The 57,077-nt window shown below is 72.7% G+C and carries 52 protein-coding genes (2 of these 52 running past the window's edge); 29 read left to right on the top strand and 23 right to left on the bottom strand.

What is annotated here, in order from left to right:
* Positions 1–512: the 3' portion of a hypothetical protein gene (locus OP04_RS21700; RefSeq protein WP_157240150.1), read on the top strand. Its footprint begins 7 nt before the window's first position; the window shows 512 of its 519 coding nt (coding positions 8–519); its start codon lies beyond the left edge, outside the window; its stop codon occupies positions 510–512.
* A gap of 85 nt (positions 513–597) precedes the next feature.
* Here the strand turns inward: OP04_RS21700 and OP04_RS21695 are convergent, their stop codons facing one another.
* Entirely contained in the window at positions 598–1,314 is a 717-nt protein-coding gene (locus OP04_RS21695; protein WP_033341571.1) for an alpha/beta fold hydrolase, read from the bottom strand.
* A 149-nt stretch (positions 1,315–1,463) separates the two neighbouring features.
* Here OP04_RS21695 and OP04_RS21690 point away from each other — a divergent pair, with 149 nt between their 5' ends.
* The 3 genes from OP04_RS21690 (at position 1,464) to OP04_RS21680 (ending at position 3,015) form a co-directional block, all read left to right on the top strand.
* A complete protein-coding gene (locus OP04_RS21690) occupies positions 1,464–2,108 on the top strand; it encodes a pyridoxamine 5'-phosphate oxidase family protein (protein ID WP_033341570.1) in 645 nt (214 codons plus the stop codon).
* 112 nt (positions 2,109–2,220) lie between these two features.
* Complete coding sequence (locus OP04_RS21685; protein WP_157240148.1) at positions 2,221–2,607, top strand: hypothetical protein; 387 nt, start codon at positions 2,221–2,223, stop codon at positions 2,605–2,607.
* A gap of 27 nt (positions 2,608–2,634) precedes the next feature.
* Positions 2,635–3,015, top strand: a complete 381-nt coding sequence (locus tag OP04_RS21680; protein WP_033341568.1) for a hypothetical protein — start codon at positions 2,635–2,637, stop codon at positions 3,013–3,015.
* Positions 3,016–3,055: 40 nt separating this feature from the next.
* Here the strand turns inward: OP04_RS21680 and OP04_RS56490 are convergent, their stop codons facing one another.
* On the bottom strand, positions 3,056–3,667 hold the full coding sequence (locus OP04_RS56490; RefSeq protein ID WP_033341567.1) for a TetR/AcrR family transcriptional regulator: 612 nt from the start codon (positions 3,665–3,667) through the stop codon (positions 3,056–3,058).
* 129 nt (positions 3,668–3,796) lie between these two features.
* Here OP04_RS56490 and OP04_RS21670 point away from each other — a divergent pair, with 129 nt between their 5' ends.
* On the top strand, positions 3,797–5,299 hold the full coding sequence (locus OP04_RS21670; protein ID WP_033341566.1) for an MFS transporter: 1,503 nt from the start codon (positions 3,797–3,799) through the stop codon (positions 5,297–5,299).
* Positions 5,300–6,070: 771 nt separating this feature from the next.
* On the opposite strand, the gene OP04_RS21665 is transcribed toward OP04_RS21670, so the two are convergent.
* The 3 genes from OP04_RS21665 to OP04_RS21655 are packed head-to-tail and all read right to left on the bottom strand — an operon-like array spanning position 6,071 to position 7,133.
* A complete protein-coding gene (locus OP04_RS21665) occupies positions 6,071–6,490 on the bottom strand; it encodes an SHOCT-like domain-containing protein (RefSeq protein WP_033341565.1) in 420 nt (139 codons plus the stop codon).
* Between the two features lie 29 nt (positions 6,491–6,519).
* The gene (locus tag OP04_RS21660) at positions 6,520–6,768 is read right to left on the bottom strand and encodes a hypothetical protein (protein WP_033341564.1); all 249 of its coding nucleotides are present in this window, start codon (positions 6,766–6,768) and stop codon (positions 6,520–6,522) included.
* The gene (locus OP04_RS21655) at positions 6,768–7,133 is read right to left on the bottom strand and encodes a DUF2089 domain-containing protein (protein WP_033341563.1); all 366 of its coding nucleotides are present in this window, start codon (positions 7,131–7,133) and stop codon (positions 6,768–6,770) included. The genes OP04_RS21660 and OP04_RS21655 overlap by 1 nt, the downstream gene beginning before the upstream one ends.
* Positions 7,134–7,254: 121 nt before the next feature.
* Between OP04_RS21655 and OP04_RS21650 the strand changes: the two genes are divergently transcribed.
* Both OP04_RS21650 and OP04_RS21645 read left to right on the top strand, forming a co-directional pair.
* Complete coding sequence (locus OP04_RS21650; protein ID WP_033341562.1) at positions 7,255–7,584, top strand: ArsR/SmtB family transcription factor; 330 nt, start codon at positions 7,255–7,257, stop codon at positions 7,582–7,584.
* The gene (locus tag OP04_RS21645; protein WP_051798620.1) at positions 7,584–8,270 is read left to right on the top strand and encodes a cation transporter; all 687 of its coding nucleotides are present in this window, start codon (positions 7,584–7,586) and stop codon (positions 8,268–8,270) included. The genes OP04_RS21650 and OP04_RS21645 overlap by 1 nt, the downstream gene beginning before the upstream one ends.
* 38 nt (positions 8,271–8,308) lie before the next feature.
* Here the strand turns inward: OP04_RS21645 and OP04_RS21640 are convergent, their stop codons facing one another.
* From OP04_RS21640 to OP04_RS21630, 3 genes are read right to left on the bottom strand one after another with little or no spacing between them, the layout of a single operon-like run.
* Positions 8,309–9,397: a PucR family transcriptional regulator gene (locus tag OP04_RS21640; RefSeq protein ID WP_232323684.1), complete on the bottom strand. Its 1,089-nt coding sequence runs from the start codon at positions 9,395–9,397 to the stop codon at positions 8,309–8,311.
* Entirely contained in the window at positions 9,390–10,178 is a 789-nt protein-coding gene (locus tag OP04_RS21635; RefSeq protein ID WP_033341561.1) for an ABC transporter permease subunit, read from the bottom strand. Before OP04_RS21635 ends, OP04_RS21640 begins: the two co-directional genes overlap by 8 nt.
* On the bottom strand, positions 10,156–11,082 hold the full coding sequence (locus tag OP04_RS21630; protein WP_033341560.1) for an ABC transporter ATP-binding protein: 927 nt from the start codon (positions 11,080–11,082) through the stop codon (positions 10,156–10,158). Before OP04_RS21630 ends, OP04_RS21635 begins: the two co-directional genes overlap by 23 nt.
* Positions 11,083–11,256: 174 nt before the next feature.
* Between OP04_RS21630 and OP04_RS21625 the strand changes: the two genes are divergently transcribed.
* The 9 genes from OP04_RS21625 (at position 11,257) to OP04_RS21585 (ending at position 21,574) form a co-directional block, all read left to right on the top strand.
* A complete protein-coding gene (locus OP04_RS21625) occupies positions 11,257–11,994 on the top strand; it encodes an SDR family NAD(P)-dependent oxidoreductase (RefSeq protein ID WP_033341559.1) in 738 nt (245 codons plus the stop codon).
* A 95-nt stretch (positions 11,995–12,089) separates the two neighbouring features.
* On the top strand, positions 12,090–12,419 hold the full coding sequence (locus tag OP04_RS21620; RefSeq protein ID WP_033341672.1) for a PadR family transcriptional regulator: 330 nt from the start codon (positions 12,090–12,092) through the stop codon (positions 12,417–12,419).
* A gap of 12 nt (positions 12,420–12,431) precedes the next feature.
* Positions 12,432–13,295 (top strand): pentapeptide repeat-containing protein, encoded by an 864-nt coding sequence (locus OP04_RS21615; RefSeq protein WP_033341558.1) that lies wholly within the window; start codon positions 12,432–12,434, stop codon positions 13,293–13,295.
* A gap of 1,031 nt (positions 13,296–14,326) precedes the next feature.
* The gene (locus tag OP04_RS21610; protein ID WP_051798571.1) at positions 14,327–15,643 is read left to right on the top strand and encodes a salicylate synthase; all 1,317 of its coding nucleotides are present in this window, start codon (positions 14,327–14,329) and stop codon (positions 15,641–15,643) included.
* Positions 15,640–17,151, top strand: coding sequence for an amino acid adenylation domain-containing protein (locus OP04_RS21605; protein WP_051798569.1), 1,512 nt, complete (start codon positions 15,640–15,642; stop codon positions 17,149–17,151). Before OP04_RS21610 ends, OP04_RS21605 begins: the two co-directional genes overlap by 4 nt.
* A gap of 2 nt (positions 17,152–17,153) precedes the next feature.
* Positions 17,154–19,106 carry a phosphopantetheine-binding protein gene (locus OP04_RS21600; protein ID WP_051798567.1) on the top strand — a complete coding sequence of 651 codons (1,953 nt, stop codon included), beginning with the start codon at positions 17,154–17,156 and terminating at the stop codon, positions 19,104–19,106.
* Positions 19,103–20,716: a (2,3-dihydroxybenzoyl)adenylate synthase gene (locus OP04_RS21595; protein ID WP_033341557.1), complete on the top strand. Its 1,614-nt coding sequence runs from the start codon at positions 19,103–19,105 to the stop codon at positions 20,714–20,716. Before OP04_RS21600 ends, OP04_RS21595 begins: the two co-directional genes overlap by 4 nt.
* Positions 20,717–20,816: 100 nt before the next feature.
* Positions 20,817–21,329, top strand: a complete 513-nt coding sequence (locus OP04_RS21590; RefSeq protein ID WP_033341556.1) for a hypothetical protein — start codon at positions 20,817–20,819, stop codon at positions 21,327–21,329.
* A 56-nt stretch (positions 21,330–21,385) separates the two neighbouring features.
* Entirely contained in the window at positions 21,386–21,574 is a 189-nt protein-coding gene (locus tag OP04_RS21585; protein WP_033341555.1) for a hypothetical protein, read from the top strand.
* A gap of 27 nt (positions 21,575–21,601) precedes the next feature.
* Here the strand turns inward: OP04_RS21585 and OP04_RS21580 are convergent, their stop codons facing one another.
* Genes OP04_RS21580 through OP04_RS21570 form a run of 3 tightly spaced genes read right to left on the bottom strand, consistent with a single transcriptional unit; the run spans position 21,602 to position 29,287 of the window.
* Positions 21,602–22,114, bottom strand: coding sequence for a hypothetical protein (locus OP04_RS21580; protein ID WP_033341554.1), 513 nt, complete (start codon positions 22,112–22,114; stop codon positions 21,602–21,604).
* The gene (locus OP04_RS21575; protein ID WP_051798565.1) at positions 22,111–28,281 is read right to left on the bottom strand and encodes a non-ribosomal peptide synthetase; all 6,171 of its coding nucleotides are present in this window, start codon (positions 28,279–28,281) and stop codon (positions 22,111–22,113) included. The genes OP04_RS21580 and OP04_RS21575 overlap by 4 nt, the downstream gene beginning before the upstream one ends.
* A gap of 28 nt (positions 28,282–28,309) precedes the next feature.
* Positions 28,310–29,287, bottom strand: a complete 978-nt coding sequence (locus OP04_RS21570) for an ABC transporter substrate-binding protein (RefSeq protein WP_033341553.1) — start codon at positions 29,285–29,287, stop codon at positions 28,310–28,312.
* Between the two features lie 94 nt (positions 29,288–29,381).
* Between OP04_RS21570 and OP04_RS49925 the strand changes: the two genes are divergently transcribed.
* Together OP04_RS49925 and OP04_RS21560 are read left to right on the top strand one after the other, a co-directional pair.
* A complete protein-coding gene (locus tag OP04_RS49925; RefSeq protein ID WP_051798559.1) occupies positions 29,382–30,917 on the top strand; it encodes an SIP domain-containing protein in 1,536 nt (511 codons plus the stop codon).
* Positions 30,917–31,843, top strand: a complete 927-nt coding sequence (locus OP04_RS21560) for a M56 family metallopeptidase (RefSeq protein WP_033341552.1) — start codon at positions 30,917–30,919, stop codon at positions 31,841–31,843. The genes OP04_RS49925 and OP04_RS21560 overlap by 1 nt, the downstream gene beginning before the upstream one ends.
* 140 nt (positions 31,844–31,983) lie before the next feature.
* On the opposite strand, the gene OP04_RS21555 is transcribed toward OP04_RS21560, so the two are convergent.
* Entirely contained in the window at positions 31,984–32,358 is a 375-nt protein-coding gene (locus tag OP04_RS21555; RefSeq protein WP_033341551.1) for a BlaI/MecI/CopY family transcriptional regulator, read from the bottom strand.
* A gap of 20 nt (positions 32,359–32,378) precedes the next feature.
* On the opposite strand from OP04_RS21555, the gene OP04_RS21550 reads away from it, so the two are divergent.
* Both OP04_RS21550 and OP04_RS21545 read left to right on the top strand, forming a co-directional pair.
* Positions 32,379–33,401: a FecCD family ABC transporter permease gene (locus OP04_RS21550; RefSeq protein ID WP_033341550.1), complete on the top strand. Its 1,023-nt coding sequence runs from the start codon at positions 32,379–32,381 to the stop codon at positions 33,399–33,401.
* The gene (locus OP04_RS21545) at positions 33,398–34,375 is read left to right on the top strand and encodes a FecCD family ABC transporter permease (protein ID WP_051798557.1); all 978 of its coding nucleotides are present in this window, start codon (positions 33,398–33,400) and stop codon (positions 34,373–34,375) included. Before OP04_RS21550 ends, OP04_RS21545 begins: the two co-directional genes overlap by 4 nt.
* Before the next feature lie 323 nt (positions 34,376–34,698).
* Here OP04_RS21545 and OP04_RS21540 read toward each other — a convergent pair whose 3' ends face one another.
* Complete coding sequence (locus tag OP04_RS21540) at positions 34,699–35,661, bottom strand: aldo/keto reductase (protein WP_033341549.1); 963 nt, start codon at positions 35,659–35,661, stop codon at positions 34,699–34,701.
* 214 nt (positions 35,662–35,875) lie between these two features.
* On the opposite strand from OP04_RS21540, the gene OP04_RS21535 reads away from it, so the two are divergent.
* Positions 35,876–36,487: a TetR/AcrR family transcriptional regulator gene (locus OP04_RS21535; protein ID WP_051798554.1), complete on the top strand. Its 612-nt coding sequence runs from the start codon at positions 35,876–35,878 to the stop codon at positions 36,485–36,487.
* Here the strand turns inward: OP04_RS21535 and OP04_RS48575 are convergent.
* On the bottom strand, positions 36,484–36,795 hold the full coding sequence (locus tag OP04_RS48575) for a phosphatase PAP2 family protein (RefSeq protein ID WP_232323682.1): 312 nt from the start codon (positions 36,793–36,795) through the stop codon (positions 36,484–36,486). The two genes, OP04_RS21535 and OP04_RS48575, sit on opposite strands and share 4 nt — an antisense overlap.
* A gap of 156 nt (positions 36,796–36,951) precedes the next feature.
* Between OP04_RS48575 and OP04_RS21525 the strand changes: the two genes are divergently transcribed.
* Positions 36,952–37,539, top strand: a complete 588-nt coding sequence (locus OP04_RS21525) for a M56 family metallopeptidase (RefSeq protein ID WP_232323681.1) — start codon at positions 36,952–36,954, stop codon at positions 37,537–37,539.
* Between the two features lie 144 nt (positions 37,540–37,683).
* A complete protein-coding gene (locus OP04_RS21520; RefSeq protein ID WP_232323680.1) occupies positions 37,684–38,529 on the top strand; it encodes a polysaccharide deacetylase family protein in 846 nt (281 codons plus the stop codon).
* An 88-nt stretch (positions 38,530–38,617) separates the two neighbouring features.
* On the opposite strand, the gene OP04_RS21515 is transcribed toward OP04_RS21520, so the two are convergent.
* The 5 genes from OP04_RS21515 to OP04_RS21495 all read right to left on the bottom strand — a co-directional run bounded on the left by OP04_RS21515 (position 38,618) and on the right by OP04_RS21495 (position 44,208).
* Positions 38,618–38,800, bottom strand: coding sequence for a hypothetical protein (locus OP04_RS21515; RefSeq protein ID WP_033341546.1), 183 nt, complete (start codon positions 38,798–38,800; stop codon positions 38,618–38,620).
* A 200-nt stretch (positions 38,801–39,000) separates the two neighbouring features.
* On the bottom strand, positions 39,001–40,248 hold the full coding sequence (locus OP04_RS21510; protein WP_033341545.1) for an Nramp family divalent metal transporter: 1,248 nt from the start codon (positions 40,246–40,248) through the stop codon (positions 39,001–39,003).
* A gap of 62 nt (positions 40,249–40,310) precedes the next feature.
* Complete coding sequence (locus OP04_RS21505; protein ID WP_198153925.1) at positions 40,311–41,228, bottom strand: ferritin-like domain-containing protein; 918 nt, start codon at positions 41,226–41,228, stop codon at positions 40,311–40,313.
* A gap of 457 nt (positions 41,229–41,685) precedes the next feature.
* A complete protein-coding gene (locus tag OP04_RS21500; RefSeq protein ID WP_033341543.1) occupies positions 41,686–42,735 on the bottom strand; it encodes a cation diffusion facilitator family transporter in 1,050 nt (349 codons plus the stop codon).
* Positions 42,736–42,843: 108 nt separating this feature from the next.
* A complete protein-coding gene (locus OP04_RS21495) occupies positions 42,844–44,208 on the bottom strand; it encodes a hypothetical protein (protein WP_033341542.1) in 1,365 nt (454 codons plus the stop codon).
* A gap of 261 nt (positions 44,209–44,469) precedes the next feature.
* On the opposite strand from OP04_RS21495, the gene OP04_RS21490 reads away from it, so the two are divergent.
* Positions 44,470–47,334 carry a TIM-barrel domain-containing protein gene (locus OP04_RS21490; RefSeq protein ID WP_051798550.1) on the top strand — a complete coding sequence of 955 codons (2,865 nt, stop codon included), beginning with the start codon at positions 44,470–44,472 and terminating at the stop codon, positions 47,332–47,334.
* A 116-nt stretch (positions 47,335–47,450) separates the two neighbouring features.
* On the top strand, positions 47,451–48,080 hold the full coding sequence (locus tag OP04_RS21485; RefSeq protein ID WP_033341541.1) for a VanZ family protein: 630 nt from the start codon (positions 47,451–47,453) through the stop codon (positions 48,078–48,080).
* A 78-nt stretch (positions 48,081–48,158) separates the two neighbouring features.
* On the opposite strand, the gene OP04_RS49920 is transcribed toward OP04_RS21485, so the two are convergent.
* On the bottom strand, positions 48,159–49,325 hold the full coding sequence (locus OP04_RS49920; RefSeq protein WP_198153924.1) for a DUF4241 domain-containing protein: 1,167 nt from the start codon (positions 49,323–49,325) through the stop codon (positions 48,159–48,161).
* Between the two features lie 85 nt (positions 49,326–49,410).
* On the bottom strand, positions 49,411–49,863 hold the full coding sequence (locus OP04_RS21475; protein WP_033341540.1) for a pyridoxine 5'-phosphate oxidase C-terminal domain-containing protein: 453 nt from the start codon (positions 49,861–49,863) through the stop codon (positions 49,411–49,413).
* 192 nt (positions 49,864–50,055) lie between these two features.
* On the opposite strand from OP04_RS21475, the gene OP04_RS21470 reads away from it, so the two are divergent.
* Positions 50,056–50,589, top strand: coding sequence for a molybdopterin-dependent oxidoreductase (locus tag OP04_RS21470; protein ID WP_051798545.1), 534 nt, complete (start codon positions 50,056–50,058; stop codon positions 50,587–50,589).
* Positions 50,590–50,608: 19 nt separating this feature from the next.
* On the opposite strand, the gene OP04_RS21465 is transcribed toward OP04_RS21470, so the two are convergent.
* A complete protein-coding gene (locus OP04_RS21465) occupies positions 50,609–51,319 on the bottom strand; it encodes a dioxygenase family protein (protein WP_198153923.1) in 711 nt (236 codons plus the stop codon).
* A 103-nt stretch (positions 51,320–51,422) separates the two neighbouring features.
* Between OP04_RS21465 and OP04_RS21460 the strand changes: the two genes are divergently transcribed.
* On the top strand, positions 51,423–51,830 hold the full coding sequence (locus OP04_RS21460) for a MarR family winged helix-turn-helix transcriptional regulator (protein WP_051798540.1): 408 nt from the start codon (positions 51,423–51,425) through the stop codon (positions 51,828–51,830).
* 309 nt (positions 51,831–52,139) lie between these two features.
* The gene (locus tag OP04_RS21455; protein WP_232323679.1) at positions 52,140–52,613 is read left to right on the top strand and encodes a dihydrofolate reductase family protein; all 474 of its coding nucleotides are present in this window, start codon (positions 52,140–52,142) and stop codon (positions 52,611–52,613) included.
* 13 nt (positions 52,614–52,626) lie between these two features.
* Here the strand turns inward: OP04_RS21455 and OP04_RS21450 are convergent, their stop codons facing one another.
* On the bottom strand, positions 52,627–55,749 hold the full coding sequence (locus tag OP04_RS21450) for a DUF4132 domain-containing protein (protein ID WP_051798535.1): 3,123 nt from the start codon (positions 55,747–55,749) through the stop codon (positions 52,627–52,629).
* Between the two features lie 391 nt (positions 55,750–56,140).
* Here OP04_RS21450 and OP04_RS49915 point away from each other — a divergent pair, with 391 nt between their 5' ends.
* A protein-coding gene (locus OP04_RS49915) for an Hsp70 family protein (RefSeq protein ID WP_051798534.1) crosses the window boundary here: on the top strand, positions 56,141–57,077 show its 5' portion. It continues 1,766 nt past the right edge of the window; only the first 937 of its 2,703 coding nucleotides appear in the window; the start codon lies at positions 56,141–56,143; its stop codon lies off the right edge, out of view.

Genomic DNA, 57,077 nt, shown 5'->3' with positions numbered 1-57,077 from the left:
GGAAGCTAGCCACAGTGCTGGTCGCGGCGACCGCGGTGCTCGCCGCGTCGGCCGGGATCGCGCACGCCGCGCCCGCGCTGCCGAACTTCACGGCGCAGGCACAGGCGTCCGGTCTGACCGCGGCCGAGGCGACGAACCTGCAGGGACGCGTGGACGCGGTCCTCGCCGGCATCCCCGGCGGCACGCAGGTCTCCCCCACGGTGGTCGAGTACGACGGCCTGACCGTCACGTTCGCCGCGAAGCAGCAGCCCGCGGGCGAGATCGGCACGCAGGCGATCAGCTGCCAGTACCTGTACTTCTGCATCAACGTCGGCGGCGAGGCGTTCGCGTTCACCTCGTGCCAGTACTGGGACCTGTCTAACTGGGAGGGCGTCTCGCCCTACAACAACAACCAGAGCTCGGGCACGGTCTTCCGCGCCTACGACCGGAACTACAACCAGGTGTGGAGCTCGCGCGCACCGGCCTCCGGCTCGGTCAACGTCACGCCGTGGTGGCACATCAAGCCCTGCTGATGCTCACGACATCGGCCGCCTCCTGGATGTCCGGGGGCGGCCGATGTGTCGCGCCGCGGCCGGGCAGGCCGCTCCGCGGCGACGGTCAGTCGGTCACGTGGGCGGCCGCGGCCAGGATCGTGTCGATCGTGGTCTGCGGCTGGGAGAGCATGGACACGTGCGAGGCGGCCACCTCGGTGATCTTCGCGCCCGCGCGCTCCGCCATCGACCGCTGCGTGGCCGCCGGGATCACCAGATCCTCCGTGCCGACCACGGCCCAGCTCGGCGTCGACTTCCAGGACGGCGCCCCGGACGGCGTCGCGTTCGCGCTCAGCGTGATCGGCCGCTGGCCCACCACGGTCAGCCACCGGTCCGCCTCCGGCAGATCCTGTGCGAACGAGCGGTGCACCGTGTCCGCCTTCAGGAACGCCTCCGCATCCCCCTCGGGCGCGCCCGGGTAGCCGGCGATGTCGAAGACCACGGTCGGGTCCGGAATGTCGAACGCGGACCCGGAACCGCCCAGGATCGAGAAGACGGTCTCCCCCTCGTCCGGCACGAACGCGTTCACGTAGACCAGCGCGCTCGCGCCCGCCACGTTGCTGATCACGACGCCGCCGTACGAGTGCCCGACCAGCACGACCGGCCCGGGAACGCGCTGCGCGACGAACGACGAGACGTACGCCGCGTCCGTGGCCACGCCGCGCAGCAGGTTCGTCGGCGCGAAGACCGCGTAGCCCTGCTCCCGCAGCGCGGGCACGACCGCGTTCCAGCTGGAGGCGTCGGCCCAGGCCCCGTGCACCAGGACGATCGACGGTTTCGCCATCTCTATCTCCTCTGTCGTGTCTTTGCTCGTGGAAGGTCCTCAGCCTGTCCGGAGCCGGTGAAGAACGAGTGAAGCCGCCGATCCACTGTTCCTCCACCACGGTCCTCTACGGTCGCCCCACGACCGCTCGACCGCTCGGGAGACCTGCCATGCCGCACCGCTACCTTGCCGCGCTCGACACCCCGTCGGTCGAGGCCGCGCAGCGGGAGTACGGCAGTCACACCGCCATGCGCCGCCTGATCTCCGGCTGGGACACCGACGCCGTGCTCGGCGAGGACGAGACCGCGTTCATCGCCGCACGGGACAGCTTCTACCTCGCCACCGTCGGCGAGACCGGCTGGCCGTACGTGCAGCACCGCGGCGGCCCGCCCGGCTTCGTCACCGTGTTGGGCGAGGAGGACGACGCGAGCGTGCTTGCCTGGGCCGACTACCGCGGCAACCGCCAGTACGTCTCAGTCGGCAACCTCCGTGCGTCCGCCCGCGTGTCGCTGCTGTTCATGGACTACGCCCAGCAGCAGCGCCTGAAAGTCCTCGGCGAGGCCCGCGTGCTCAAGGCCGACGAGGGCCCGGAGCTGACCGCGCGGGTGAGCACCCCCGACTACCACGCCCGGGTCGAACGCATCATCACCGTGCGCGTCCACGGCTACGACTGGAACTGCCCGCAGCACATCACCCCGCGCTGGACCCGCGCCGAACTCGCGCCCGCCCTCGAGAAGCTCCACACCGAACTCGACACCCTCCGCGCCCGCACCCGCCACCTGGAACAGGAGTTGGCCGCGCTCCGCGCCCGCTGACCCGCAGCCCTTCCGCCGCCGAGCCTTGTGCACATTTTTCCGCTTTTTTGATGATCCGCGTTATCGGCGGTGATTTGTGGGGAACCTCATGGCGGACAGGGGGAATCTCACCATGACCAAGAACAGGCTCGCGCGCGGCGGACTCGTCGCCGCACTGGCCGTCGCCGGTCTCACCGTGGGTGCCACACCGGCCCGCGCCGACGAGACCTGGGGCTTCCGCCTCACCAACGACGGCGGCCTCATCTCCGACATCTGCGTGGCCACCGACCGGCAGACCGTCTGCACCGGCCGGGTGCCGACCGGCCACTCCGAGGTCTACCGCGTCACCTTCAGCGACCCGGCCTCCTTCCGCTGCAACGCGAAGGAGGATTTCGGCGACAACGCGCAGACCAGGAACTTCAACCGCGGCGAATTCAAGGAATGCATCTGGGTCAGCCGCTCGCCCAGCGGCTGGATCGACGGAAAGCGGCCAGACGGCAGCACCGCACGACTCAGCTGACCGTCCACAGCCGACAGGAGGAACATCATGAAAATCGTCCGTAACGGCCTCGTCGCCGCCCTCATCGCCGCCGGCGGAATCGCGGTGGCCGCCTCACCCGCTCAGGCCGATCAGACCTGGGGCTTCCGCCTCAGCGTGAACGGCTGGCACATCACCACGCTGTGCGTCGCCACCGACCGGCAGACCGTCTGCACCGGGCGCGTCCCGGCCGGCCACTCCGAGGTCTACGACGTCACGTTCAACGACCCGAACTCGTTCCGCTGCAGCACCAAGGAGGATCTGCGCGGCGACCGCCAGACGAAGAACTTCAGCCGCGACGAGTTCAAGGAGTGCCTCTACTCCTCGAACTTCCAGGACCAGCGCATCCTCGGCAAGCGCCCCGACAACAGCGAGGCGGCCCTCGGCTGACCCTCTCCGGGGCCGGCCCTCACCGAGGCGCCGGCCCCGGTCACGCCTGTGGCGTCAGCAACGCCCCCATCACCGCACGCAGCGGCTCCGTAAGGGCCTCCTGATCCGCTGAGGCGAGCGGCTCCAGCACCGCCGACGTGCGCAGTATCGCGAGTCCCAGCGCCGCCGCCAGCGCCACCTGCGCCCGCAGCAGCAGCGTCTCCTCCTCCGGATGCCCCGGATACCAGCCGCCCGCGGTCGCCATCCGCTCGGCCAGGAAGCGCAGCTTCGCGTGCCGGATCCGGTCCGCCTGCTCGTCCCCCGAGCTGCGGAGCAGCATCAGCACCTGCTGCGCCTGCCAGTCCGCGGACGGCCCGGCGAGGTGTCGCGCCATCGAGGCCGCCACCGCGTCGATCGAGTAGTCCTTCTGCACGACCCGGTCCAGCTCGTCGGCCGCGCCCATCAGGCACGCCTCGAACAGCCCTTCCTTGGACACGAAATAACGGCTGATCAGCGCCACGTTGACGCCGGCCTGGTCGGCGATCTCGCGCACGGTGGTGGCGGCGTATCCGTTGCGGGCGAAGCGGCGCCGGGCCGCGTCGAGCAGGAGCTGCCGGGTGGCGGCGGCGTCCCGGCGGCGGGTGGTGGCGGGCTGGTCCTCGGCGGGCAACATCTGGTCCCTTCGTTCGGTTCACCAGCGTAGCCGTCACCCGATGTGACGTAAACAATCGTTGACTTGGTTCTCCAAAAGCTTGTACTGTGCACGTAATCAATCGTTTACATCATCTAGGTTCGAGGATCAATGGCACAGACAATCAAGAGCCCTGCCAGGGGTACGGCACGGCACGGCAACCTGCTGGTCCTCTACCTGTCGCTGGGCGGCCTCGCGTTCGCGGTCCTCCAGTCGCTCGTCGCGCCCGCCATGGCGACGATCGCGCGGGACCTGAACGCCACCACCGGTGACATCAGCTGGATCCTCACGGCGTACCTGCTGTCCGCCTCGGTCCTGACCCCGATCCTCGGCCGCCTCGGTGACATGGTCGGCAAGCGCCGCGTCCTGATCGGCGTGCTCGCCACGCTCGCGGTCGGCACGCTCCTGGCCGCGCTCGCGCCGAACCTGGCCGTCCTGATCGTCGCCCGCGTGCTCCAGGGCGCGGCCGGCGCGGTCATGCCGCTGTCCATCGGCATCGTGCGCGACGAACTGCCGCGCGACCGGGTCGGCGTGACCATCGGCCTGCTGTCCGCGATCTTCGGCATCGGCGCCGGCGTCGGCATCGTGGCCGCCGGCCCGATCGTGGAGAACCTCTCCTGGCACTGGCTGTTCTGGCTGCCGCTGGTGCTGGTCGTCATCGCGCTGCTCGGCGCCATCTTCGGCATGCCGGACTCCGCCGTGCGCACGCCCGGCCGCCTCGACGTGCTCGGCGCCGGCATCCTCTCCGTGTCGCTGGTGGCGCTGCTGCTGGCGATCAGCAAGGGCCAGAGCTGGGGCTGGGCCGCCGGCAGCACGATCGGCCTGCTCGCGCTCGGCGTCGTCGCGCTGGTCGTGTTCATCGTCGTCGAGATGCGCGTCCGCGAGCCGCTCATCGACATGCGCCTGCTCGCGATCCGCGGCGTCTGGACCGCCAACCTGGTCGCACTGATCTTCGGTTTCGCCATGTTCGGCACGTTCGTCCTGGTCCCGACGCTGCTGCAACTGCCGGCCGCGACCGGCTACGGCTTCGGCAAGTCCGTCTCCGAGGCCGGCCTGTTCCTGCTGCCCACCACGCTGACCATGGTCGTGTTCGGCCCGCTGGCCGGCATGCTGGTCCGCCGCTTCGGCCCGAAGCTGCCGCTGTTCCTCGGCGCGGTCGCGGTCACCGGCGCGTTCCTGCTCCCCGCGCTCGCCCACGGCGAGCTGTGGCAGATCGTGGCCTCCGGCCTGCTCACCGGCGCCGGCATCGGCCTGGCGTTCGCCGCCATGTCGAACGCGGTCATCGAAGCCGTCCCCGCCGGCCAGACCGGCGAAGCCAGCAGCGTCAACGCGATCGCCCGTACCATCGGCAGCAGCATCGGCACCGCCGTCATCGCGGCCGTCATCTCCTCGCACAGCACCCCGCAGGGCCTCCCCACCGACGACGCGTTCACGGTCGGCTTCTGGGTCTGCGCCGGCGTCGCCGTACTCGCCATCGCGGCCGCACTCGCGGTCCCGTCCGCCCACCGCCGCCACGTCGAGGCCGTCGCCCACGGCGTCGACGACCTCCCGCCGGAGCCCGAGGAACTGCACCTCCCCCACCTGCACCACCACAAGGAAGACGCACGCAACTGACGCACCCGGTGTAGCCGTGGGACACGACGTGTCCCACGGCTACACCGGTCATGCGGGCCGCGACGCAGCAGGCGGGCGAGGCCGCAAAGATCAAGATCTAGTTAATCTCCCGCTTCCGGCGCGGTCCGGCAGCGCTGCTCCGGCGGGCGCTTGAACTCCCCTGGGGACGACCCCAGACCCCGACCCTGACCCGCTCGCGGCGGACGGCACACTGCCCGCTTCACGAAGATCAAGATCCAATTCATCTCCCCGCTTCCGGCGCGGTCCGGCAGCACTGCTCCCGCGGGCAAACCTCGCCATACGCCAAGACTTCGCTGGCGCTCCGCTTGCCTCCCGGCATCGGAGCCGGTTCCGCGCGGTGCAGGGAAAAGCACGCGACTCCCGCCGCGCTCACGAAGATCGAGGCGCGTCCCGCACACCGCCCGGCAGAGCACGCGATCCCCGCCGCACTCACGGAGATCGAAGCGCGCCCCGCCCCCAGCCGGGTGGAGGTGACCCCCACCTGGCCGAGATCAACGAGCACTCTGTGCCCGAAATTTCGTGTTATTGGTTGCGTTGGATGGGCTGGTTGCTGTTTGCCTCCGGCGGGAGCGCTCCGGCTCCGGGGCAGGGTCCAAACCTTGCAGCTGCGCTGCCGATTCCGACGGGTGGCTGGGTCTCGTGCGGGCCTGTCTGCCCCGCGGTCACCCGTGGGGGCGCTTACGCATAAAGACGAAACACCCGGCCGCGGGCGGGCGGTGGTGACGGCCGTGGTCGTGGCGTCTCCTGGGGTCACTCGCAGAAGACCTTCACGGTCGAGCCGGGGTCGTCGACGTCGACGGTGAGGTCGTCGAGGTGTTCGATGAGGTCGTCGAGGTGCTGGGGTTTGAGCTGGGTCAGGTCGATCGGCCACCCGGCCCTCGCCAGCTCCGTGTTGGCCTTGGCGAGCGCGGGCGGCGGGACGAGCGCGGTCAGACGGACGCCGGCACGCAGCAGCTGGAGCGGGACGCGGATGTTGATCCGGCTGGAGCCGTCGCCGCTGGTGCCGTCGTCCGCGACCACCAGCACGCGCAGGAACTTCGGGCGGGGCTTCGTGCCGGGCACGGGCTCGGGGTGCTGCCGGTCGAGCGCGTCGATCAGGCGCTCCGCCTCCTCGGCCGTGACCTTGCCTTCGGCCAGCATCTCCAGGATCTGGCGGCGGTGCTCGTTCATGATCTTTCCTCCCTGACAGGACTGACGACTCAGATGACGTGGACCAGTACGGCCGTGCGGCCCTGGGTGATCTCGAAACGGGCGCCGGATGACGCCCACAGCAACTGGCCGGCGCCGCGCAGCGCGCCGACCGGACTGACCCGGTAGATCACGCACGCGACCAGGACGGCCAGGAGCAGCAGCGGTGACAGCACCAGCAGCACGGGCAGGACCGGCACGTACAGCCGCAGCCAGCGGCCGTTGCTCCGGCGCTGGCGGTACGTCACCAGCCGCGGCATCACCGGGAGCCGCCCAGCTCGGCCAGGGCCTGCTCGGGGCTGATCTCGCCCTGGCGCAGGCGGGCGATGACGTCGGCCGGGTCCGGGAGCGCCGGGTCCGGCCCGGCGAAGTCGAGCAGCTCGCCGATCCGGTTCAGCCGCGCTTTGATCGTCGGGTAGCTCACCCCGAAGATCCGCTCCATCTCCTTGATCGAGCCGTGCGACCGGACGAACGCGGCCACGAACACCTGGTCCTCGATGCTCAGCCGGGCCAGCTGCGGTGGCTCGAACGCGCCCTCGATCGCGATGCCGCTGCCCGCGAGCCGCACCCGCTCGATCACGAACGCCTGCCCGCGGGTCAGGTCGGTCAGCTCCTGCCAGTCCACTTCGACTCCCCTCGACGTACCCTCTTATTTGTATCTTGATTTTTATGATTTTTGAAGCGTTGGAAATCAATTTTCTTAAGGCGTATTCCAACAGTACAGTGAGTGCTGTACTGTTCGCGGCATGGAGACCGTGACGCACGGGCAGGTTCTCGCCCGTTTCGGGCACGCGCTGTCCGACCCGACCCGGGCGCGGCTGCTGCTCGCGCTGCGCGACGGGCCCGGCTACCCGGCTGAGCTGGCCGCGCTGCTCGGCGTGACCCGGCAGAACCTGTCCAACCACCTCGCCTGCCTGCGCGGCTGCGGCCTGGTCGTCGCCGCGCCGGAGGGCCGGCGCACCCGCTACGAACTCACGGACACGCGCCTCCGGCACGCGCTCGACGACCTGCTCGGCCTGGTGCTCGCGGTCGACCCGGCCGCCTGCCCGGACAGCGCGACGAAGGGGTGCTGCTGATGGGTGCCGCGCGCCGCGCCCTGCTCACCCGGCGGATCCGGCTGCTGGTCGCGGCCACGATCGGCTACAACGTCATCGAGGCGGTCGTCGCGATCAGTGCCGGCACGGCCGCGTCCTCCACCGCACTGATCGGCTTCGGCCTCGACTCGATCATCGAGGTCTCCTCCGCGGCCGCGGTCGCCTGGCAGTTCGCCGGGCGCGACCCCGAGGCCCGGGAGAGGATCGCGCTGCGCGTCATCGCGGTCTCGTTCTTCGCGCTCGCCGGCTACGTCACGGTCGAGTCCGTCCGGGCGCTGATCGGTGGCGGCGAGGCCGCGCACTCCCCCGTCGGGCTGGTCCTGGCCGCGCTGTCGCTGGCGATCATGCCGGGCCTGTCCTACGCCCAGCGGCGTGCCGGTCGCGAACTCGGCTCACGCACCGCGGTCGCGGACTCGAAGCAGACGCTGCTCTGCACGTACCTCTCCGCGGTCCTGCTCGTCGGCCTGGGGTTGAACAGCCTCTTCGGCTGGAGCTGGGCCGACCCGCTCGCCGCCCTGGTCATCGCCGCGGTCGCCGTGAAGGAGGGCCGCGACGCCTGGCGCGGTGACGCCTGCTGCCCTCCGGCCGGCACCACCGCCGACGCCTGCACCGACGGCTGCTGCACCACCCCGGTCAGCGTCGATGATCGCGTCATCACGAAAACCTGAAGATCCAGCGTGGGTACGGGTGGGAGGCGCCTGATCGGTCACGGCCAGCCGAGGAGACGCGCGCCGAGCACGGCGGCCTGCAGGGTGAAGCGCTGGGTGGGCTCGCCGGGGTGGTAGCCGGTCAGGGCGTGGATGCGGTCCAGGCGGTACGTGACGGCGCGGACCGACAGGTGCATCTGCCGCGCGGTGGCGGCGTGGTTGCCCTGGTTGTCGAAGAGCACGGTGAGCGTGTCCAGGTACGGCCGGGCGCCGCCGCGCGCGGTGACCAGCGGCCCGAGGACGGTGGTGACCAGGTCGGTGATCGCGTCGCGATCGCGGAGCAGCACGGGAAAGACGAGCAGGTCGGCGGCCTGGAGCACCGGCGCGGTGAAGCCGAGCTTGGCCGCGTGGTCGAGCGTGCTGCGCGCCTCGTCGAGCGACCTGGCCAGGCCGGGGAGGCCGGGGTGTGCGCGGCCGGCCGCGACCTGCCATCCGCCGCCGCCGAGCGCGCCGAGCAGCAGGTGGGCGAGTTCGGCGGCGATGCCGCGCAGGCCGCCCGCGCTGATGCAGACCAGGTCGCCGCCGCGCAGCGTGGTCAGCGTGTTGCCCTCGCCGAACCTGCCGGCCAGCGCGGCATCGATCCGGTGCGTGATCTCCGTGGTCAGGCCGGTTGCGCGTGCGACGAGCACCACGTGGGTCGCGGAGAGCCGGATGCCGTAGCGGCCGGCGCGCTCGGCGAGCCCGCCCGGGTCGGCCCTGCCGGTCAGCAGGTCGTTGACGAAGGTGGTGCGCGCGTCGTCGTACCGGCTGAGCTCGGCACGGTTCTGGTGGGTGTAGCCGTCGAGGACCGCGGCCATCACCGCGCGGATGGTGGCCAGCGTGTCCTCCTGTCGCGTGGTGGCCGGCGTGTCCTCCGCCCGCGCGGTGGCCGGTGCGTTCGCCGCTCGCGTCGTGGCCGGTGCGTTCGCCGCTCCCGTCGTGGCCGGTGCGTTCGCCGCTCGCCAGTAGGAGGCGAGCACTTCGTCGACGAGGCGCGGCAGGGGCAGGCCGGCGTCGGCGGCACGCGCGCCCAGCGCCGCCGCGGCGCGGTGCCGGTCCCCGCCGGGCGGTAGCGCCGCGAGGCCGTCGGCGAGCCAGGGTTCAGACACCGACGTCACGGCGGTCGAAGAGGAGCACCCCGGCGGCGGCGGTGACCGCGCCGACCGCGACCAGCACGGACAGCTCGGCGGGGTGCCATCCGGTGTGCAGCGGGTCGGTGCCGATGAAGTAGTGGAACGGGGACAGCCAGCGCACCCAGTGCACGCCGTCGACCACGTCGCTGAGCGCGTGCGCCATGTAGGTGGCCACCGCGATCGCGCCGGTGACGGCGAGGACCGTGCCACGCCGGCCGGTGGCGGCACCGGTCAGGAACGCGATGCCGGTAAAGCACCACACCAGGGCGATCAGGCCGGCGCAGGCGGCGGAGACGTGCGACAGCGGGATGTCCATGCCCACGATCGGGATGACGATCAGCAGCACGGCCCAGGGCAGCGCGGCCACCAGCGTGATCACGGTGCCGGCCGCGGCGAGGCGCTGCCCGGCGAACGTGGTGCGCGACAGCGGCACCGCCATCAGCAGTTCCATCGCGCCGGCCTCCTCCGGCACGGCGATCGTCCGTGCGGTCAGCGTGACCGCGCACATGAGCAGCAGCAGCGGGCCGAGCAGGCTGAACACGCTGGCCTGCAGGTATCCGGCCGGGGAGATCAGGTCGGCGACGCCGAGGAAGTCGAGGACGTTCTGCGGCAGCGCGTCCTGCTTCACGTCGGCCACGCCCTGGAAACTGGCGTAGAAGCCGGAGTAGACGGTCGTGAACACGGCCACGCCGGCCGCCCAGCCGATCACCGTACGGCGGTCGTCCCGCCAGGTCTTACGCACCAGTGCGGGCAGCATCGCCGGCTCCTTCGGAGTGGTAGTAGTAGGACAGGAACGTCTCCTCCAGGTCCGGCTCCGCGGACAGCAGGTCGACGACCTCGTGCCGGGCCGCGACCTTGATGAGCGGGTCGAGGCGGCCGTCGACCGTGCAGGTCAGCACCGGTCCGGACACGACGACGTCGCTGACGCCCGGCAGTACGGCGAACTCGTCCGGGGCGACCGGATCGGCGAAGTGGATCTCGACGGTGCGCACGGCGCGCCGGCCCAGCGACTCGACGCGTTCGACCGCGGCCAGCCGTCCGTCGCGGACGATCGCGACCCGGTCCGCGGTGTGCTGCACCTCGGCCAGCACGTGCGAGGACATGAACACGGTCTGCCCGTCGGTGCGGGCGTCGCGCACCATGGCCAGGAACTCCTGCTGCATCAGCGGGTCCAGGCCGCTGGTGGGCTCGTCCAGGATCAGCAGCGCGGGCCGGTGCATGAACGCCTGCACCAGCCCGACCTTCTGCTTGTTGCCCTTGCTCATCGCGTGCACCGGGCGGGAGAGGTCCACGTCCAGGCGCGCGGCCAGCTCCGTCACGTGCGTCCAGGCGACGCCGCCCCGCGCGTCGGCGAAGAATCGCAGCAGGTCGTCGGCCCTGCCGCGGCCGGGAAAGGCCAGCTCGCCGGGGAGGTAGCCGATCCGGCGGTGCAGCGAGGCGCGGTCGCGGCGCGGGTCGAGGCCCAGGACGGTGGCGTGCCCGCGGGTCGGGCGCAGGAAGTCCAGCAGCAGCCGGATCGAGGTGGTCTTCCCGGCCCCGTTCGGGCCGAGGAAGCCCATCACCTCCCCGGCACGGACCTCGAGGTCGAGGCCCTCGATGCCGCGCCGGTCACCGTAGAACTTGGTCAGCCCCTCGGTGCGGATCGCGAAGTCGTCGGTCATACCCGTCATCCTCGCCGCCCGTCGCGGCCGGATTCCAGGCGCGGACCCGGCCGGAAACCGCCCGGATCGTTGCCGGGGTCCGGCAAGGGTGGCGCCCGCCACAGGTTTATTGACTGTCTGGTCCATAACCGATTTTATGGACCAGACAGTCAATAAACCTGAAACGGAGTGACCATGAAGGTTCTGGAGGGCAAGGTCGCGGTGGTGACCGGCGCGAACACCGGCATCGGGCTGGCTATCGCACGGGCGTACCACGCGGAAGGTGCCCGGGTCTTCGTCGCCGGGCGGCGGCAGGCGCAGCTCGACGAGGTGGCGGCCGAACTCGGGCCGCAGGTGACCGGGGTCCGTTGCGACGTCGGCCGCCTTGAGGATCTCGACGCGCTCTACGCGACGGTCGCGGAGCGGGCGGGGCGGATCGACGTGCTGGTCGCCAACGCCGGGATCGGGATCGCGGCGCCGCTCGGCGAGATCACCGAGGAACAGTTCGACGCGATGTTCACCACCAACGTCAAGGGCTCGCTGTTCACCGTGCAGAAGGCGTTACCGCTGCTGAACCCCGGCGCGTCGATCATCCTCACCGGATCGTCGGCCGGCACGCGCCCGGAGCCCTACCTGCCCGTCTACGGCGCGACGAAGGCCGCGATCCGGAACCTGGTCCGCGGGTTCGCCCACGGCGCCGGCGCGGGCGGGTACCGGATCAACGTGCTCTCACCCGGCGGCACCCGCACCCAGGGCCTGATCGACCTGGTCCCGGCCGAGGCGCTCGCCGCCGCCGTCGCCACGTCCGTGCCGCTCGGCCGGCTCGGCGAGCCCGAGGAGATCGCCGCGGCGGCGGTCTTCCTGGCCTCGGACGCGTCCAGCTACGTCAACGGCGCCGAACTCGCGGTCGACGGCGGCAGCGCGCAGATCTGAGACGCCGAGCGGCCACGGTCTACCTCTACCCCATCTGAGCAAGTACCTTGACTGTCACAGTACTGCGGCATACCTTGTGGAAGGAGGTGGTGAACATGAGCACGAGCAAGGTCACTTCCGATCTGCTGCGCGGCAACACGGACACGATGGTCTTGAAACTGTTGTCCGAGTCGGACCGGTACGGCTACGAGATCGTCAAGCTGATCGCCGAGCGCTCGCAGGGTGCGTACGAACTGAAGGAAGCCACGATGTATTCGAGCGTCCGGCGCCTCGAGGCGGACGGCGACATCACGTGGTACTGGGGCGACGAGTCGCAGGGCGGCCGCCGCAAGTACTTCCGGATCACGGACAAGGGCAGAGCCACCTACGCCCGCAACAAGAGCAATTGGGAGTACGCCAAGCGCGTGCTCGACACCCTGCTGTAGAGGGACGGGGCCATGACCGACAGGATCAACGACTATGTGGACGGCGTCTTCAAGCCCTACGAGGGCGCGAAGAGCGTCGCCGAACTGAAGGCCGACCTGCTGGCCGACCTGCACGAGCGGTACCGCGATCTGAAGGCCGAGGGCCACGACGACGCCACCGCGCTAGAGCTGACCATCGACAGCATCGGCGACATCGAGCAGACCGTCCGGGAGGTCTCCGCGCTCTCCCGGACGCTCGAACGGCAGCTGGTGACGCGCTTCGACGGGACCGACCAGACCGGCGGCGACTTCGCGGGCACCACCGTGCGGGGCGGGAAGTTCTCCGGGTCCGCGCTGCGCGGCACCGACTTCTCCCGCGCCGACCTGACCGGCAGCACGTTCCGGGGCAGCGACGTCGCGGACGCGAACTTCGACGGCGCGAACCTGACCGACGTGACCATGACCGCGAGCGATCTGGAGCGGTCCAGTTTCCGCGGCGCCACGCTGGTGCGCACCGACGTCAGCACGTCGAGCCTGCTGGAGACCCGGTTCGCCGAGTCGGCGCTGGTCGACGTGAAGTTCCGGATGACGGACCTGCGACGCACGGTCTTCGACAACTGCACGTTCACCGGCGTCGACTTCTCCTACTCCGACCTGCGGGGCCTGGACCTCAGCGGCGCGGCGATCACCGGCGTGCGCTTCGACCGGGCGGACCTGCGGGAGGTCAGCTTCCGCGGCGCGACCCTGCGCGACGTCTCGTTCCGGTCCTGGAGCCGGAAGTACCGCAACGCGCTGCGCACCGTGGACTTCGACGGCGCGCGGATGGACAAGCTCACGCTCGCCGGCCTCAAGGGTCTCGGCGTGGACGTCACCGGCGTGACCGTCATGGAGCGATGACCGCGGCGATCCGCCGCACGATCGCCTGATGAGAACCCGGTGGCGGGGACCGCGATCCCCGCCACCGGGTTCTCATCAGGAGAGCTTTGACGACGGTGCGGTCAGCACGCCGCGGGCGGCGGTCGGGCCGGCGTTGAGGTGGAAGACGTCGTCGTCGACCTGGATCGCATGGCCGGCGGCGACGGCCGGGAGCGTGGGCCAGAGCGCCTTGCCGGTCAGGGCGGACGGGTCGCCGCCCCTGCGGCGGGTGGCCTGCTTCCTGCTTCGCGAAGATCAAGAGCCAGGTCATCTTCCCGCTCCCGGCGTGGTCCGGCAGCGTTGCTCCCGCGGGCAAACCTCGCCATACGCCAAGACTTCGCTGGCGCTCCGCTTGCCTCCCGGCATCGGAGCCGGTCCCGCGTGGCGCAGGGAAGAGCACGCGAGTCCCACCGTGCGCGCGCCGCGCGTCCCGCGCCGCGCGCAGTGCCCTCCCATGATCGGGGTGTCCCCCATGTTGCCGGAACAGCATCGGGGACACCCCGATCATGGGCCTCGGAGCGGAGCGCGCGGGCGGGTCTTTGCTTTGAGCTCAGCCACCCGCGGCAGCGGAAGGGAGGAGCGCCAGCGACGACCGGTGCCCGCGGGAGCATGCGGATCGCCACCACGCCGGGAGCGGGAACATGAACTGGATCTTGATCTTCGCCCTTCGGGCTGCGACAGGACACTGAAGGCCGCGCCGGCACTCGGGTTCACGCATCGGGACGCGGTGCTGGAGATCTGCCCGCCGACGCGGCCGGAATTCTCCGTCGTTCTGCGTAGAGCAGCGCCCCGCGATGCCGGCGTTGTCGCGCAGGACGCCTCCTCCCTAGACCCATAAACCCTGCTAAATGCCGATAAAGGCGCCGGGCGTTGCCTTTCGTCGATTCCCCGCTTAGGCTAGCCTAACTTTACTGCTACAGCTTGTAGATTCAGCGCGCCCCCGGAAATCTCGCAGCGCCGCCGCTCCCCGGTGGTGCCGGTTCCGCGTGGGCGGGTGAGAGAGAGGACCGCGCGTGGTTCACATCTATCGGACACACAGGCTGGGCGGCACCCCCGACCCGTTGCGGCTGGCGACCAGGCTGGCCCGCGGGCTGACCGTCCCGTTCGTCCTCTATGAACGGCCGGGCACCTGGACGCTCGCGGCCGCGCCGGTGTGGGAGCTGATCCTGCGCGCGGACACCGTCGAGATCCGCGCGGACGGCGTCACCACGGCGGTGCCCACCGGCGACGACCCGATGCAGCAGGTCAGGGCGCTGCTGGCGGACTGCCCGGTGGGCGGCTGGCGGGTGCACGGCTGGGCCGCGTTCGAGCTCGGCCGGCTGCTGCACGGCGGCGCGCGACCGGCCGGGGACGGCGTGCTGCTGCACCTGATGGTGCCGGGCATCGAGGCCCGGATCGGCGCGGACGCGGTCGATCTGCGCGCACTGTCCGCGGCGGATCTCGACGCGCTGGCCGCCGCCGTCACGGCCGGCCCCGTGGGCCCGGAGCACGGCGAGCAGGTGCTGCCGGACGTGGAGCACGGCGCGGAGGCGTACCGGACCGCGGTGGCGGCCGCGGTCGGGGACATCCGCGACCGCCGCCTGCAGAAGGTGATCCTGTCGCGGGTGGTGCCGGTGAGCGGCGCGGTCGATCTCGCGGCCACCTACGAGCTGGGGCGGCGCGCGAACACGCCGGCCCGCTCGTTCCTGCTGCGGCTCGGCGACGCCACCGCGGCCGGGTTCAGCCCGGAGACCGTGGCCGAGGTGCACGCGGACGGCACGGTCTCCACCCAGCCGCTGGCGGGGACGCGCGCGTTCTCCGGTGATCACGACGAGAACGCGCGGCTGCGCACGGAGCTGACCGGCGACGCCAAGGAGATCTTCGAGCACGCCATCTCCGTGAAGCTCGCCTGCGAGGAGCTGACCGGCCTGTGCGTGCCGGGCAGCGTGCAGGTCGGCGACTTCATGACCGTCACCGAGCGCGGCAGCGTGCAGCACCTCGCCTCGCGCGTCAACGGGCGGCTCGCCGAGGGGCGCAACGCCTGGCACGCGTTCGCCGCGCTGTTCCCGGCCGTCACCGCGTCCGGCATCCCGAAGCTCGCGGCCTGCGAGAGCATCCACCGGTACGAGACGGCGGCGCGCGGCCTCTACAGCGGCGCGGTGCTGACCGCGAGCCACGACGGCGACCTGGACGCGGCGCTGGTGCTGCGGACCGTGTTCCAGGACGGCGGGCGCACGTGGCTGCGGGCCGGCGCCGGGATCGTGGAGCAGTCCACACCGGAGCGGGAGCTGGAGGAGACGCGGGAGAAGCTGCGCAGCGTCAGCCGGTTCCTGGTCCGGGCCGCGGCATGACGCTCGCGGCCGCGTTCGAGGCGCAGGTGCGGCGGACGCCCACGCACGTCGCGGTGGTGCACGGGCCGCACACGCTGACGTATCAGGAGCTCAACGCGCGGGCGAACCAGCTGGCGTACCACCTGATCGGCGCCGGTGCTGGCCCGGACGACCTGGTCGCGCTGGTGCTGCCGCGGTCCCTGGAGATGGTGGTGGCGATGCTCGGCGTGCTCAAGGCCGGGGCCGGCTACCTGCCGATCGACCCGGCGTATCCGGCCGCGCGGATCCGGTCCACGATCGCGGACGCGGGCGCGGTCCTGACGCTGGTCACCGAGGACGCGGCGGTCGGCGGGCTCGCGCTGGACCGGGGCGCGGTGCGGGCCGCGCTGGCCGGGCTGCCCGGCAGCGACCCGCCGGACGCGGCCCGGCGCGGGCGGGTGCACGCGGATCACGTCGCGTACGTCATCTACACGTCCGGGTCGACCGGGCGGCCGAAGGGTGTGCAGGTCACGCACCGCAACGTGCTGGCGCTGTTCGCCGCGTGCGGGCCGCTGTTCGGGTTCCGGGACGACGACGTGTGGAGCGTCTTCCACTCGTACGCGTTCGACTTCTCGGTCTGGGAGCTGTGGGGGCCGCTGCTGTCCGGCGGCCGGGCCGTGCTGGTCGACCGGGAGACCGCCTGGTCGCCGCCGGACCTGGTGCGGCTGCTGGCCGACGCGGGCGTGACCGTGCTCAGCCAGACGCCGTCCGCGTTCTATCGGCTCGTCGCCGAGGGGACGAGGCTGCCCGCGCTGCGCACGGTCGTCCTCGGCGGGGAGGCGCTGGACGTGTCCCGGCTCGACGCCTGGCGGGCGCGTCACCCGGACCGTCCCGTGCTGGTCAACATGTACGGGATCACCGAGACCACCGTGCACGTCACCCACCACGCGCTGCCGCCGGGCGCGACCGGCAGCCCGATCGGCCGCGTGCTGCCCGGCTTCACCGCGCACGTGCTCGACGACCGGCTGCGCCCGGCCGACGACGGCGAGCTCTACCTCGGCGGCGACCAGTTGGCCCGTGGCTACCTGGGCCGGCCGGGCCTGACCGCGGGCCGGTTCGTGGCCGGGCCCGGCGGCACGCGCCTTTACCGCACCGGCGACCTGGTCCGCCGCGCGCCGGACGGTGGTCTGCACTATGCCGGGCGGGCGGACGCCCAGGTCAAGATCCGGGGGTTCCGGATCGAGCCCGGCGAGATCGAGTCCGTGCTGTGCGAGCACCCGGCGGTGACGCAGTGCGCGGTCGTGGTGCGGGACGACCGGCTGATCGCCTACCCGGTCGCCGCGGGCGCGGAACTCACCGGGCTGCGCGCGTGGGCCGCGGCCCGGCTGCCCGCCCACATGGTCCCGGCCGTGATCGTCCCGCTGGACGCGCTGCCGCTTACCGCCAACAGCAAACTCGACCACCGCGCGCTGCCGCCACCACCGCCCGACGCCCGCGCCGGGCGCCGTGAGCTGTTGCGACGCCGTCTCGCCACCGCTGAGGGGAACTGATCATGGACGATCTGAGGGCCACGCTCGCCGCGCTGCTGGACGAGCCCGCCGAGACGCTGGCCGACGACGCGAACCTCTTCGAGCTCGGCCTCGACTCGCTCGATCTGATGACGGTCGTCTCCGCGTGGCGGCGTGACGGCGTCGAGGTCACGTTCGACCGGCTCGCGGCCGCGCCGACCATCGCGGCCTGGTCCGCGCTGCTGGCGGCGGCACCGGCCACCGCCACCGTGCGGACGGCCGCGCCCGAGGAGAGCGGGCCGTTCCCGCTGGGGCTGATGCAGCACGCCTACTGGATCGGGCGCGCCGACGACCAGGATCTCGGTGGCGTGGCCGCGCACCTCTACACCGAGTTCGACGGTGCCGGCGTCGACCCGGACCGGCTCCGGGACGCGTTCCTCGCGCTCGCGGCCCGGCACGACATGCTGCGCGTGCGGCTCACCGACAACGGCGCGCAGATCGTCGGCGACGAGCCCGGCTGGCGCGGGCTGACCGTCCACGACCTGCGCCACCTCGGGGCCGCGGACGTCGCGCGGAGCCTGGACGCGATCCGGGACACGATGTCCCACGAGCGGCTGGACATCGAGGGCGGCGTGGTCTTCGCGGCCGCGCTCAGCCTGCTGCCCGGCGGCGCCACCCGGCTGCACCTGGACGTGGACATGGTCGCGGCGGACGCGGTCAGCTACCGGATGCTGCTGGCCGAGCTGGCCCGCCACTACCTGGACCCGGGGTTCGCACCGCCGCCGACGGCCTATACCTACCGCGACTACCGCCGGGACCGGCCGGCCGCGCGGGAGGGCGCGGCCCGGCAGGCGGCCGCGTGGTGGCGGGAACGGCTGCCGGAGCTGCCCGCCGCGCCCCGGCTGCCGCTGCGGCCCGCGCACGAGACGGCCGGGCTGGCGCCCGCGGTCGCGCGCCGGCACCTCACGCTGAGCCCGGACGAGTACGCCGCGCTCACCGCCGCCGCCCGTGCCCGGGGGCTCACGCCGGCGATGGTGGCCGCGGCCGCGTACGCGGAGGTGATCGGCGCCTGGAGCACGGAACCGAGGTTCCTGCTCAACGTGCCGCTCTTCGACCGGCTGCCGCTGCACCCGCAGGTCGGGGACGTGGTCGGCGACTTCAGCAGCTCCGTCATGCTCGCGGTCGACCACACCGAACCCGCGCCGTTCACCGACCGGGCCCGGCGCCTGCAGTCCCGGATGCACGCGGACGCCGGGTACGCGGACCACTCCGGCCTCGAGGTGCTGCGCGACCTGACCCGGCGGCACGGCACGCCGGTGCTCGCGCCGGTCGTGTTCACCAGCGCGATCGGTCTCGGTGACCTGTTCGGCGCGCGGGTGCGGCGTACGTTCGGCGACCCGGTCTGGATCATCTCGCAGGGGCCGCAGGTGCTGCTCGACGCGCAGGTCACGGAGCTGGCCGGCGGCGTGCTGGTCAACTGGGACTCGCGGGAGGAGCGGTTCGCCGACGGCGTGCTCGACGCGATGTTCGACATGTTCGCGCGCCTGCTGCGCGACCTCGCCGCGGACGGGCCGGCCTGGGACCTGCCGGTCACGCTGCCGCCCGCGCACGTGGCGCTGCTGGTCGCCGCCGTCGCACCGGCCGCTGCCGGCGACGCCCCGGCGGTCGCGCCGCGCACCGATCTGGAACGGGTGATCGCCCTCGTCTGGGGGGACGTCCTCGGCGCGGACTCGCCGGGCGTGCACGACGGGTTCTTCGCGCTCGGCGGCGACTCCGTGCTGGCCGCGACCGTGGTCACCCGGCTCCGCGAGGCGCTGGACACCGCGCGGGTCACGGTCCGCATGCTGTTCGCCGCGCCGACGATCGCCGGGCTGGCCGCGCGCCTGCTCGCCGAGGCGGACGATCCCGGGCGCCTGGCGCAGGTCGCGGAGATCTACCTGGAGATCGAATCGCTGTCGGACGACGAGGTCCGCGCGCACCTCGGGGAGCAGTCATGACGTTCACGCCCTGGCCGGCGGAGTTCGCCGACCGCTACCGCGCGGCCGGGATCTGGCGTGACGAGACGCTGTGCGGGCTGCTCGACGACGCCGCCGCGCGGTGGGGGTCGTCGATCGCGCTGGTCGACGGCGCGCGGCGACTGTCCTATGCGGAGCTCTCCGAGGCGACGATCGCCATGGGGCACGGGTTCGCGCGCCTCGGGCTGCGGCCGGGCGACCGGGCGGTGGTGCAGCTGCCGAACACGGCGGAGTTCGTGATCACGCTGTTCGGGTTGCTGCGGGCGGGCGTGGTGCCGGTGCTCGCACTGCCGGCGCATCGGCGGACCGAGATCGCGCACTTCGTGGCGCACGCGGAGGCGGCGGCCTACATCATTCCGGACCTGTTCGCCGGGTTCGACTACCGGACGCTGGCGGGTGAGGTCGCGGACGGGGTGCGGCACGTGCTGGTGGCCGGGGAACCCGGCCGCTACACGGCGCTGCGGGACGTACCCTCGGACGGGCTTGATCTTCCTGATCTTGATCCTGGGGATCCGGCCGTGCTGCTGATCTCCGGCGGGACGACCGGGAAACCGAAGCTCATTCCGCGCACGCACCGCGACTACGCCTACAACGCGCGGGCCAGCGCCGAGGTGTGCGCGCTGACCGCGGACGATGTCTATCTGGCCTGCCTGCCGGCGGCGCACAACTTCCCGCTCGCCTGCCCCGGCATCCTCGGAACGTTCGGCGTCGGCGGGACGGTGGTGATGTCGCCGTCGCCGAGCCCGGACACGGCGTTCGGGCTGATCGAGGCCGAGCGGGTCACGGTGACCGCGCTGGTGCCGCCGCTGGCCCGGCTGTGGCACGAGGCGACCGGGTGGGACACGCGCGACCTCCGCAGCCTGCGCCTGCTGCAGGTGGGCGGCGCGAAGCTGGACGAGGATCTGGCCCGGCGGCTGCGGCCCGCGGTCGGCCGGCAGCTGCAGCAGGTGTTCGGCATGGCGGAGGGGCTGCTCAACTACACGCGGCTGGACGACGCGGACGAGCTGATCGTCACCACGCAGGGCCGGCCGCTGTCCACCATGGACGAGGTGCGGGTGGTGGATCGCGACGGGCTGCCGGTCGCGGCGGGCGAGGCCGGTGAGCTGTGGACGCGCGGGCCCTACACGTTGCGCGGCTACTACCGGGTGCCGGAGTACAACGCGACCGCGTTCACGCCGGACGGCTTCTTCCGCACCGGCGACCTGGTCCGGCAGTTGCCCAGCGGGCATCTGATCGTCGCCGGCCGGATCAAGGAGGTGATCAACCGGGGCGGGGAGAACGTGTCCGCGACCGAGCTGGAGGAGCACCTGCTGGCGCATCCGGCGGTGGCGCAGGCGGCCGTGCTCGGGCTGCCGGACCCGGTGCACGGGGAGATCGTGTGCGCGGTGGTGCGGGTGACGGCCGGCGCGGAGGCGCCCCGGTTGAAGCCGCTGAAGGCGTTCCTGACCGGGCGCGGCCTGGCGCGCTTCACGCTTCCGGACCGGCTGGAGATCCTGGACGAGCTGCCGCACACCGCGGTCGGCAAGATCGACAAACGCGCGCTGGCGCTGACCTTCTCACGAACGCGCGCGGCAGGCGGCCCGATTGTGTGAACTGTTGCCTTCCCAACTCTCCGAAGATTCACGTTTTCGCAGGTCAGAGCTCTCCTAGGCTGGCTCCCGACCGCGAAACACACGTTCGACGGAGGCTCTCATGACCATCACCATCAGCCGTATAAGCCGTGCCGCGGCCGGCGCCGCCATGTTCGCCGCTCTGGTGACGATTCCCACCGCTCCGGCGCAGGCCGCCCCGGAGACGGCGACCGCCGGGGCCGTGGGCGTCGAGCGCGCCGCCGTGAACCCGCACAAGGAACTGTCGGGCAAGCGGATCAAGTCGCCGGACAACGACGCCGTGTACCTCGTGGACCCCGAGGGATACCGGCGCTGGATCCCGAGTCCGGCCGTCTACGACAACCTGTTCGCCAACTGGAACGGGATCGAGGTGCGCAAGGACATCCCCAAGATCTCCGCGCGTGACGCGCTGAGCCTCGACGCTGAACTGGGCAAGTCCACCAGCGGCGACCGGGTCTACCTGATCAGCAACAACGTGAAGCGCTGGATCATCAACCCCGACGTGTTCAACAAGAACCACTTCGCCTGGAAGAAGATCGTGTCCCACACGCCGGGCTACATCGACTCCATTCCGACCGGCAAGAACTGGAAGTAACAGGCAGGCGGGGCCCTCGTGATCATCGAGGGCCTCGCCCGTGGGGGCTCAATCCGGTGACTACCAGCCATATCGCGCTCGGCGTGACGGTGGGCGAGACCACCGTCCTCACGTCCGTGCTGGTCGACGACCGGGACGTCGTCGCGGACGAGTTCGCCGGGGCCGGCCTGATCAGGGCGAAGGCGGCGTCCCGTCCTCCTCGCGACACCGCAATACCTCCGACATATCACCTTATTTTTCAGTAAAACGTGTCGTTTCCGGCGGAAAGACCGTCAGGTGACCCGGGCGCGGGCGCGGGGGCGGGTCCGCAGGCGGCGGAGCCAGCGGAGCGCGGTCGCGGCCACCGCGTCGTCGAGGTCGTCCAGCGCGTCGGGTGCGGAGAGCGGCCGCCGGCGGCGCGGATGGTGGCGGCGGGTCTCCAGGCAGGCGGTGCAGGCGGCGATGACGGTCTCGTAGGTGGGACGGTCCGTCGCCGCGAGCGCGAGCAGCGCGCGGACCACGATGTCCTCCTGCGCGGCGCCGGCCCGGACGTCGAGGATCCAGGCGCGCCAGGAGCGGTGGCCGGCGTCGGTCACGGTCCAGACGCGGTACTGGGCGCGGGAGCGGGCCGCGTCCGGGCGGATGTGGCCGAGGCGTTCCAGGCGGGTCATGGTCGACACCACGCGGGTGATGTCGACCTGGCGGGCCGGGCCGAGCGTGTCCCGGTGCCGCTGGTGCAGGTCCTGCACGGTGCGCGGACCGTCGGAGAGCAGCACCAGCAGCACGTCGGCGAGCGTGGTCGTCATGGCACCAGGTGGAGGATCCCGGTGAGCGTGGTCAGGATCTGCCGCGCGCGGGTCCCGTTCACCGCGCCCGGCCGATGAGCCAACCTCAAGGTCAACACCTCGCCGGGGTACGCGAAGAGCGCCAGCGGACAGTGCGGCGAGTCGGCCCAGGAGAGGTTGGCCGGGCCCGCCCCCGGCAGGTTCTCGAAGACCAGCAGCGTGTCGAAGAGCGGACGGTCCGGCGGCAGCGCGTGGTGTGCGGCCAGCGCGGCCCGGTCCGCGTGCAGCCGCTCCGCCAGCGCGCCGAGGCCGGCATCCGTGCGGGCGCGGACCGGGACGATGGTCATCAGCATCCCGATCACGGTCTCGGTGCCGGGCGGGCCGCCCTCGCGGCCGGACTCCGTGGCGCCGAACACGACGTCCCGGCGGCCGGTGATCTCGCCCAGTGTGAGCGCCCATGCGGCGCGGACCAGCGCGTTCAGCGTGATACCGCGTGCTCTGGCCTCGGCGGTGAGCCGGGCGGTGAGCGCGGGGGTCAGTTCCGCGTAGAGGTTCCGGGCGGGCACGCCGGCCGCGCGGGCACGGGCGAGGATCGTGGGCCCGTCGAGGCCGTCGAGGTAGCCGGCCCAGGCGTCCGCGGCGGCGGCCCGGTCTCGGGACGCCAGCCAGGCGAGGTGGTCGCGTTGGGTGCGGACCGCCGGGGTGGCAGCGCCGGCCGGCGTCACACTCGACGTGCTGGCGGCCAGCATCACACTCGACGAGCCGGCAGCCGGCATCACACTCGACCTGCCAGCGGGCGGCATCATGGCCGCGGCCGGCGAGACCGGGACCGGGACCGAGACCGGGTCAGGACGGAGCGCACGAGTGCGGGCACGGTCGCCGTGCGGCGCGGGCGCCACCCCGCCCGCGCCCGTGAGTTCCGCCAGCAGCAGCGGCACCGACCAGCCGTCGAGCAGCAGGTGGTGGCTGGCGATCAGCAGCCGGGCCGGGGCGTTCTCCTGACGGAGCAGCGTCATCCGCAGCAGTGGGCCGCGTGCCAGGTCGAAGCGCCGCTCTCGGTCGCGCGCCTCCACACCGGCCGACGTGCCGGCGGGCCACTCGTGCCAGGGCAGCGTGGCGTGCTCCGGGATCACCTGGACGACCTCGTCGCCGCGCCGCACGAAGCCGCCGCGCAGGTGCGGGTGCCGGTCGAGCAGGGACTGGCCGGCCGCGCGCAGGGCCGCGGCGTCGACCGGCTCAGGCAGGTCGAACGCCACGTGCGTGTGGTGCACGACCGGATCATCGGCGGCCGCGTCGAACATGGCCCGCTGCACCGGGGTGACCGGCAGCAGATCCGCGACGCCGGGTCCGGCGAGCCGGTCGATGTCGCGCCCGCCGAGGCGTACCAGTGGGAAGTCCGTCGGTGTGCGCGCGTGCACGCCGTGCCAGGTCGCCTCATCCGCGAGCGCGGTCAGCGTCTCCGTCCACAGTGCCCCGAGCCGAGCGGCCGCCGCCTCCGGATAGTGGCGTCCCGCCCAGGTCACATGCGTGACGAGCATGCCGTCCTCGGCGAGCACGTTGATCTCGACGCCGTGCGCGAGCGGCAGGCCCGGGTCCGCCGCGGCCGCCTCCAGCAGCGGCATCGGCGCCCAATCGGCGTCGTCCGCGCCCGCTCCCGCGAACCGGCCGAGGTAGCTGAACCCGAACTCCGGGTCCGCGTGTTCCGCGAGCGCCGCCCCGGTCACCGCGTTCCGGAAGCGCAACAACCCGAAACAACGGCGATCCACGGGTACGGCCCGGACCTGTTCCTTCACGGCCTTCAGCAGGGCACCCGCCGCGAGGCCCGGCGCCGGAGCGGCGCCGCGACGTGCGGACCCCGCGGTGTTGCTGTCGTCCGCGCGCACGACAGCGCCGGGCGGGAGCGTCGCCGCGTCCGGCGACGACGAGGACCGGGCATCGGCGGGCCGCGGCCCGGTGACGGACGACGGCGGGACGGCCCCGGCGTCGATCCGGATCGGTGCGAGCGTGGTGAACCAGCCGGACGTGCGCGACAGGTCGGATGCCGGGTCCTCGTCGCGGCCGTGCGTCTCCACGTCGACCGGGAACGGCTCCGCGGGCAGGCCGCGTTCCGCCCGCCACGCGCTGACCGCGCCGGCCAGCGCCGCCAGCAGCACGTCCTCGGCCGTGGCCCGGTAGGCGTCCGGCAGGCCGCCGAGCAGCGCGGCCGTCGGACCGGGCGGCAGCCTCAGGGTGATGGTCCGCGCGGTCCTGGCCGTGTCCCGGGCCGGGTCGAGCCGCACGCGGTCGCCGGCCAGGATGTCGCGCCACGCCTCGAACGTGCCGGTCACGGCCGGATCGGTGGCCAGCGCGTCCATCCGTAGCGCCCACTCGCGATAGGACGTGCCGGTGTCCGGCACCTGCGATGCGGCCGCGCCACCCGGATCACGCGAGAAGGCGCCCGCCGCGGGGCCGGCACCGGTGGCGGGATCATTGCGGGCGGTGCGATCCGGATGCGCCCGGAGATCGGCGCCGGAACGCCAGGCGTCCGCGAGGTCCGCGGCCAGGATGCGCCAGGAGACCGCGTCGACCGCGGCGTGGTGTGCCACCAGCAGCAGGTGTCCGGAGGACTGCCGCCACACGGCCTGCAGCGCGATCCCGGCCGTGAGGTCGAGCCGGCCGGCCGCCTCGGTCACCAGCGACGGCCAGTCGCCGGAACCGCGGCGGAGCAGGTCGGCGGCCCGGACCGCACCGACGGGCGCGATCTCCAGGTCGCGTGCCGACATCCGTACCCGCAGAGAGTGATGGTGGTCGAGAACCGTCTGCAGGGCCGCGGTCAGCGTCGCCATCGACGCGTCCGCGGGCACCGTGAGCAGCACACTCTGCCGGACGCGCCCGACCGGCCCGCCGCGCGAGGCCAGCCAGCGCACGATCGGCGGCGCCGGGAACGCGCCGACCGGCGACACCGCGGTGGGTGCCGGTCCGGCCTCGACGACCGTGGCCACGGCCGCCAGGTCCGCGATCGTGCGCTGGGTGAACACGTCGCGGGGCCGCAGCGCGAGGCCGGCCGCGCGGGCACGCCCGCTCAGCTGAATCGACAGGATGCTGTCGCCGCCGAGCGTGAAGAAGCCGTCGTCGATGCCCACGGTCTCCAGGCCGAGCAGGTCCGCGACGATCGTGCACAGCACGCGCTCGGCCTCGGTGCGCGGCGCGCGGGCGGGGCCGCCGGTCGTGCGCGGTGGCGCGGGCAGGGCCCTGCGATCGAGTTTGCCGTTGGGCATCAGCGGCAGCCGGTCGAGCGCGACCACGGCGCTGGGCACCATGTGCTCGGGCAGCCGCGCGGCGAGCGTGCGCCGGATCCCGGCGATGTCCTCGTCGGACAGGGACGCGTCGGCCACGTAGCCGACCAGGCGCCGTACCCCCGGCCGGTCCTCGCGCACCGCGACCGCGATCCGGCGGTCGCCGCCGGCGGCGATCTGGAGTGCGGCCTCGACCTCGGCCGGTTCGACCCGGAAGCCGCGGATCTTCGCCTGGTCGTCCGCGCGGCCGAGGAACTCCAGCTCGCCGTCCGCGGCCCGCCAGCGCACCAGGTCGCCGGTGCGGTAGGCGCGCGAGCCGGGCGGCCCGTAGGGGTCGGCGACGAACCGTTCCGCGGTCAGCCCGGCCCGGCCGAGGTAGCCGCGGGCCAGGCCACGGCCGCAGAGGTAGAGCTCGCCGGGGACGCCGGGCGGCACCGGTTGCAGCGCGCGGTCCAGGACCAGCGCGCGGGCGCCGTCGACTGGCCGGCCGACCGCGGGTCCGGTGCCGGGGCGGGCGCGGGCGATGAGCGAGTCCACGGTCGCCTCGGTCGGGCCGTAGAGGTTGAACGCGGCCGTGGACGGCAGCTCGCCGAGCCGTTCCCACAGGCCGGGCGAGACCGCCTCGCCGCCGAAGCCGAGCACGGCCGGGAGCGGCCCGCCGTCCGCGGTCAGGTGGCGCAGCGTCTCGTCCAGCAGCGACGGGGTCAGTTCGATGAAGTCGAGCGCGGAGGCGCGGATCTCGGCGGCGAGCGCGGCCGGGTCGGCGTAGGTGTCGTACGGCAGCACGTGCACCGCGTGCCCGTCGAGCAGCCACAGTTGCGGCTGCCAGGACGCGTCGAACGCGAACGACCACGCGTGCCCGACCCGCATCCGGTCCCGCCCGGTCCGTTCCCGGGCCGCGTCGTAGAGCGCGGCCCGGTGGCTGCGGAACAGGTTCACGAGCCCGCCGTGCGTGGTCATGACGCCCTTCGGCCTGCCGGTAGACCCGGACGTGTAGATGACGAACGCCGGGTGATCCGGGTGCACCTCCCCCGGCGACAGGTCACTTCCGTCCAGTGTGGAAAGACGAGGATCATCAGGAGCGATCGGGGGTACGCCGAGCGCCAGATCGAGACCCGCGGCCGCGATCACCGCGACCGGGCGGGCGTCGGCGAGCAGCCCGGCCCGGTGGGCCGCCGGGTAGGCCGGGTCGAGCGGCAGGTAGGCGGCGCCGGACTTGAGCACGGCCAGGATCGCGGTCATCGCGTCCAGCCCGCGCGGCAGCGCGATCCCGACCCGGGTCTCCGGCCCGGCGCCGGCCTCGCGCAGCAGCCGTGCCAGCCGGTTCGCGCGCGTGTTCAGCTCGCCGAACGTCAGCGACGTGCGCTCGAAGACCAGCGCGGTCGCGTCCGGGTCGCGCCGGACCTGCGCCTCGAACAGCCCGGTCACGGTCCGCGGCCCGGCCGGCAGCGCACGGGTGCGGTCCGACCAGGTGGCGAGGCGCGTCTCCTCGTCCGGCAGCAGCAGGCGCAGCCGGTCGATCGGGGTCTCCGGGTCGTCCGCGACCTGGGTGAGGAGCGCGGCGAGGCGGTCCAGCAGCCGGACCACGGTCGCGTCGTCGAACAGCGCGGTGCGGTACGTGGCCTGCAGGTGGATCCGGTCGTCCTTGAGCAGCGCGTCGAAGGACAGGTCGGTCTGGGTGGTGCCGTTGTGGAACTTCTCCCAGCTCACGTCGAGTCCGGGCAGCACCGGGCCGGCCATGTCCTGGGCGAGGAAGATGACCGTGACGTCGAACAGCGGGCTGCGGTCCAGCCGTCGTTCGACCGCGAGCTCGTCCAGGAGCAGGTCGAACGGGACGTCCGCGTGCGCGTACGCCTCGGCGCAGAAGTCGCGGACCCGACGGATCAGGCGGCGGAACGAGGGGCGGCCGCTGAGGTCGACGCGCAGCGGCACGGTGTTGCCGAAGTTGCCGATCAGGCCGGCCAGTTCCGGTGCGTCCCGGTTCTGGGCGACGGTGCCGATGGTGACGTCGTCGGCCTGCGCGTACCGGCCGATCAGCGTGGCGATGCCGGCGATCAGGACCATGAACGGGGTGGCCTGTTCCGCGGCGCCGAGCGCGGTCAGCCGCGCGGTGACGTCCGTGTCGAGCGAGCGGACGCGCCAGCCGCCGTCCTCGCTGGTGCCGGTGGTGCGCTCGTGGTCGGCCGGGATGTCGACCGGCTCCGGCGCCGGGTCGAACTGTGCGCGCCAGAAGTCGATCTGCCGGGGGTCGGGGGTGCGGGTCCAGCGGTCGCGGTGCCAGGCGGCGAAGTCCGCGTACTGCACGGGCAACGGGTCCGGGGTCCAGGTGCGCCCGGCGGTGAGCGCGGTGTACGCCTCGGACAGCTCCCGGGAGAAGATGCCGAACGACGGCCCGTCCCAGGTGATGTGCTGCCCGACCATGATCAGTGCGTGCCGGTCCGCGGCGAGCCGGGCCAGGACCAGCCGCAGCGGGCTGCGCGTGGCCAGGTCGAACTCGGCGCGACCGGCCTCCCGGGCCAGCGTCCGCAACGCGTTTTCCCGGTCGTCGTCGTGCAGCGCGGTCAGGTCGGCCGTGGACCACTCCGGCGGCAGCGCGGGCAGCACGACCTGCCGGGCCGCGCCGCCGCCGTCGGCCGGGTAGATCGTGCGCAGCGCCTCGTGCCGGTCGCAGAGCGCGTCGAACGCGCCGCGCAGCGCGTCCGTGTCCAGCGCGCCGGTCAGCCGCCAGAGGACGCAGACGTTGTAGGCGGAGCCGGCCGGGTCGAGCTGGTGGAAGAACCACATCCGCTCCTGGGCGTGCGACAGCGGCACGGGTCCGGCCGGCCGGGCCGGGATGCCGGGTGTCCCACCGCCGTCGATGCCGCGTGCGGCCAGCCGTCGTCGGAGCAGTGCCTGCCGGTCCTGGTACGCCACGTCGTCGTCTCCTCCGGAGGTGGTGTGGTCAGAGCTTGCGCAGCGTGGGCTTCAGCTGGTCGAGCAGCCAGGGGACGCCGGCCACGTTCGGCCCCTGCAGCAGTTGCGCGGCCGGTAGCGGCATCGCCAGGTACCGTCCCTGTTCCACCACCGGGAGCTTCTTGACCAGCGCGTTGCCCTCGAACGTCTGCCGGTCGGCCGCGCTGGGGAACGTCATGAACAGCACGTCCGCGGCGCCGAGCTCGCCGGCCCGCTCGTAGCTGATGCCGATCGTGCCGGGTGCGAGCGTGTCGGAGGCGGGCGCGTTGGCGAACGTGTCCGGGACCTTCATGCCGAGCGAGGTCATGAACTTCGTGCACAGGTTGTCCGCGCCGACGACCAGCGGCAGCACCTCGCCGCGCGCCTGCCCGTAGAGGTAGCTCTTCCCGGCCATGCCCGGGATCTCCGCCTTCGCGGCCTCGACCGCGGCGTGCGCGGTGCCGATCAGCGCGCGGGCCGCGGCCTCCTCGCCGAGCACGCGGCCGATGAGGAGCGCGTCATCCTCCATCGTGGACCCGTAGAGTGACTTCTCGTAGGCCACCACCGGCGCGATCTGGCTCAGCAGCCGGTAGGTGTCGGGGTTGAGCTGGTTGCTGGAGGTGGCGAGGATCAGGTCGGGGCGGTACCCGGCGACCTTCTCCACGTTGATCGCGGCCGCGTCCAGGCCGAGCACGTCGTCGGTGAGCGGCGTGCGTACGTAGGGCAGGTTGGCGCTGGCCGGGTCGAAGTATTTGACGGCACCGACGAGGCCGACGCCGAGCGCGTTGGCGACCGCGAGGTCGTTCCAGCCCAACGCGACCACCCGCTGCGGCTTCGCGGGCACGGTGGTCTCGCCGTACGCGTGGGTGACCACGACCGGGAAGCCGGCGGCGCCGCTCGCGGACGGGTTCGCGGGCTCGGTGCCGGAGCCGGAGCCGCACGCGCTCAGCACGAGCGCGGCCAGCAGCACCATACGTGATATCTTCACAGGGTCGCCTAACCTTACTTCTACATGTTGTAAATAGCGGTCCGGGTCCATAGATTAGGGTTGCCTTACCTAACTGTCTAGAGGGGACCCGCTCGTGACCACGTCGCCCCACGTCTGGAGGGCTCGCGCCTACCAGACCGGCAGCACCGGCCGGTTCGAGACCGCTCTTGAGGCGTTGATGCAGGCCGGAGCGCATCTGCACACCGGCGGCCGGTTCGCGGACCTCGGGTGCGGCACGGGCGAGCTGGCCGCGGCGATGGCGGCCCGCGGCTTCGAGGTCACGGCGAGCGACGCCGGCCCGCACCTGGTCGACGCCGCCCGCGAGCGCTGTGCCGGCCTCCCGGTCACCGCCGAGGTCCGGGACGCGCACGACCTGCGGCTGCCCGCGCGCGCGTTCGAGGTCGTCCACTCCTCCTGGATGCTGCACCGGCTCGCCGACGCCCGGCCCGCGATACGCGCCATGGCCCGTGCCACCGCGCCAGGCGGCCTGCTCGTGCTGCAGTACAGCTGCGGTCAGCCGCGCGCGGACGGGTTCGCGCTGGGCGACGTGATCGCCGCCGTCACCGCCCGCCCTGCCTGGCGGGACCGGCTCGCGGACGTGCCGATGACCCTGTACCAGCACCCGCTGGACGAGACCGTCGCGCTGCTCGCGGCGGAGGGCCTGCAGACGCTGCTGACCGACGACGCGGTTCGCGTGCCCGGCGGCGAGGATCCGGATTCGCTGCGCCCGGCGCTGCGGGAGGCCGTCCGGGCCGAGCGGCTCGGCGACGACGCGGACACGTTCCTCGACGAGTGCCTCACGGCACTGCACGGCGCCGGCGCGCCCGGCCCGCACCACGTGCGGATCATCGCGCGCCGGCCGCTCCCCCACGAGCGCGGCGCCGCGCGCCCCGGGCCGGTCCGTGCGTTCCCGCTCTCCGTCGGGCTGCTCGAGGTCGTCACCGCGGCGCCGGTCACGCCGCTGATGCGCCGGATCACGTTCCGGACCATCGGCGCGGACCCGCTGCCGCTGACCGAGCCCGCCGAGACGATCACGCTGCTCTGGCCCGCCGACGGCGCCGGCGACGTGGTGCTGCCGGAGACCGGGCGCTGGCGTTTCCCGCCCGGCACACCCCGCCAGCACTCCGCGAACATCACGGTCCGGGCGTACGACGCGCCGCTGCTCACCGCCGACTTCTACCTGCACGCGGGCGACGGGCACGCCGCCCGGTGGGCCGCCGGCGCGCAACCGGGCGACCGGGTCGGCTTCGGCGGCAGCCGCGTGCACTGGGTCCGCGACCCTGCCGCCGACTGGACGCTGCTGCTCGGCGACGAGACCGCACTGCCGTCCATCGCCGCGATCATCGAGACGCTCCCGCCCGGCCACCGCGTCATCACGGTCGCCGAGGCCGGCGGCGACGCCGAGCGCTCCTACCTGTCCACCGCGACGCAGTGGGTGGCCCGCGGCGGCCTGCCGGCCCGGATCGAGGCGCTGGACCTCCCGCCGGGCCGCGGGCAGATCTTCGGCGGCGCGGAGTCCCACGACATCCGGCGCATCCGCACGCACCTGCTCACCGCGCGCGGGCTGAGCCGCGACCAGGTGAGCCTGCAGGGATACTGGGCCCGCCCGCGCGGACAGGAGCAGCGCTGATGTTCGACCACTTCTTCTGGTCCGTCGTGGCCTGCCCGATCGCGGTCGCGGTCGCGATCCGGTTCACCGCCGACCGGCTGCGGCCCGAGGCGGCCGTGCCGTTCCTGGCCTGGTCGATCGCGTGGGCGGCCGTCGCGTCCGCGCTCAACCTGGGCGTGTTCGCGCTCAAGGCGCTCGCGGAACTGCCGATCGCCGGGCGTACGTTCGGCTGGTCGGACACGTTTGTCCGCGACGACACCGCGCACGTGCCCTGGGTCAGCTGGACCTCCGCGGTCATGCTGGCCGCCGCCGTCGGCGCGCTCGCCTGGGTGTGGCGCCGGCACCGGCACGACCTCGCGTTCGCCCGCGGTTACGCCGGGCTGCCCGCGGACGACGACGGCGTGGTGCTGATCGACAGCCCGCGCGCGGACGCGTTCGCGGTGCCGGTCGACGGCGGGCGCATCGTGGTCACCACCGCGATGCGCGACGCGCTCTCCGGCCCGCAGTATGCCGCGCTGCTCGCCCACGAACGCGCCCACCTGCGGGCCGGCCATCACCGGCTGGTCCGGCTGGCCCGCTTCTCCGCCGCGCTGCACCCGGTGTTCTGGTGGCTCGCCCGCCGGATGGAGTACCTGATCGAGCGCGCCGCCGACGAGCACGCGGCCGCCACGCTCGACGACCGGCGCACGGTCGCGAAGGCCATCGGCGCGGCCGCGCTGGTCGCCGCCGGCCCCGGGCTCACCGCGGGCCTGCGGATGGCCCCCGCGCTGCGCGACGTCCGCCGTGCCGGCGTGGTCCCCCGCCGCGTCGCCCGGCTGATCGCACCGCGCCGGCCCGGTTCCTGGCTGCTCACCGCCGTTCCCGCCGTCATCGCCGCGTTCTCCGTCGTCTGGACCGGCGAATGCGTTTATGACCTCGCCGAGCTGCTCATTGCGGCCTCGGAGTGACCCGCACGTCCTTCAGACCGGGGGTTTGCCGGCCCCGCGCGGAGCCGGCAGGGAGGAGCGCCGGCGACGACCGGTGCCCGCGGGAGCATGCGGACCGCCACCACGCCGGAAGCGGGAAGAAAAGGTTGTGGGTCCTGGGGTTATTCGTCGTCCTCGTCGAGGAGGCGGCGGAGCAGTTCCTCGTCGCCGGGGGCGAGGGAGTCGACGAAGCGGCGCAGCACGGTCGCGTGGTCGTCGGTGCTGTCCAGGAGCGCGCCCATACGCCGGGCGGCCAGGGACGGGCCGTCGGTGAGCGGGGCGTAGCGGTAGGAGCGGCCGTCGCGGAAGCGGGCCACCATGTCCTTGTCGTGCATGCGGGTCAGCGTGGTCACGACCGTGCTGTAGGAGAGCGGGTCGCCCAGGCGGTCGCGGACGTCGCCGGGCGTCAGCGGTCGGTCGGCGGCGGTCAGCACGCCGAGCACCGCGGACTCCAGCTGGCCCGGCCCTCGACGGCCCGGCGGATCTTGACCCGGCATCGGGCCAGCTTAGCGGGCACATCCCACGGCACCGCAGTCCCGGCAGGACTCCGGTGACCGCGCGGCGCAGCGTCGGGCTGGCGCTCGCGGTCGTGCTGCTGGCGGCGGTCGTGGCCGCCAGTGTCGGTTATGGATCGACGCCGCTGCCGGTGGGGACGGTGTGGGAAGCGGTCGCCCGGTTCGATCCGGCGGTGGACGCGCACCTGGTCGTGCGCACGCTGCGGATTCCGCGCACCGCGCTCGGGCTGCTCGCCGGGCTGGCGCTCGGCACGGCCGGGGCGGTCATGCAGACCGTCACCCGCAATCCGCTGGCCGACCCGGGACTGCTCGGCATCAACGCGGGCGCGGCGCTGTGCGTGGTGCTCGGCAGTCATGTGCTCGGGGTGACGACGCTGCCCGGGTACGTGTGGTTCGCGTTCGCCGGTGCGGCCGGCGCGGCGATCATGGTCTACGGCGTCGGTACGGCCGGGCGGGGCAACGGCGCGCCGGTCACGCTCGCGCTCGCCGGGGCGGCACTGACCGCGCTGCTCACGTCGCTGACCACCAGCGTGCTGCTGATCGACCGGGTGTCGCTGGACCAGTTCCGGTTCTGGGCGGTCGGGTCGCTCGCCGGGCGGGACGCCACGATCGCGTTGCAGGTCACGCCGTTCATCGTCGCGGGGCTGCTGCTGGCGCTGCTGTCCGCGCGCGGCCTGAACGCGCTCGCGCTCGGCGACGACACCGCCCGCGCGCTCGGCCAGCGGGTCGCGCTCGCGCGAGCGGCCGCGATCACGGCCGTGGTGCTGCTGGCCGGGGCCGCGACTGCGGCGGCCGGCCCGATCGCGTTCGTCGGCCTGGCGGTGCCGCACGTGGCCCGGCTCCTGGCGGGCGCGGACAACCGGTGGCTGCTGCCGTACTCGGCGGTGCTCGCGGCGATCCTGCTGCTCGGCGCGGACATCGTGGGCCGGATCGTGGCCCGGCCGGCCGAGCTGCAGGTCGGGATCGTGACCGCGCTGATCGGGGCGCCGGTGTTCGTGGCGCTGGTACGGGCGGGGCGCGCATGAGCCGGGCCCTGGTGTCCACCGTGCTCGCCGCCGCCGTGGTCGCGGCCGCGAGCCTGGCCGTCAGCGTCGGGGAGTTCCCGGTGCCGCCGGCGGACGTGCTCCCGGCCGTGCTCGGGATCGGCGGCGATCCGGCGCTGGAGTTCATCGTCCGTACGGTCCGGCTGCCGCGCGTGCTCACCGGCGCGCTGGTCGGCGCCGCGCTCGGGCTGGCCGGCGCGCTCTTCCAGGGCCTGGCCCGCAACCCCTTGGCCAGCCCGGACATCATCGGCGTCACCGCGGGCGCATCCGCGGCCGCGGTCGCGGTCACCGTGCTCGGCGGCGCCGGCACCACCGCCACCGCGGCCGGCGCGGGCGGTGGCGCGCTGTTCGCGGCCGCGCTCGTCTACGTGCTGGCGTGGCGGGCCGGGCTCTCCCCGTACCGGATGGTGCTGATCGGGGTGGGGGTCGGCGCCGTGCTGACGGCGCTGACCTCGTTCCTGCTGACCCGATCCGAGATCTGGGACGCCCAGCGCGCCATGATCTGGCTGGTCGGCAGCCTCAACGCGCGCGGCTGGGAGCATCTCGTCCCGGTCGCGGTCACGCTCGCCGTGCTGCTGCCCGCCGCGCTCGCGCTCGCCGCCCCGCTGCGGCTGCTGCAGCTCGGCGACGACACCGCCCGCGGCCTCGGCCTGCGCGTCGAGACGACCCGCGCGATCCTGCTGCTGGCCGGTGTGGCGCTCACCGCGGTCGCGGCGGCCGCGGCCGGCCCGGTCGCGTTCGTCGCGCTGCTCGCACCCGCCGTCGCCCGCCGCCTGACCCGCGCGGACGTGGCACTGCTGCCGTCCACGCTGACCGGCGCGCTGCTGCTGGTCCTCGCCGACCTCGCGGCCCGCACGGTGGCGTCGCCGACGGAGCTGCCGGCGGGCGTGGTCACCGGCATCGTCGGCGCGCCGTATCTGCTGTGGCTGCTGCATCGCGCCAACCGCCTGCGCTGACGCGGCCGGGCGCGCTTCCGCTTGACTTAACCTACAAGTTGTAGGAGATTGCCGTCTGGCTCGGCTACGCCGCCGCGATCCTGGCGGTCTTCTTCCGGCCGGCCCCGCCGCCCTCGCACGAGGTTGTCACGTCCCGGAGCGAGCGAGCGTGCGCACGACGGCACCGGTCACCGCGATTGAGTACCGATAGGGCCGGCCTCGGCGGATGCGCCTACCGGCCGCTCGGCACCGGCGAATGATCACGGCTTCGGTCGGTCAGGGATGCCGTGGTGACGGCGCTGCCCGGGTCCGATCGGTGCTGGGCTGGGACCCGGGCGGAGCCCTCAGTGCCAGAGGGGCATGGAGGCAGCGGCATAGCGCGCGCCGAATCCGCCGGTCGGCAGGATCCGGCTGATGCGGTCGAGGTCGTCCGGGGTCAGGGCGAGGCCGATGGCGGCGACGTTCTCTTCGACGCGTCCAGGGCTACGGGTGCCGGGAATCGGCACGATGTGCTCGCCCTGGGCAAGAACCCAGGCGAGGGCCAGCTGCGCCACTGTCGCGCCCCGGTCGGCCGCGAGTTCGGCGAGCCGGCGAGTGGCATCTACATTCTTCTCGAAGTTGCCGGGCTGCCAGCGTGCGTTCTTGCGGCGCATATCGCTCGCGTCGTACTCGGCGGCCGGCTTCGCGGTACCGGTGAGGAAGCCGCGGCCGAGCGGCGAGTACGGCACGAAGCCGATACCCAGCTCCGTCAGCGTGGGGAAGATGGTCTCGACGGTGCGTTCGAACAGCGAATACTCGGTCTGCAGCACCGAGACGGGCTGCACGGTGTGCGCGCGGCGAATCGTGTCCGGGCCGGCTTCGCTGAGGCCGAAGTACCTGACCTTGCCCGCGTCGATGAATTCCTTGACCGCGCCGGCGACATCCTCGATCGGCACGGCCGGGTCGACGCGGTGCTGGTAGAGCACGTCGATGGTGTCGACGCCGAGAAAGCGCAGACTGTTCTCGACAACCTCGCGAATGTGCCCGGGGCGGCTGTCGAAGCCGTGCTCACGGGTGAAGCCGAACTTGGTGGCGATGACGATGTCGTCGCGGAACCCGGCGACGGCCTCGCCGACGATCTTCTCGTTCTCGCCCCAGCCGTAGAGCTCGGCCGTGTCGAAGAAGGTGACACCGAGCTCGTAGGCACGGCGGATGGCCGCGATGCCGTCCCGCTTGTCGCCGGGGCCATAGGCGATGGAGATGCCCATCGCACCGAAGCCGATCTCTGAGGTGGTGAGGCCCTGTCCGCCGAGCTGACGCTGTTTCACACGGTTCTCCGATGCTTCTTCACACTTGTTCTGGCGGGCGCTGCCCCAAAGGCGTGGGTCAACGGACAACCGCCGGAACCTGACCTGGCCCAGGCGGCAGCCGAGGAGCTGCGATACGCCAATACCAAACTGTTTGGTTTGACGTCGACCTTAGCCCGACACGGCCGGCTACACCACACGGAACGGTTTGGTTCGGCTGGGTTAACGTGGCCACATGCCCCCACGCACCACCACCGGCGGCCGACCCGCCGGCTCCGCAACGAACGGCGCCGACACCCGGGCACGGATCGTGACCGCAGCCGCGCAGGAGTTCGCAGAACACGGCATCGCCGGCGCGCGCGTGGACCGCATCGCCCAACAGGCCCGCACCAGCAAGGAGAGGGTCTACGCATACTTCCGCAGCAAAGAGGAGCTCTACGCTCACATCGCGTCCCAGGAACTCGCCGTGATCGCCAAAGCCACGCAGCTCGACGCGGCCGACCTTCCCGGATACGCGGGCCGGCTGTTCGACCACTACGCTGCCCACCCCGAACACCACCGGCTGATCACGTGGGGACGCCTGGAGATCACCACCCGGAGCGATTCCACAACCGCCGTCATCGCCGCCAAGCTCGACAAGCTGCGTCACGCACAACAGGCCGGCAAGCTCGAGACACACTGGGATCCGGTCGACGTCCTGGCACTGGTCAACCAGATCGCCACCACCTGGGCCGCACAGCCCGATCTGTCCAAAGCCGCCGACGAGCACGCCACCGACCGCACTCTCGCCGCCCGACGCGCCGCGGTCGTCACAGCCGTCGAGCGCCTCTTCCCCCGAGCCACCTAGTCATCTCGCCACACCCCGAGTGGCACGTGCCCGGCCGTCAGGAACGGGCGGATGGCGCCGGGCGCACCGAGGCCCACCGGTAGGACAACGGCAAGGACGAGCAGCCAGGCGCCGAGGACGTCGGTGGGCCAGTGGACGACGAGCGCGACGCGGCTCACCCCCACCGCGAGCGCCCAGGAGGCCGCGATCACGGCCAGGGCGGTCCGCCGGCGGGGCGAGTGGATCACCTGGGCACAGGTGAGCACCAGGACCAGCGCGGACGCGGCGGCGGCCTGGCCGGACAGGCTGAGAACGGAGGTACGGATCATCCGCCCGACCATGTACCTACAACTTGTAGGCACATGGTTCGATACGCTGCTCGGCATGGCTGAACGTGACCGCACCGTGGACGGCGCTCGAACTGCCCGAGCCGGTGCCGGGGGCCGATCGCGCTGCTCGCCGGCATCGCCCTGCCCATCGGCGTCGTGCGGATGATCAAAGACCTGCGCCGGCGGTACGACATCGCGCGCCGCCTGCGCACGGCAGGTGACCCGAGCGACGGTCTCGTGGTCGCGGACTGGGCCGCGCCGATCGCGGTCGCGGTCCCCGGCCGTCCCGATCACCTGCTGGTCACCACCGGCATGCTGCGCCTGCTGGACGCGGACGAGCGGCGGGTGCTCTTCGCCCACGAGCGCGCGCACCTGACGTACCACCATGATCTGCTCGTCGCTCTGACCGCGGCCTCGGCCGCGCTGAACCCGCTGCTGCGCCCGGTCCGGGACGCGGTGACGTTCCTGGTCGAGCGCTGGGCGGACGAGCACGCCGCGGCCGAGACCGGCGACCGCGACCTGGCAGCGCAGGCGGTCGCGAGGGCCGCGCCGGCCGCGACCGGGCCGGGCACCGCGCTGGGCTTCGGCGGGCGCGACGTCATCGGCCGCATCCGCGCGCTCAGCACGCCCCGCCCCCGGCCGCACAGGCGGCGACTGCTGGCGCCGTCGCTGACCGGGATCGCGGCGACGGCGGCCACGATCGAGTTCGTGGCGCTGGCCCGCGCCTGGATCGTTCACGTCTAGCCAGGGGCGACCCGGTGGGCATGCCCATCGGCTGACACGGCCGGGCGCGGAGTGCACCGGAGTGATCAAGCGCACGCTCAGCAACCGAACCGGCCTCTCGATCCATCACTCGGGAAACGATCAGTCGAGGGTGAGGACGGGCCTGTGAGGACGAGCCGGATGGTGCGCGCGGTCGGCGCGGCGGCCACGGTCATGACGATCGCCGCCGGTTGCGCCGGGGGCGCGGCTCCCGAGCGTACGGAGGCATCGGCCGTCCCCGCCGCCGCCGTGCCGTCGGCCTTCGTGCCGAGCGCTCCGCCGCCGGAGGAGGCGGCGCGGCAGGCAGCCCTGGCGGCGCTACCGGAAGACCTGCGCAAGCGGGTGCCCACGTTCGGGCCACCGCCCGCGCCGACCAAGGTCACGCTGCCGACGAACGGCACCGCGGGCTGGTTCAGCAACATCCCGACCGAACAGAAGATCGCCTTCATCACGATCGACGACGGCTGGTCGAAGGACCCGATGGCGCTCACGCTGTTCCAGGCGGCGGACGTGCCGGTCACGCTGTTCCTCGAGATCGACGCGATCAAGTCCGACCCGGACTACTTCACGTCGCTGCGCGACCAGGGCGGTGCCACCCTCCAGAATCACACGATCAGCCACCCCGACCTGCAGGGCATGTCCTACGACGCCCAGAAGACGGAGATCTGCGGGGGCTCCGACAAGCTGGAGGAGTTGTACGGGGAACGGCCGACGCTCTTCCGGCCGCCGTTCGGCAGCCACGACGCCAACACCCTCAAGGCGGTGCACGACTGCGGCATGAAGGCGGCGTTCTTCTGGCGCGAGACGACCGACAAGGGCAAGATCTTCTACCAGGCCGAGCACAAGGTCCAGCCGGGCGACATCATCCTCATGCACTTCCGGCCGCAGTTCACCGACGACTTCCTGGCCGTGCTCAACGCGATCCACGAGGCCGGCCTGACCCCGGCCCGGCTCGAGGACTACATACCCTGACCGGGGCCGGTGGCCCGAGCGGAGGCTCTCGATCCCCTTGGAGCAGCCCACCCAGCCCGCCGCGACGATCGGGGCGTCCCCGACGATGTCAGAACGGCATCGGGGGCGCCCCGATCGTCGCGGCGGGCCCGAGTGCGGCGGCGGGCAGGCCGGTGCGGCGGGCCGACGTTCCGAGTGGGGGCAGTCCGTACATGTCCTGGAGTGTGCGGAGCAGGTCGTAGTGGTCGAGGCGCTGGGCGTGCCGGCCGGGGCGCATGCCGGCACCGGCCACGATGGTGACGATGCGGTTGTTCTCGGAGAACGTGTGGCCGGCGTCGAGCAGCCGGCGGCCGAGGTTCGGGCGAGACCGCGGTGACGCCGCGGGAGTTCGCGCTGCTGGAGTTCCTGCTGCGAAACACGGGGCAGGCGGTCAAGAAGGAGGTCGTCGGCGGATCATCGCCCCGGTTCCCTGAGAATTCGCCGAAAGCCGGGTCAGAGGAACTGCTGGCCGAGAAGGAGGATGTTCAGCCCGCTGAGCACCGTCACCACCACCGACATGCAGGCCACGGTCGTACGGCTGTTGACGTGCTCGCCCATGATGCTGCGTCGGCTGGTCAGCACGAGCAGGCCGATCAGCGCGAACGGGATGCCGAAGGACAGCACGACCTGGCTGAGCACCAGCGCCTGGGTGGGGTCGACGCCGGAGCAGAGCAGCACCACCGCGGGTGCCATGGTGACCATCCGGCGTACCGTCAGCGGGATCCGGATGCGCAGGAAGCCGTCCATCACCATCTGCCCGGCCGCGGTGCCGACGCTGGACGACGCGATGCCGGAGGCCAGCAGCGCGGCGGCGAAAGCCAGTGCGGCGCCGCCGCCGACCAGGCGGTCGAGGCCGACGTGCACGCCGTCGAGCGTGATCGCGGGGCTGCCGGGGCCGTGGTGGAACAGTTTGGCCGCGAGCGCCAGCATGCTCAGGTTCACCAGCCCGGCGAGCGTCATCGCGATGCCGATGTCGACCCGCTCCAGGCGCAGCAGCTGGCGCTTCTCGTCGGCGGTCCGGCCGGCCGCACGGCCGCACATCAGGCCGGAGTGCAGGTAGATGGCGTGCGGCATGACGGTCGCGCCGATGATGCCGACCGCGAGCAGCAGCACGTTGTCGCCGCCGATGCTGGGCAGCAGGCCGGAGAGGCTCCCCGAGGCCGACGGCGGGACGCGCAGCACCAGGTAGAGGAAGCCGGCGCAGATCAGCGCGAGCATCGCGCCGATCGCCAGCTCGAACGGCCGGTAACCGCGGCGCTGCAGGCCGAGCACGGCGAACGCGACCACGGCGGTGATCGCGGCGGCCAGCGGCATCGGGATCCCGAACAGCAGGTTCAGACCGATCGCCGCGCCGACGAACTCGGCCAGGTCGGTCGCCATCGCGACGATCTCGGCCTGCCCCCACATCACCCACGAGCGAGGCCCGGGAAAGGTGTCCCGGAAGACGTGCGGGAGGCTCCGGCCGGTGACCACGCCGAGCTTCGCGGACATGAACTGGATCGGCATCGCCACCAGGTTGGCCAGCACGACGACCCAGACCAGCCGGTAGCCGGTGCTGGCCCCGCCGGCGAAGTTGGTGGCGAAGTTGCCCGGGTCGACGTAGGCGATGGCCGCGACGAACGCCGGGCCGAGCGTGGTGGCGGCCCGCAGGCGGACCGACGGAGTGCCGGGCTGCCGGAGCAGGGAAACGGGGTAAGCCATCGTGCCGGAGTCTCCTCATAGGCGTCCGGGCCCGCCACGACGGCGGGCCCGGTACGGATTCGTCAGGAACTGGTGTTCAGGGATCCGTTGACGCCGGCGGGGTAGAAGCCACCCTTGGTGACCTGACCCGGGTTGAGGTAGACGATGTTGAGCACCCGGTCGTACGAGCGGCTGAAGTTGATGCCGTTCTTGTCCGTGGGGTTGATGTTGGCGTTGCGGTCCCGAATGATGCCCTGGTCCTCGTCGCCGTACCCGTCGAGGATGTTCCGCGCCCCGGACAGCTTCGCGGCCCGCGCCCCCATGCCCTTCTCGAACAGCTGGGACCGGATCGTCGCCGCGTGGTACGCCTCGGCGGACAGGATGCCGGCCGCCGCCTCGAGGTAGGTCTTGTTCGTGATCAACGGCGCCGCGCCCTTGTAGGCGGTCACGCCGACGTCCTCGAACAGGAACGCCGCGAGCAGGAAGTTGTTCTCGTTCTTGTACGGGTCGAAGAACTCGGTCGGCCCGATCAGCTTCGCCGCCCGCGCCGCCGACGTGAAACTGTCCCGGATGTTGATCGCCGGCCGGGACACCGCCGCCGAGCCGAGCGCGCTCCGCAGGAACTTCACGTGGGCCAGCTCGTCCGCCGCGATCTCCATCGCGTACTGACGGATCCGGGACGACTGGAACGGGACCTTCCGGCCGCCCGTCACCATGCCGTGGGTCCCGGTGCCCGTGGTGAGACTGTCCGCGAGGCCGTGCCCGTGCACGGCGAAGGAGTAGAACTCCCCTTCGAGATATTCGAGATTCAGCGCGAAGTTCAGGACCGCGCCGTCGCTGGGGGCCTCGGCCGCCCCCACCGGGGCCTGCGCGGCCGCCGGGGCAGCCGCGGCAGCACCGGCGCCGAGCACGCCGGCCCCGACGATGCCGAGGCCGAGCGCGCCGGCGCTCTGCAGGAACCGGCGCCGGTCATCGACATTCTCCGAACTACGGCTGATCATCTGCCGAACGAGCTTCTTTCCGAACACCTGGTGCTCCTCAATGCTGATGGCGATGCCCCACGTCCGCCGGGCGTGCGACGTCCCGGCTCCGCGTTCCCCCGTCCGGGCATGGCTTCGCCACGCTGTGATCCCGATGGGTGGAGGCGGAAACCGTGATCTGCCTGCCGGTCATGAGGCGATGAAGATCGACGATCCGTCGTCAGGTGATGCGCAGGCCACGGCCGAACCCCGGCCGGGCAGGGCGAGAAGTCCGCTCCGGCGGCGCCGGAACGTCGAATCGGTGCGGCGGTGACGCTCGCACCCTTGTCGAAGATACGAGCACCACGAACCGCTTTTCAGCCGGAAACCATAATTGCCGATGAAATCGGCACGCCCCGCGACGCGGCGTGCTGGAGGTGATGATGAGCCGGGTGAGCGCCACCGGGAACCCCGGGGCCGCTGGGGCAAGAACGCCGCCTCAGTGGGCGTGGTGGTGGCCTGCCAGGTGGGTGCGGCGGTGGTGGGAGAGCGCTGAGTGGTGGGCGGAGCCTGCGTGGGAGTCGGGGTCGGCGTGGACGGTGACCGTGTCGAGGCGCGGGACCGCGTGGGTGAGCTGGTGCTCGGCGTCGGCGGCGATCTCGTGGGCGGCCAGCAGCGTCAGTCCGGCGTCGAGCACGATCTCGGCCTCGGCGTGCATGCGGTGGCCGATCCAGCGCAGCCGCAGGTTACTGACGCCACGCACGCCCGGCACCTCGCGCAGCGTCCGCTCGGCGGCGTCGACCAGGTCCGGGTCCACGCGGTCCATCAGGCGGCGGTAGACCTCGCGGGCCGCGTCCTTGAGCACGAACGTGATCGCGATGGCGATGGCCAGGCCGACGATCGGGTCGGCCCAGCCCCAGCCGAGCCAGGCGCCGCCCGCGGCCGCGACGACGGCGAGCGAGGTGAAGCCGTCGGTGCGGGCGTGCAGGCCGTCCGCGACCAGTGCGGCCGAGCCGATCCGGCGGCCGACCCCGATCCGGTAGCGTGCGACGAGTTCGTTGCCGAGGAAGCCGATCACGCCGGCGGCGAGGACCCACGGCAGGTGGGTGACGGTCCGCGGATCGAGCAGCCGGTGCACTGCGGTCGCGCCGGCCAGGAGGGCTGAGCCGGCGATGACCAGCACGATCACGATGCCGGCGAGATCCTCCGCGCGTCCGAAGCCGTAGGTGTAGGCGCGCGTGGCCGCGCGTCGGCCCACCACGAAGGCGATTCCCAGGGGTACGGCCGTGAGCGCGTCGGCGACGTTGTGCAGCGTGTCGCCGAGCAGCGCCACGGAGCCGGACAGCAGGACGACGACCACCTGCGCGGCGGCGGTGAGGCCGAGCGCGACCAGGGAGATCCACAGCGCGCGCAGGCCCTCGCGGGAGGACTCGAGCGCGGAGTCGACCTTGTCCGCGCTGTCGTGCGAGTGCGGCGTGAGGAGATGCCGCAGCCTGCCCCGCGCACCGTGCTCATGATCGTGGTCGTGGTCGGTGTGGTGCGCGCTCATGGTCGGGTGCCTTCGTTCGGTCGCCGGTGGACCACGTCACGATATGTGCTCACGTACGCACGCGACAACGCGGCAACTGCCACGCCGGTGCAGGTGCGACCATGGCGCTCAGGGAGCCGGTGTGTGCCTGACGTCCGCGCAGAGCACCCGGAACACGACCGCCTGCGGGACGAACAGCGCCATCGGGAGCAGCACGACCACACCGGCACCGGCGTCGCCCCGGTGGCCGGTGCCGAGCGGCAGTCCGTCGGCCAGGTCGGCGCCCATCCAGAAGAACGCGGCGTAGCAGTAGCAGGCGGTCAGCAGCCCGAGGCCCGTCCGCCACCGGCGGGTCAGGCCCGCGACCAGCAGGACCAGCAGGATCAGCAGCGTGACCACGGTGGGTGTGGCGTCCGCGTACCACCCGGGCAGCCAGACCCGGTGTGCCTCCACCGTGGCCGGTCCGGTCGTCTCCCACCACACCGGCACGGTCAGCAGCAGCGCGCCGGCGGTGACTGCCGCCGCGGCGAGCAGCAGCACCGTGCGCTCGTGCCGCTGCGGTACCGCCAGCACCGCCCCGATCACGAGCAGCAGGACGACGGCGGCCAGCCCCAGGTTCGCCCCTTCCGCGCCGGTCGCGGCGTAGGCCTGCCACTCCCAGACCTCGGGCGCCCAGGCGCGGTGCGCCGCGGCGTCCCGCTCGAACACCTGCGTCAGCAGCACGGCCCACGCGATCGCGGCGGTCGCGGTCGCGCCCAGCCCGGTCCGGACCGCCACCGGCACCACGCGGCCGGGCACGGGCAGGACCGCGACCGCGAACGCGACGAGGGCGACGGCCGCGCAGCCCAGGAACACGAGCCCGAACCCGGCCGGTCCCGGCAGGACGGCGTCCTGGCCGGGCCACCAGGCCGTGATCGCCGAGCCGGACAGCAGCAGTCCGGCGACGACGATCGTGATCAGCACGCCGGGGCGCGAACCGGCGGGAGCCGGCTCCTGCGGGCCGAACGGGCGGCTCACCAGCCACTGGAACATGCCCGCCTCGGCCTCCTCCGCGTCGGTGTCCGTCGGCCGGGGCCGGTACCGGCCGATCGCGACCGCCATCCCGGTGACGGCGAGCGCGGTCAGCTCCAGCACGACGAACGCCAGGGAGGGTGGCACCGGAACGTCCTCCAGCAGGCCGGGCCAGTCCTCCGTGTCCACCGTCGACATGCCGAAGGCGACCACCGCGCTCAGCTGGATCAGCGTGACCAGCGCCAGCAGCCCCACGGTCGGGGTGCCGCCGCGCATCAGCAGCGGCACCGCACCGGCCGACGCCGCCAGGAGCCCGGCCACGGACAGCACGATGGACAGCTCCCGCACGCCCGGCGACATCGTGGTGAGGTCGAGCACCCAGTCCGGCCGGCCCGGCGCCCAGGGCGGGGCGAGCAGCGCACCCAGCGCCATCAGCACCAGGCCCGGCACCACCAGCAGCAGGCCCCAGCCACCTCGTCGCACGGCGCCACCTCCGGCTCCAGTAAACCGAACGACGTCAATGCCTCTACCTGCGACGGTCGCGAGCCAGGAACTCCTCCAGGGCTTCGACGAAGCGAGCCGGCCGCCCCTGGCAGCAGCTCGGTCACCTGGTGAGCCGGGTCATCGGGCGCCCGGTGAGCGTCTTCGCCCAGGGCCGGTAGCGGGTCCGCCACCTGCACCGCGTGGTCGGCATCCTGCGCGAGCACATTGCCTTAATTCATAGTCTGGAGTAAATATCTTGGCGTGGAGCGGCGTGAGTTTCTCAAAGCGGCCGGGGTCACGCTGGCGGGCGTCGGCCTGCCCGCGGTGCAGGCCACCGAGACCCTGGCGGACTACGACAGTCACCGCGCGGACGGGCGCAGCCTGACCGTGACCAGCGCGGCCGGACAGCGGCTGCGGATCACGGCGTACGGCGGGCAGATCGTGCGGGTGCGCGCGGTCCGGGCCGGTGAGGAGTTCTTCGCCGACGACCGCTACGAGTTCGTCGACCCGGTCAACCACGCCGGGATGGGCGGCACGCTCACCGTCACCGACCTCGGGGACCGGCTGGTCGCCGACGCCGGCCCGCGCGTGGTCATCATGAAGAACCCGCTGCGCGTGTCGTTCCACGACGGTGACACGCGGTTCGCCGGCGAGGACGCGACGCACAGCCTGACCTGGGACGGCGGCGTGGTCCGGCAGTCGTTCGCCGCGCCCGCGGCCGGGGAGCGCTTCGTCAAGGGCGGGCACGGGTTCTTCGGGCGGTCCCCGCGCGTCGACCGGACCGGTGAGACCGTCGCGCACAACTACGGCACGCGGTCGAACCCGGTCGACCAGGCCCCGGCCGTCGTCCAGCTCTATCTCTCGTCGCGCGGCTATGCGGTGTTCGTGAACACGTCGTTCGACACCACGTTCCACTTCGGCAACGGCGACGCGTACGGTTTCGACACCGGGGCCCCGCAGCTGGACTACTTCGTCATCCGCGGCCCGCGGTTCGCGCAGCTGCTCGACAATTACACGGCGCTGACCGGACGGCCCCGGATGCCCCGGCTCGGCGTGTTCGGGCTGCAGCTGTCGGACAAGAACTTCCCCTCCACCAGCGACCAGAACTGGTGGACCAGCCGGATCACCACGTTGCGGAACGCCGGCTTCCCGCTCGACGTGCAGGTGCACGACAACCGCTGGCGCGAGGGCAGCGGCGCGTGGAGCGGGTCGTGGTTCGAGTTCAGCAGGGCGCGCTGGCCCGACCCGGCCGCGTTCAAACGCTGGGCCGACGAGCAGGGAATCCTCACCGTCCTGGACTACAACCGCAACAACTCCAACGAGATGGCCGGCTGGTCCCCGGCGTACAGCTTCCGGCCCGAGGATCTGACCGCGGTCCCCCACAACGACGCCGTGCCGGACTGGACGAACCCGGCCACCGGCGCCTGGGCGTGGAACGTGTTCTGGACCAAGGCCCTGGACCCGGCGCTCGGCTTCCCCGGCGACGGGCTGTGGATCGACGAGCCGGACGACCTCGGCTCGATCGCGCTCAGCGCGCCGGCCGCGAACGGCTGGCGCTGGTCCGAGCTGCGCAACGCGTACTTCCTGCACCTGCACCGGGGCGTCGTGGCCACCGGCTGGGACCGGGCACTGCCGCAGAAACGGCCGTGGGTCTTCACCCGCGGCGCGAGCGCGGGACAGCAGCGCTGGGGGCACCTCTGGACCGGCGACACCCAGTCGACCTACGGCGAGATGCGCGAGCAGATCCGCGGCATGCTCAACGCCGGGCTGGGCGGCTTCCCGTACGCGAACATCGACGCGGGCGGCTTCTTCGGCAAGGTGCTCCCCGGCGACCTCTACCGCAACTGGGTGGCGGCCTGGGCCAGCATGTCACCGATCTGGCGGCCGCACTCGGACGGCAACGTCGACAACGACGGCATCCGGGCCTCCCGCTGGCCCATCGACCAGGACGCGGCGGAACGCGACGAATTCCTGCGGTACGCACGGCTGCGCTACACGCTGCTCCCCTACATCTACACGATCGCGCGGCAGGCGCACGCGAGCGGCATGCCGATGGCGCGGGCGATGGTCATCGACCACCAGGACACGCCGATGGCGTACGCGCACGACCTGCAGTACATGTGGGGCCCGTCGATCCTGGCCGCACCGGTCACCACGGACGTCGACGGCGCGGTCCAGAACGTGTGGCTGCCGGCCGGCGAGACCTGGTACAACTTCTGGTCCGAGGCGCGGTCCGCCGGTTCGGACACGGCGGAGAAGGCGTACGTCACCCGTACCGGCGAGATCATCCTGTTCGTGAAGGCGGGTGCGATCCTGCCGCGCTATCGCTATGCGCAGAGCACCGCGTTCCTCGACAAGTCTCACCTGGAGCTGGACGTCTACACCGGCAAGGACGGCGTGTTCGACCTGTTCGAGGACGACGGGGTCACCACCGCGACGGCCTCGGCCGTCACGCCGCTCGCGTTCGACCAGGCGGCGATGGCCGTCTCGATCGGCCGCCCGGCAAGCACCTATCCGGGCGCGCCCGCGGCCCGTCGCTACGTGGTGCGGCTGCACGGCCTCTCCGCGCCGGTCGACATGCGGCAGGACCAGCCGCTGCCGGCGTTCTCCTCCGAGACCGCGGCCGTGCTGCACGGCTCCGGCCAGTACTGGGACGCCGCCCGGAGCACGCTCTCGGTGGTCACGCCGGTCACGGCCGGCGCGGTCACGCTGCGGCCGAGCGGCCGGCCGTTCCCGCCGGTCACCGGGCCGGCCGTCTACCCGGCCGAGGACGCCGTCCGCAGCGGCGTCACCATCGGCACCCAGCACAGGGGATACACCGGTCACGGGTACGCGGACTACGCCAACGCGACCGGCGACTACCTCGAGTGGACCGTGACGATCAACACCGCAGGACCACACACCCTGTCCTTCCGGTACGCCAACGGCGCCGCCACCAGCCGCCCGCTCACTGTCTCGGCGACCGGCGCACCCCTCGACCTCCCGCCGACCGGCGCCTGGACCACCTGGTCCACCGCGTCGCTGACCGCCATGCTCCCGGCCGGCCGGGTCACCATCCGCGCGACCGCGGCCGGCGCGAGCGGCCCCAACATCGACTGCCTCACGATCTCGGCGCCGGGACGGTAGCGAATCGGCCGGTGGCGCCGGTCTGATCGTCGTCGATGAGCTGATGCCGGGCTTATCCGCCCGGCCGTAGCGTCGGCGATCCGCCGCCCCGAGCGCGGCCGGTCCCTGGAGGCGATGTGGTCACCCATCTGCTGTTCACGCTCACGTTCGTCGTGCTGTTCGTCGCGTTCTCGGCGGTGATGCTGACGCTGCTGCTCAGACTGGCACACGCGCACGGCCTCGACCGGAGGTACGCGGCCTGGTCCGCGGTCTCGCTCGCGCTGCTTCTGGCCCTGACCGCGCCCGTGGGTTCCGTGGTGGAGGACTGGCAAGGCGCGGCCGAGGCCTTCGCGTGGAGCATCACGGACCCGGCAGCGCTGGTCCTGGCGTTGTCCGAACTACCGACCGAGGCGGAACGGCAGGCGAACGTCCTGCTCTTCGTCCCGGCGGCCTTCTTCCTGTCACTGCTCACCCGCCGCCTCGTGCCGGTGATCGGCGCGCTGTCCGGCCTGTCATTGATGATCGAACTTGTGCAGTCCGTCTCCACGGAGCGTTTCGGCACCGTGGCCGATTGGGCCTACAACACCATCGGCGCCGCCATCGGCGTGATCGCCGCCCGCGCCTACCGTTCGTACAGTTCGCCGACGTCGACACCGGCGATCGTGCGGCCGTCGCGCAGACGGAGCGTCAGCAGCGAGGCGGGGGCGGCCTCGGACGGGCCTCGGGGTACCAGGCGAGAAGACAGCCGTCCCGGGCCATGGCGGTGACGGTCGCCCGCGTCTCGCCCGTCGGCGCGCGGACCGTGATCTCGACAGCGGCGACCTCCGTGCCGATGCGCCCGGACATCATGCCGATGCAGCCCCTCGCCGGCCGGTCAGCCACCTCGGGACCCCGCTCTCGTCGATGTCGAGCAGCATGTCCGAGACCAGGCAGGAGACCGATCCGTCGGCGGCGCGGCCGATCCACACCGGGTAGGCCCCGTCGCCCCAGCCGGACTCCCAGGCCACCACGTCGCCGTCGCCGGCCGGGCCGAAGCCGGGGCCGGGCCGCGTCTCGTAGTCGTCCAGCATCTCCCACCAGACCTCGGCCTCGGCCAGGCGCGCGACGTTGGCGGCGTCCAGAAAGCTCGCCATGCCCGCGTCCACATCGAAACCGTGGAACTCGCCGTCGCCCAGATCGAGCAGATCCTGGCCCTCGCACAGCGCCATCTCCCAGCGGGCCACCGGCGCGCCGGTCACCTCGAGCCGTGCCGCGGACACGCGCCTGTGCCCCGGATCGCCGTTGATCACCGCCACGAAGACCATCACCGGGTACGTCCCCGGCGGCACCTCGACCAGCAGCGGCTGCATCTCGGACTCGATCAGGTTCGGATCCGCCGCCACGATCCGGCCGGTCGGCAGGTGCACCGTGCCGGCGGGAAGCGCCTCTCCCACGTACCCGGGGAAGGTCAGGGGTTGCGGGGTTCTCCACCCGCGGCCGGTCGGCGAGGCCGTCAGGCCGGCGTCGCCGTCGGCGTCCGTGATCTGCGCGTCGCCGTCGGGGAACAGCGGCGCCCAGTCACCGAAGACAGGCGGTGTCCGTCTTGGCGCGTCCTCCTCGGCTCGCCCGTGATTCGTGCCCAGCACGCCGTTCTCGTAGCGGGTCCTGGAATCGTCGGTCCGGATCCCGTTGCGTTTCCAGGTGCTCCGCCGGTATTCCGCCGACTCGACCGTGCCCTCGTAGGGGGTGCGCAGCGGGCCCGACCACGTCTCCACGCTGCGCAGGAACAGGTCACCGTCCGGGTGCCGGCGCCAGTCGTGCGCGGACACCGCCCGGCCGTCCTCGCCGAACCGCCGCAACCCGAGATATCCACCGCCGCCGTCGACGTGCAGCACCGCCGTGCACCGCCCACCGGCCGCGAACACCACCGCATACGCTTCACCGGCCGCGTGCCGCCGCGCCGCCACCGCCCGCGGCAGCACACCGACGAGCCCGTCGTCCCAGTTCTCCGCGTACACCGCCACAAGCTCCACGGCCGCAGACCCTAGCGACACCCACCGACATTTCCGGGCCGGCGCCGGCCCACCGTCACGATCAAAAGCCCGCGGGGGTACGGAATCAGGGCTGCAGGCGCTGGTGGCTCCAACCGCTGCCGGCACGGGTGCAGGCGAGCCGCCGGTGGAGGCGGTCGGGGCTGCCGTACCAGAACTCGGCGCGGTGCGGGAGCAGCCGGTACCCGGCCCAGCCGTCCGGGCGGGCGATCGGCGCGCCACTGTCGCGCACGTCCTCGGCCCGGCGGCGTAACGCCTGCTCGTCGTCGCGCGGACGGCTCTGCCGGGATGCGGCCGTGGTCGCCTGCGCCGCGCGCGGACGCTCCGCGAACAGTGCGTCGGACACGCTGTCGCCGCGGTGCTCGACCGGGCCGGCCAGGTGGATCTGCTGCGGTTCGCGCACGCCGCGGGCGACGGCCGCGGCCGGCCACGCGCGGGCCGGCGCGATCGGGTCGCCCGGCGGTGCGTCGAACTCCGGCAGGTCCAGGTGCGCGTCGCCGCTCAGGGTCTGCGCGCTCATGTCCGTACCCCCGTGGTGTTCTGGTGTGTGGTCCTGAAGAACATGTCAGCCGGGTGCGGAACCTGCGAGGCTGTTTCTTGCCAAACACCCCGCACATCCTCGCCACCGTCCCGCGCCGCGGCCGGTCTCCGCCGGGCCGGGCCCGTCTTAGGATCGACGGGTGTCGGCCCACTCACGGCAAGGGGAATCATCGTGCGCCTGATCAGGATCCGTGCCGCCTGGCTCGCCGCCGCGGTCGTCGCGGCCGTCACGCTCGGCGGCGCCACCGCCTCGGTCGCCGAGACCCCCACGGAGTCCGGGAAGCGCGGGACCACGCTGTACGTGGACGGTGCGGTCGTGCAGCGTCTGCGGCTCACGGCCGGCGCGCTGACGACGCTGCCGCGGCAGACGGTCACCGTGACGTTCCGGGGCAGCGCGGGTCTGCAGACCCACACCTACACCGGACCGCTGCTGCGGGACGTGTTCGCGCTCGCCGGCCCGGCGTTCGATCCCGCGGTGCGCGGCGACCGGGTCCGGCACACGGTGACCGCGACCGGCGGCGACGGGTATCGGGCCGTGCTCGCCTGGGCCGAGGTCGACCCGGACTTCGAGGGCAAGGACGTCCTGGTCGCGGTCACCGAGGACGGCCGGGCCACCGCCGACGGGCGGCCGCGACTGGTCGTGCCGGGCGACGTCGAGGGCAGCCGGCACGTTGCTGGCCTCGTTCACCTGCGTTTGAGCCGGTAGACGGCGCAATCCTGCACGCTCAGCCCGGGAGCTGGAGGGTGATGTCGGCGCGGTGACCGTCCTCGGTGGAGCGGTAGGCGGGCCAGCTGCCCGGGGAGCCCTTGGCGAGGCGGATCTCGATGTCGGTGTTGTTGCGGTAGGGGCCGGGGCCGCGGGTCACGTACGGCGGCAGGGACTGGACGTGGGAAGCGAAGTCGTCGGGGAAGTACAGCTCGGTGCCGAGCGCGGCCTTGCCGTCGAGGCTGACCTGGGCGTGGATGTGCAGCGTGCGTGGCGTGTACCAGCCGGGCACGACGGTCAGGAACTCGACGTGGCCGCTCTCGTCGGTGGTCTGGGTGCCACGGAGGAACATGGCGTCGTCGGTCGGTCTGAAGCGGCGCAGCGTCAGCGAGATCAAGGCCGGGAACCGGTCGGCACCGTAGCGCTGGTAACCGGAGTAGACGCCCTGCGCGTCGCAGTGCCAGATCTCCACGGTGGCCCCGGGAAGCGGCGCCAGGGTGCCCGTGCGCACGACGCGGAGGCGCAGCAGCAGCGGGATGCCGTCGCGGTCCTCCCGCACGTCGCGGCGTACCGGTGAGCCGGCGATGTAGTACGGCCCGTTGCCCTGACCGGCCGTGGCCTGACCGGGGTCGAGCGTGGCCGCGCGGCGGATGGCGGTCCGGTTGTCGATGACACCCAGCAGCGTCGTCAGGACGCGGCGGCGCACCCGATCGCGTAGTGATGACGGCATGTCGGCTCCTCGGTTCGGCAATGCTTGGACAGTCCAAGCATTGCCGAGAAGCTTGGAGTCGTCAAGCATTGGACTATCCAAGCAAACGGGCTAGGGTGACCGCATGGAGTTGACCTATCAGCTGCTGCGACTGCTGCACGCCGCGGAGGGTGCGACCAACGCGGAGATCCAGGACGTGCTGGCCGAGCTGAGGATCACCCATGCGCTGGCGGACCTGCTGTGGCAGCTGGATCCGGACGTGGACGCGCCGACCATGCGGCAGATGGCGGCCAGGCTCCGCTGCGACCCATCGACCGTAACCTTCCTCGCCGACCGGCTGGAGCAGCTGGGCTACGCGACGCGCGCCCCGGCCGGCGCCGACCGGCGGGCCAAGGCGCTACACCTGACCGAGGACGGCCGCGCCGCGCGCGACCGCCTCGTCACCGCCGCCACCACCCGCACGCCGATCGCCCGGCTCAGCGAGGCCGAACAACGGCACCTGCACACGTTGCTGACCAGGGCGCTCGGCTGACCGAGGTCAGGGCGTGGTCATGTCGGTGAGGTCGCGGATCAGCTCGGACAGGGCGACCAGGTGGAGCCGGCCGAGCGGCACCTCGGCGCGGTCGCGGACGATGCGCAGACGCCGCAGGGACTGGCCGCCCAGGTCGTCCGGAGAGCCGATGGAGATGCCGGGGCACGAATCGGTTGGCCGGACGGTCCAGCAGCGCGGTGAAGGCCTCGTCGGCCGGCATGACCGCGATCATCGACACGATGAGCCGGAGCGGACGAGAACGACCGGCCCGGACCGCTGTTCGACCGGCTGACCAGCGGTGACGTCCCGTTGGACGACAGCGGCGTCCTGATGGTGTCGCAGACGTCCTACGACCACACCCGGGCGTACTGGGACGGGATCGGGGTGACGATCGCCGGCCGCCGCGTCCTCGACCTGACGGGCGGCTGGGGCGGGAAGCCGCCGAGCGGGATCGACCACGTGGTCGTCGTGACCCACCGGCCGGCACCCGAGGGCTGGGACCCCGAGGCGCCGTTCCACTTCGTCGGCGGCGTCGAGGCGGCCGTGGCCAGGGCACAGGAGCTCGCCGGTGACCGCCTGGTCGAGGTCGCCGCCGGCGACGTCGGCGGCCAGGTGCTCGCCGCGGGCCTGGTCGACGAGGTGCGGATGGACGTCGCGCCCGTGGTCTTCGGGTCCGGCAGACGCTTCTTCGGCTCCGTCGACGCACAGCACCTGCTGGACGATCCGGACGTGGTGCTCCAGGGCAACCGCGTGCTCCACCTCCGCTATCCGGTGCGCCGCTGACCGGGCCGAGCCGTCAGTCATCCCTCAGCGCCAGCGTCAGGGCGCGGGTGATCTCGGAGAGCACGATCGCGTCGGTGCTGTCCAGGTCGACGTGGTTGATGCGCTGGTCCGGGGATCCGCCGCCGGCCCACAGGCCCGGGGTGAGCGTGATCGTCGCGCCCTCGCGCGTCATCACGTCCTGCACGCCGTGGTCGTCCGGGTCGCCGCGCCGCCAGCCGTGCCGTTCCAGGCCCAGCAGCAGCGCGGCCGGCACGGTCCGGCCCTCGAAGCGCCGCAGGTCCGGGTCCGGATACGTCTCGCGTCCGAGCTGGGGGAACGGTTGCAGGATCTCGTAGTCGGCGAACAGCGCCGCCCAGGCCGTCAGCGTGTCGCCGAGCGCGATCGGATGCACCACGCCGACCGTCGCATCGTCCGCGACCGTCACCGGCCGGTCGGTCACGTCGGCGCAGGTCCGGTCCTCGGCCACCCGGAAGGCCATCCCATCGGCCGTCCACACCAGACGACGCACCAGGTGCACCAGCAGCGGGTGGCCGGCCAGGTGGCGGGCGAACTCCGCGCCGGTCCACCGCCGGCCGGTCACCATCGCGGTCTCGAGGCGGCCCAGCTGGGTGGCCGCGATCGTCCGCACGTCCTTGCGCAACCCGGAGAACCGGCGGTACGGCTCGGGATCGTCGCGCACGCCCGGCTTCGGCAACACCGTCAACCGCTTGCCGGAATCGTCCGTCACATACGGCTGCAACCGCTCGTCGAACCCGACCGTGAACGCGCGCGCACCGTAGTCCAGACGCATCGACCCGTCCGCGGCCAGGCCCAGATCCGGCACCAGCTGGTCCGGCCGCAGCCCGAGCGCGGCGATCCTGTCGGCCGCCCGATCGCGCAGCGACCCCACCTTCGCCTTCTCCGCGATCGTGGCGAGGTGCAGCAGCGCGGTGTCCGTACCGATCAGCGCCAGGATCTCCACGCCGACGGCCGCGCGCGCCTGGTTCCCCTCGCTCGGCCACGCCCGGATCAGCGGCGACAACCCGCGCACCACGTCGTCGTCGCCGAGGTGCGCGAGCGCCTCGAACGCCCACGCCTGCTTCGCCGGATTCCCCTCCGCCTGCCAGCGCGTGAACAGCGCCCACCCGAACGCGCCCAGATCACGCCGGTCCACCAGATCAACAACGAAGGTCAGGCCGGGGTACGGCTCGTCCAGCGTGGAGATCGACAGCATGGCGAGCACCTGCCGCACCGCGTCCAAGGGCAACACACCATCGGGGGTACGCAGCGGCGGCAGCACGGCCGCGTCCGCCCACGCCGGGATCGGCGGCATCGTGGCCGGCACCCGGTCCAGCGGATCCGTGCCGAGCAGCACCTCGATCGCGGCAGCGGCCTCGGCACCGTGGGACGCGGCGGCGGCACGGACCACGTCCGCGTGACCGGCGGAGACGATCGCGCGCAGCGCCCGTTCGGCCCGGCCGCGCGCGGTGGCGGCCTTGCCGAGCGCGGCCGGGATCAGCGCGCGGGCCGCCGCGTACGGGTGCCGGGTCAGCCACCGCAGCGCGGACGGACGTTTGGTGCCGCCGCGCGCGTACGCCTCCGCCATGGTCGTGGCCAGCTGCGGCGACGTGAACGGCAGCAGCGTGTCGGCGGACTTCGGCATCTTCCGGGCCGCGAACCAGACGGCCGGGTAGGCGTCCACACCGAACCGGGCCGCGATGTGACGCATCATGTCCTGCGGCGCGTCGTGCCAGTCCGGCTTCCAGTGCCCGAGCCACGGGCGCGCCTGATCCTCCGGCGCGATCGAGAAGAAGCCGCCCGCGTCCCAGTCGGAGACGGGCTCGCCGTCCCGCAGACGCGCGATGATCTCGGTCCAGTCGTCCCGGTGCCCGCGCGAGAACGAGATCTCGCGCCACGCCTCCAGCTCGCCCGGCTCCCACGCGATCGCCACCGGGTCGTCGCAGGTCAGCGACGTGATCACGGTCGGGGTGCGGGCCGGGCGCGGGGTGGCCCACGGCGGGCTGACCAGCACCGGCGGGAGCGTGCTCGTCGGTGCGGCGCCCGCATCGGCGGCGTCGAGCAGCGCACGCACCCGGTCGGCGGCGGCCGGGGGCAGCGTCGGCACGATCGACGCGGCCAGCTCCTGGCAGCCCAGCACCCGTACCCTCAGAAGCTCGGCAGTTGCTCTGTGCTCCGGGGGCCGGGCGGCCAGCAGGCGGATCGCGCGCGCGGGGAAACGGTCCGCGGCGTCGCGGAGCTCGGCGATGCGATCCAGGTCGATCAGTGCGTCGAACGCGGCGTCGGCCGGCATCGCCGCGATCACCGCGACGAACGGCGCGGGATCGTAGCGGTGCGTGGTGGCCCAGGACAGCAGCGCCGGGAACGCGTCCACGCCGATCGCCTCGACGAGCGACGCGACCACACCCGGCCTGCCGTCCATCCACCACCAGTTGGTCACCGAGGCGAGCCGGTCGGCCTGTTCCGCCGTGCCGGCGGCGCCGAGCAGCACGGCCGCCACCGATTCCGAGCCGCACTCCGACGTGTCCGCCTCCACCCAGGCGGCCTCGGCAGGCGCGAGGAACGACGTGGCGGCGCGGCGCAGCGGGTTCGTCCCGCGGTGGGTGGCCAGCAGCGCCACGACATCGCGGTACTCGTCGTCGGCGGCGGTCGCCAGCGCGTGCCGGACGATGCCGGCCAGCCCCAGCAGCACCTCGTCGGCCAGCGGGTAGCGATGCCGGTCGGTGGCGTCGATCCGCTCCAGCTCCCAGAACCCTTTGGTGGCCCGCGGTACGAACGTGTACGCCATCGACGACAGCTCGACGACGGCCTCGGCCGCGAACCGCAGGCCGTACCGTGCCAGCCACAGGTCCGCGACGGCCGCGAGGTTCACCTGGTCGCGCCAGTGCTGTGAACGCCAGGCCAGCACGGCCGCGGCCGCGGCGTACGGCGTCGGGTCGGGCTTGCCGTCGTGATAGGCCAGCGCGGCCCCGTTCTCGTCCCGCAGCTGCGCGGGCGTCTCGCGCCGGCGCACGTCCGCGAGCACGGCGAGCGCCGCCTCCGCGTCGACGCGGCGCGGCCGGAGACCCGGCTCACCGCGCCGGACGTAACGCTTGCGGCGCAACGCCGGCGGCACGACGAACTCGTCCTCGTTCGGCACTCTGTGTCTCCCCCGCGTCAGGATGGCGAAGCCATCATGCACCCCGCTGCGCGACGGCCGGCCGCTGCCGTGGCGCGTCGATCTCCACCACGCGCTCGACCTGGCAAGACGCGATGCCGGTGAGGGCTGTCTGCGATCGAGGCCTGATGCGGGTCGCGTCCACGCCGGATTCGGATCCGGGATCGAAGCATGGCTGACGATGGCGGGGAACCGCGGACCTGGCCGTGGTCCCGTAACCGGGAGCTCCAGGCCGGATCCACCGATCGCTCGCCCACCAGGGCGGTGCCGGCGAGGGCTACTGACGGCACTCTCGCCATCGGCTGAACGGTGCCCTGATCAGGTGCGATTCGCTGACCGGCGTGCCGGGCGGACGGTCCTACGATTACCGGCGATGAACGGCTACCAGCTCGCGATCGACTACGGTACGTCACATTCGGTCGCGGTGCTGCGCCGTACGGACGGCACCACCACCCCGCTGCTGTTCGACGGCAGCCCGCTTCTGGCGTCCGCGGTCCTCGCCGAGGCCGACGGGCGGTTCCTGGCCGGCCGGGACGCGGTGCGGGCCGCCCGGGAGACGCCGTCCGCGCTGGAGCCGAACCCGAAGCGCCGCATCGACGAGCTGGAGGTGTTCCTCGGCGCGCGGGCGTACCCGGTGCCGAGGTTGATCGCGGCGACGCTGGCCCGGATCGGCGCCGAGGCGGAGCGGGTCACCGGCGGGGGCGGCTACGAACTGACCATGACCTGCCCGGTCTCCTGGGGGCCGGCCCGCCGCCGGGTCCTGGTCGAGGCCGCGCAGCTCGCCGGGCTGCCCCGGCCCGCCCTGGTCCCGGAGCCGGTCGCGGCCGCGTCGTACTACACCGCGTCGCTCGGCAACACGCTCACCGAGGGTGGCTGCCTGCTCGTCTACGACCTCGGCGCCGGGACGTTCGACGTGACCGTGGTGCAGCGGCGCGGCGACGGATTCGACGCGCTCGCCTATCGCGGCCTGGACGACGTGGGCGGCCTCGATCTGGACGAGGTGCTCCGGCAGCAGGCCGGCGCCGTCCTGCACACCACCGATGCGACGCTCTGGGGCCGGCTCGATCAACCCCGGAGCCCGGCGGAGGTACGCGCCCGCGTCCAGCTCGGCACGGATCTGACCGAGGCGAAGGAGACGCTGTCGCGGCACGCCTCCGCGCGGCTGTTCGTGCCGCTGTTCGACACGACGCTGCACCTGACCCGCGAGGAGTTCGAGGCGGGGGCCACGCCGGTGCTGCAGCGGACGGTGGACGCGACGCTGGCGACGATCCGTGAGTCCCGCATCCCGGCCGATCGGCTGGCGGGGGTGT

The organism is Catenuloplanes japonicus, from assembly GCF_000717135.1.
In the GTDB taxonomy this organism is placed as follows: Bacteria; Actinomycetota; Actinomycetes; order Mycobacteriales; family Micromonosporaceae; genus Catenuloplanes; species Catenuloplanes japonicus.
The sequence above is the reverse complement of the archived record's forward strand: the minus strand, read 5'-3'. Positions and strand labels throughout refer to the sequence as shown.

Excerpts from the sequence above, each read along its gene's own strand:
- OP04_RS21695 (WP_033341571.1), bottom strand. The coding sequence starts at position 1,314 with ATGGCGAAACCGTCGATCGTCCTGGTGCACGGGGCCTGGGCCGACGCC.
- OP04_RS21690 (WP_033341570.1), top strand. The coding sequence starts at position 1,464 with ATGCCGCACCGCTACCTTGCCGCGCTCGACACCCCGTCGGTCGAGGCC.
- OP04_RS21685 (WP_157240148.1), top strand. The coding sequence starts at position 2,221 with ATGACCAAGAACAGGCTCGCGCGCGGCGGACTCGTCGCCGCACTGGCC.
- OP04_RS21680 (WP_033341568.1), top strand. The coding sequence starts at position 2,635 with ATGAAAATCGTCCGTAACGGCCTCGTCGCCGCCCTCATCGCCGCCGGC.
- OP04_RS56490 (WP_033341567.1), bottom strand. The coding sequence starts at position 3,667 with ATGTTGCCCGCCGAGGACCAGCCCGCCACCACCCGCCGCCGGGACGCC.
- OP04_RS21670 (WP_033341566.1), top strand. The coding sequence starts at position 3,797 with ATGGCACAGACAATCAAGAGCCCTGCCAGGGGTACGGCACGGCACGGC.
- OP04_RS21665 (WP_033341565.1), bottom strand. The coding sequence starts at position 6,490 with ATGAACGAGCACCGCCGCCAGATCCTGGAGATGCTGGCCGAAGGCAAG.
- OP04_RS21660 (WP_033341564.1), bottom strand. The coding sequence starts at position 6,768 with ATGCCGCGGCTGGTGACGTACCGCCAGCGCCGGAGCAACGGCCGCTGG.
- OP04_RS21650 (WP_033341562.1), top strand. The coding sequence starts at position 7,255 with ATGGAGACCGTGACGCACGGGCAGGTTCTCGCCCGTTTCGGGCACGCG.
- OP04_RS21645 (WP_051798620.1), top strand. The coding sequence starts at position 7,584 with ATGGGTGCCGCGCGCCGCGCCCTGCTCACCCGGCGGATCCGGCTGCTG.
- OP04_RS21635 (WP_033341561.1), bottom strand. The coding sequence starts at position 10,178 with ATGCTGCCCGCACTGGTGCGTAAGACCTGGCGGGACGACCGCCGTACG.
- OP04_RS21630 (WP_033341560.1), bottom strand. The coding sequence starts at position 11,082 with ATGACCGACGACTTCGCGATCCGCACCGAGGGGCTGACCAAGTTCTAC.
- OP04_RS21625 (WP_033341559.1), top strand. The coding sequence starts at position 11,257 with ATGAAGGTTCTGGAGGGCAAGGTCGCGGTGGTGACCGGCGCGAACACC.
- OP04_RS21620 (WP_033341672.1), top strand. The coding sequence starts at position 12,090 with ATGAGCACGAGCAAGGTCACTTCCGATCTGCTGCGCGGCAACACGGAC.
- OP04_RS21615 (WP_033341558.1), top strand. The coding sequence starts at position 12,432 with ATGACCGACAGGATCAACGACTATGTGGACGGCGTCTTCAAGCCCTAC.
- OP04_RS21605 (WP_051798569.1), top strand. The coding sequence starts at position 15,640 with ATGACGCTCGCGGCCGCGTTCGAGGCGCAGGTGCGGCGGACGCCCACG.
- OP04_RS21600 (WP_051798567.1), top strand. The coding sequence starts at position 17,154 with ATGGACGATCTGAGGGCCACGCTCGCCGCGCTGCTGGACGAGCCCGCC.
- OP04_RS21595 (WP_033341557.1), top strand. The coding sequence starts at position 19,103 with ATGACGTTCACGCCCTGGCCGGCGGAGTTCGCCGACCGCTACCGCGCG.
- OP04_RS21590 (WP_033341556.1), top strand. The coding sequence starts at position 20,817 with ATGACCATCACCATCAGCCGTATAAGCCGTGCCGCGGCCGGCGCCGCC.
- OP04_RS21580 (WP_033341554.1), bottom strand. The coding sequence starts at position 22,114 with ATGACGACCACGCTCGCCGACGTGCTGCTGGTGCTGCTCTCCGACGGT.
- OP04_RS21560 (WP_033341552.1), top strand. The coding sequence starts at position 30,917 with ATGTTCGACCACTTCTTCTGGTCCGTCGTGGCCTGCCCGATCGCGGTC.
- OP04_RS21555 (WP_033341551.1), bottom strand. The coding sequence starts at position 32,358 with ATGCCGGGTCAAGATCCGCCGGGCCGTCGAGGGCCGGGCCAGCTGGAG.
- OP04_RS21545 (WP_051798557.1), top strand. The coding sequence starts at position 33,398 with ATGAGCCGGGCCCTGGTGTCCACCGTGCTCGCCGCCGCCGTGGTCGCG.
- OP04_RS21535 (WP_051798554.1), top strand. The coding sequence starts at position 35,876 with ATGCCCCCACGCACCACCACCGGCGGCCGACCCGCCGGCTCCGCAACG.
- OP04_RS48575 (WP_232323682.1), bottom strand. The coding sequence starts at position 36,795 with ATGATCCGTACCTCCGTTCTCAGCCTGTCCGGCCAGGCCGCCGCCGCG.
- OP04_RS21510 (WP_033341545.1), bottom strand. The coding sequence starts at position 40,248 with ATGGCTTACCCCGTTTCCCTGCTCCGGCAGCCCGGCACTCCGTCGGTC.
- OP04_RS21505 (WP_198153925.1), bottom strand. The coding sequence starts at position 41,228 with ATGATCAGCCGTAGTTCGGAGAATGTCGATGACCGGCGCCGGTTCCTG.
- OP04_RS21500 (WP_033341543.1), bottom strand. The coding sequence starts at position 42,735 with ATGAGCGCGCACCACACCGACCACGACCACGATCATGAGCACGGTGCG.
- OP04_RS21475 (WP_033341540.1), bottom strand. The coding sequence starts at position 49,863 with ATGAGCGCGCAGACCCTGAGCGGCGACGCGCACCTGGACCTGCCGGAG.
- OP04_RS21465 (WP_198153923.1), bottom strand. The coding sequence starts at position 51,319 with ATGCCGTCATCACTACGCGATCGGGTGCGCCGCCGCGTCCTGACGACG.
- OP04_RS21460 (WP_051798540.1), top strand. The coding sequence starts at position 51,423 with ATGGAGTTGACCTATCAGCTGCTGCGACTGCTGCACGCCGCGGAGGGT.